We start from the raw sequence: 57,671 nt of genomic DNA, 5'->3' as shown, positions 1-57,671 counted from the left end.
AATCAGCATCCATTAATGCTTTATTTTCACTACGAGCAATACCAATTACATGAACAGATGCTTCCATTAACTGCTTAGCGATGGATGCTCCGAGTCCTTTCGATGTTCCTGTTATAACAGCATATTTCATTTTTTCACCTCATTTTTTCGCTTGATCTAATGCTTTTGTCATCGTTGATACGATATCTTCTGCATCTTCAATTCCGACTGAAATTCTGATTAATCCCTTCGTTATGCCTAATTCTTGTAATGACTCTTCTGGCAAACTACGATGTGATGTTGCGATTGGGTATGATACACTTGTTTCTACTCCTGCCAATGTGGCAACAATTTTTATCCAATCTAATGAATCCAAGAATGTTGCGATATCTGCCTTATTGGTAATATCAATCGAAACAATGGCTCCATTTCCTTGTTCAGAGACGAATTCGGGATAATATACTTTGTCAACAGCAGGATGATTAGCTAATGCTTCTGCTAATTTCGCTGCATTCTTCACATGACGTTCCATACGAACACTTAATGTTTTGATCCCTCTCACCGTCAACCAGGCTTCAAATGGACTCAAATTCGCGCCTAAGTTAACTGTTTTCGCTTTTGCTTTCGCGATTAGATCCTCATCACCAACTAATACACCAGCAGTAATATCACTATGTCCACCGAAGTATTTTGTTGCACTATGAACAACGAGATCAATACCTAATGTGTATGGCTGCACAAGGTATGGTGTTGCGAAAGTATTATCAATCATCGTTTTGAGATGATGTTGTTTAGCGATAGCGACTACTTTTTCTAGATCTTCTACACGTAATAAAGGATTTGTAATCGATTCTGTATAAAGAAGTACGGTGTTTTCTTTAATAGCAGACGTAACATCCTCCTCAAATGAAACAAAACTTACTTCGATACCTAAGTCTGTAAGCTCATTAGCTAACAATGCATATGTACCACCATATAAATCTTTCGATGCAACAATATGGTCACCTGCTTTTGCTACAGCAAGAATACCAACCATGATGGCAGATAAACCAGAAGAAGTAGCAATACCAACTGGCGCTGCTTCTAAATGGGCAACAGCCTGTCCCAGCTCATCTGTATTAGGATTCCCTACCCTTGTATATAAATAATCACGGTCACCTGTATAGAAATTTTCAATATCTTCTAAGTTTTTAAATGTAAAAGCAGACGTTTGATGAATTGGTGTCACCTTCGTTGGTACACCTGATTTTTTTTCCATTGTTACATGTACAGATTTTGTATCAAAATTATGTCCCATTCCTTCTCGCCCTCTCTATTTAAACATTCAGAAATCTATTACTATCACTTTAACGTAAAAATCAAGTTTTTCCAATGAGAAAAACTTGATCATTTTATTTTTTCTATTCTCGTAACCATGCTAAGCACATTGTTCCATGACCAGTGTGAACCCCAGCTACTGGGACAAGTGTTTGAATGTTCACTTTTAACTCTTCGTGAAGCTTCTCAATTTCATCTTTCCATTTATGCGCTTGATCCATCACACCTGCATGTAAAATACAAATCTCTTTCAGATGGTATTTCTCCATTGCATCGTCTAAAAGCTGAAACATTTTTCGCTTCGCACGTTTTTTTATTCTCACTTTATCTTTCACTACCACTTTTCCATTATCAAAGCCAAGTATGAGATGAATATTTAAAAGGGTAGCGAACAATGATTGTGTTGTACTAACTCTACCACTTTTTCTCATTTGTTCAAAGCTTTGTGGCATCAAATACATTTGTGCCAATTCTGGATAGCTTCTTAATTTTCCGACTATTTCCTCTACACTTTTGCCTTCTTGTTCCATTCGAATACCATTCTTCATCATTTGGCCTAACGCAAAGTCACCAATTTTAGAATCAATTACTTCTACATCGAAACCGACCATCTCTGCAGCAGAAAGCGAACTTTGATATGTTCCTGTTAACTGACTAGAAGCGTGAATCGCAATACCGACATCATACTCTTCTTTTAAACGTTCATATAAAGTAACAAAATCACCATATGCCGGCTGGCTAGTTTTCGCGTCATCATTATGAGCTTGTAACAATTCATAAAACTCATCCTTTGTTAAATCTACGTCTTCTCGATATGATTTTCCACCTACAACAACGTTTAATGGAAGAATAAAAATATCATGTTGTTCTGCAAATTCTTTATCTAGACCACATGAGCTGTCGGTAATCCATGCAATTTTCTTCATCTTACTGCCCCATTTCTTACACACGAAAGTGCGATACTCTATCTTATTTTACTTGATATAAGGTAACAAGTAAATGTGTAAAAAAGGGACTGCCTGAACCAATACGGAACGGCAGCCCCTTTTATTTGTTTATTAATGCATATGACTAGCGTGTCCTGATGTTAGTACCCAAATAGTACCAAAGACAATAATTAATGCAAGGATGATGGCATTCACCATATTCACTACATTAATAATACCTTCTTTCCCTTCTGTCACGTGCATAAACATAAACAATTGAATAATGGCTTGGAAAATGGCCATTATACCAATTATCCATAAAATAACATGACCAGAGAAATCAGTCTGAAATGCTACAAAAACAGCTAGTAATGTTAGTGCAATTGACAAAATAAATCCAACTAACAGATTCCAAGGAAATCCATGAGATTTTGCACTCATTTACATCACCATTCCTTTCAAGTAAACGAATGTGAAAATAAAGATCCACACTACGTCTAAGAAGTGCCAGTAAAGGCTTGCGATAAATAATTTACTAGAAGTTTGCACGGTAATACCACGACGTGCAACTTGAACTAGTAATAATGCAATCCAAATGATCCCGAATGTTACGTGGGCTCCGTGCGTACCTAACAATGTAAATAAGGCAGAAGCGAAGCCACTTGTTTGCATTGTTACACCTTCGTGAACATAATGGAAGAATTCATTAATTTCATACGCTAAGAATGAAGCACCTAAGACTAATGTGATAATCTTCCATATTAATACACCTTTTAGGTCGTTATTACGCAATGCATGAATTGCTAATCCACTTGTGAAACTACTTGTTAACAAGAGGAACGTTTCAATCAAGACATCTTTTAAAACAAAGACGTCTTGACCAGTAGGTCCACCAGCAGTGTTATGCTCTAATATGAAATAAGAAGCAAACAATGTGGAGAAAAGGACAATTTCAGCACCTAGAAAGGTCCAAAAACCTAAGATGTTCATTCGAGTTTGTTGTGACTGATATTCTAATGGCGTTGATTGTGATGTCATTGTAAATCACCTCTCCACTCTCTTTCTTCTTCCTCTAATTCTTCTACTGATACGTGATAACCATCATCATAGTCGAATGAGTTAGCAATTAATCCAATAACAATTAAAATCCCAGAAATAATTGCTAATGTGAACCATTCAAAGACTAGGAAGAATCCTACTATACCAAACGCAGCAGCTAAGAAGATTGGTGTCCAAGAATTGCTTGGCATATGAACAGGTTTCAAGTCTTTTTTCTTCAAGCCTGTATCGCCTTTTTTCTTCTTATACCAGAAATCGTCTAACTTCTCTACTTTTGGTACAACTGCAAAATTATAATGTGGTGCAGGTGAAGCAGTTGACCATTCTAGTGTACGACCGTTCCATGGATCGTTTCCTACATCTCTTGATGCGTAACGGAAACTCCAGTAAATGTTGTAACACAATGCTGCAAAACCAGCTGCCATTATAACAGATCCAACTGCTGAGAAACCTAACCATGGGCCCCATCCAGTGCTTTCCGCATATGTGTACATACGACGTGACATACCATCTAATCCAACGAAGAACATTGGCATAAATGTCAAGTTAAATCCGATTACGAACAACCAGAAATGCCATTTACCAATTTTTTCATTAAGTTTGAAGCCAAACATTTTTGGCCACCAGTAATATAGACCTGCAAATACCGCAAATACAACACCTGGAATTAACACATAGTGGAAGTGTGCTACAAGGAACATTGTATTATGATATTGATAATCTGCTGCTGCCATCGCAAGCATTACACCTGTTACCCCACCAATGGTGAAACATGGAATAAATGCTAACGACCAAAGCATCGCATTCGAAAATTCGATTCGACCTTTCCGCATCGTAAACAACCAGTTAAATATCTTCACACCGGTCGGTATGGCGATCATCATCGTTGTTAAGGAGAAGATCGAGTTAACTGCTGCACTATTACCCATTGTATAGAAGTGGTGTACCCACACAAGCATACTTAAGAAGGCAATACCTGCAACCGCATATACCATTGATTTATATCCGTACAAATTCTTTCTTGCAAATGTTGCAATAACTTCTGAGAACATACCAAATGCTGGTAATACAACAATATATACCTCTGGGTGTCCCCAAAGCCAGAACAAGTTCAGCCATAGCATCGGATCCCCGCCAGCTGCCACGGTAAAGAAGTGGGCTCCGAATAATCGATCAAGTGTCATTAAAAGTAGTGCAATTGTAAGAATTGGGAATGCAGCTACAATAATGATAGATGTAATAAATGTTGTCCAAACAAAGATTGGTAACTTCATCCAAGACATACCTGGTGCACGCATCTTAATAATCGTAACAATAAAGTTAACACCAGTTGCTAAAGTACCAATTCCGGCGATTTGCAGAGCAATCGCGTAATAGTTATTTCCGACACCAGGTGTAAATTCTTTACCTGCTAATGGGAAATAAGATGTCCAACCTGCATCAGGTGAACCACCAATCACAAATGAAATATTGAATAACATTGCCCCTGCAAAGAATACCCAGAAACTGAATGCATTCAATTTAGGGAATGCAACATCACGCGCACCAATTTGTAATGGAATAACGACGTTCATAATACCAATTAACATCGGCATCGCCATGAATAGAATCATGATTACACCGTGTGTAGTAAATACTTCATCGTAGTGCTGTGCATCTAAAATATCTAAGCCTGGTCTAGAGGTTTGTGCTTTCATTAAAAGACCATCTACCCCACCTCTGAAGAACATGAGTACCCCGGCTAGAATATACATAATACCGATTTTTTTATGATCAACAGTTGTAAACCATTCGTTCCACAACCATTTCCATTTCTTCAAATACGTAACTAATACAATTACACCAACCATTGTTAGGCCGATTGCAATTTGTGATCCTAATATTAATGGATCCCCAGTGACAAAAAATTCATCAAATGACATGTCGTTCACCACCTCTATAATTAATGATGTGAGTGATCTGTTTCTTCAGAATCACTGTTTTGTTCTTGTTCGTCTTGATCTAAAGGATCAACTTCTCTGTTCTCGTCAATATCCTGGTTGAGATCTGTATGTTCTCCATGATGGATACGATATTTCTCTGGATCAATGTATTGCTCCGATCCACCATGTGCATGATCAATCCAATCTAAGTGCGTACCATTGAATGTCATACGTCCTACTAAACCTGGCTCTAAGATTTGACTGTAAGTATCTTCTGTTAAATCATTTGCTGTGTTTTTAACATCATTTACCCACTTATTGAAATCTTCTTTTGTTTTCGCTTCGACTTCAAATTCCATATGTGCGTAACCTTGACCATTGAAGTTTGTGTTTCTTCCGTAGAAAGAACCTGGTTTATCCGCAAGTAAATGAAGATTCGTTTGCATATTGGCCATTGTATATTTCTGACCAGCTAACTCAGGTACCCAAAATGACTGCATTGTTCCTGCAGATGTCATTTTTAATTCAACTGGATGATCTGCTGGAATATTTACATAGTTAACTGTTTCAATATCTTGATCAGGATAACTAAAAATCCATTTCCAGTCTGCTGATGTAACATTTATAACTAAAGGCTCGTCTTCTTCATAGCCTTGTGGAACATCATCAACCTGATAAATGGTCATCGTTGTTGGAATCATTAACGCTATAACAATAATGATCGGAATTACAAACCACGTAATCTCTAGATAATGATTTCCTTTTTCCTCTTTCGGCTCAAAGTCTCCATCGTTTTTTCGAGCTCTGTATTTCCACACAATGTAGCCAAATAGTACAAAAACAACTACTACAACGACTAACATTAAAATGATGGAATATACGATTAAATCTGTTAAACTTCTTGCAATAGGCCCTTTTGGATCAAATACAAGTAGTTTAGAATCACAGCCTGCAAGTAAAACAGGAATCAACAATAAAGTTAGAACATATGAGAGCTTCTTCATTGCATTCATGGTGTTACTCCTTTCGCTAAAAGCATTTCTATACTGTACATACCCATTTAATAAATGAGTAATCCACATTTCTTCTCCATTGTGGCAAACAAATGTGATGAAAGTATGATGAAGCGTGAAATGTCATAATTTGTTCATACTTAACACCATCTATTTTACTATTGCTGTTTTTTTATATACTATTTGTGTAGAGGACTAAAATGAAATTTGAGAGGGATAACAATGAAGACGTTATTAATTGTCGATGACGAGCAACAAATGAGAATGATGTTAAGTTTATATTTACGAAACGACTTTCATCTACTTGAAGCAAAAAATGGAACAGAGGCTGTTCAACTATTTAAACAACATGATATTGACCTTGTTTTGTTAGATATCATGATGCCTGATGTAGATGGTTTAGATACATGCAAAAGGATGAAACAGATAAATCCTGATATACCAGTAATCTTATTAACTGCATTAAATGAAACCTCTCAAAAAGTAAGGGGATTAACAATTGGAGCAGATGACTATATTGTAAAACCCTTTGAACCGGAGGAGCTTATTGCACGAATTCATGTACAAATGCGACACTTCAAAAAAGAGAAGGACCAACAAAGAGTAATAGAAATGAAAGAGCTGTATATTAACCCTATTTCTCACACTGCCTTTGTAAATAACCAAGAAGTCAAATACAGTCCAAAAGAATTTGATTTACTTTACTTAATGGCCTCACACCCTAACAGAGTGTATACGAGAGAGCAGTTATTAGATTTAGTTTGGGGGATGGAAGACATTGTTGACATCCGAACCGTTGACTCCCATGTTCGTTATGTTAGAGATAAATTAAAGAAGGCTGGGATGTCCTATCAACCGTTAGAAACGGTTTGGGGAGTAGGTTATAAATTTAACCAGGGGGATCAGAATGAAACTCAATAGTGTTGTGTTTAAATTAGGGGCAACGATTTTATTTTTACAATTAATTATTTTAATACCACTAGGATATATTATTTTACAATTCATCCTTAATTACTCGATGAACCAGACGGAACAGCAACTTGTTCAACTATCGGAAAAATATGCAACACAAGTGGAACAAATTGATGCTCCAGACAATCTTCAATTACTAGAACATTTAGCAGAAATGACAGATACAAGTGCTGTTATTCTTGATCCAACGGGAGAAAAAATCTTACAAACGAATTGGCATGAGGACATATCTGAAGAAGTATTAGCTAATCCAGAGATTCAGCAATTAAAGGATGGAGAAACGATTGTCCAAGAATACTCCATGAGTAGTAAAACGTATCTTAAAGTTGCCCAACCAATTATCCATAATGGAGCAAGCATCGGTAGTGTTGTGTTATTTTCATCTTTTGGACTGATTAGTGATTCTATTCATAACATTATTGTATTAGTTATTTTAGCAAGCCTTGGCGCAGTAGCGTTAGCTATTGGATTTACTTTCTTTATTTCAAAGAAACTAGGTGGCCCTTTAGTTGCTATGGAAAAGGTCGCCAAACAAATTGCGGAGAAAAAGAACTTCTCTTTACGGGTTGATTATCAAGCAAATGATGAAATAGGTTCCCTAGCCCAAGCTATCAATCATTTATCAGAAACATTGGAAAGGTATCAGACAAACCGAAATGAATTCTTTTCCAATATTACACATGAATTGAAAACACCACTAACATATGTGAAAGGATATGCTAATGCTGTTCGACATGAAATGTATCAAAGTAAAGAAGAACGGGATGAATTTCTCGAAATTATTGAAAATGAATCCGATCATATTAGTAGTTTGTTAGACGATCTGACAGACTTGTCGAAAGTCGAAGAAGGAAAAATTGATTTAAATAAAGAAGATATAAATGTGAATAAACTAGCAGAAGAAATGCTGAAACGCTCGCAGTTTAGAGCTTCTGAAAAAGGCTTGAATTTGAAATTAGATGCACCAAAACAACCGGTCTATTTATACGCGGATAAAAGTCGCCTCGATCAAGTACTGACCAATATAGTAGAGAATGCTGTCCGTTATACAGAAAAAGGCCATATTAACTTACGAGTGAAAGAAAAGGCTAAGCATGTACAAATCATTGTTCAGGATACTGGTATTGGAATCAAACAAGAAGATATCCCTTATTTATTTGAACGCTTTTATCGTGTAGATAAATCTCGTTCTCGTGCTAATGGTGGTACTGGCTTAGGTTTAGCTATTGTCAAACATCTAGTTGGTATGCATGATGGGACGATAGATGTGGACAGCGAATTAAATAAAGGAACAACAATCACCTTGTCATTTCCGAAAGAAAAACATACATCCTAATGCAAGAAATCATCGAATTTGGAGACCCTATTTACCACGGTGTAAACATCCGTAAAACCCCATCTCAAGGTTCGAGTTAAACAAAGAAGCGATGGAAGATGGGGATAAACGGACGCTAACGCCCTGATAAGTTTCGCTAACAATCAGCGGGAGTAAAAAACACCCTCTGATTGAAGTCTCACTTTACAATAGGGTCTCTTTTTTTCACCCTTTAGGAAAGGACGATCATGATGGAACTACAATTAATTGAAGTGTACATTCCTACTGACCGCTTCGAACGCTTTCAACAACAAATCGAAGAATATCAAACAATCGAAAAGTGGTACTCCAATGTATCCGAGGAACAACAATTAGCAAAGTTATTAATTGAAAAGAAACACGCAGAAGATATTTTGAACTTTTTAGAAATCAATGACCACGGACAACAACAGATTCACGCATTACTCTATAACATTTCTACTTATATCCCTAAAGTTGAAATAGAAGAAGAAAAAGAACAAGAAGATGAAAAGGAGAAACAAAAAGAATTAACACGTGCTAGTCGCCATGAGTTATATCAAGTCGTGCAATCTTCTAGCACCTCTACTCCTAATTATTTTTGGATGTTAGTCCTGTCGTCGCTTGTCGCAACTGCCGGTATTGTGAAGGATAGTGCAGCTATCGTAATTGGAGCAATGGTTATCGCACCATTAATTGGACCTTTTACCGCACTAGCCTTCGCTGCTACATTAGGCGATTATCAATTAATGAAAAAGTCTATTCTTAAAAGCCTATACGGGCTAACCATTCCAATTAGTATAGCTGTTTTATTCGGACTTATTTTCCAACTTCCTTTTAATAGTAATGAATTTCTTGCTCGAACAAATATTGAACTAATGGATATCGTTGTCGCTCTTGCCGCTGGTACTGCTGGGGCTTTATCTTTTGCCAAACGTGTATCAGAAGCACTTGTTGGTGTGATGGTATCTGTTGCTTTATTGCCTCCAGCTGTTGTACTTGGCATGATGATAGGAGCAGCTCAATTTCAAGCTGCGCTAACACCTTTTATTTTATTAATGGTCAATATTAGCGCGATTCTTTTTTCTGCTATTATTGTTTTTTGGACGAGTGGTATACAACCTGTTAATTGGAGTGAAATTCAAGTGGCAAATACCTCTAAAACATATGCACTTCTATTTGTTAGTTGTGTGATCCTCATTCTTGCTATCATGATTATGATGATAACTTTTTAATATTGTCATGTTTCTTGCACGTTTTCTATATTCATTTTATAATATGAATATATGTTCATATATTATTTTGAAAGGGTGGTATTGCATGGGACATCACCATGAACATGATCATCATACAAATAATAAAAAAGCTTTATGGATAAGTTTCTCTCTTATTACTGTTTTTATGATTATAGAAGTTGTCGGAGGAATTTGGACGAATAGCCTTGCATTGTTATCAGATGCAGGACATATGTTAAGCGACTCATTTGCACTTGGATTAAGCTTATTTGCCTTTAAATTAAGTACAAAAGCACCCAGTACTAGCAAAAGTTTCGGATATAAACGTTTTGAAATTCTAGCAGCGTTGATTAATGGTCTAGCACTAATCATTATTTCGATTTATATTTTTTATGAAGCCATTCACCGTTTTGTTGAACCAACTAGCGTAAGTCCGATGATGTTGTGGATTGCTACTACCGGATTAATCGTTAATCTCATCGTTGCTTTCATTTTAATGTATAGTGGGGATACGAAAGAAAACTTAAATATGCGTAGTGCTTTATTACATGTATTTGGTGATTTACTCGGATCTATTGGTGCTATCATTGCTGGTATTCTAATATTATTATTTAATTGGTACGTAGCAGACCCTGTTGCTAGTATGATCGTTTCACTTCTCGTATTAATAAGTGGTATAAGGATTACTCGAGATTCTTTCCATATTTTAATGGAAGGAACACCGAACAATATATCTTACGAAGCAATTGAAAATGATTTAGTACAACTAGATGGTGTAATCACCATCCATGATTTACACGTTTGGACTATTACATCTAATTTTCCAGCATTAAGCTGTCATATTGTTGTAGATAACGAAACCGATCGGGATCAATTGCTAAAACGCGCATCCAACCTCATACATGAACAATTTGCTATTACTCATACAACGATACAAATAGAAGGAATAGACGCACATATGTGTCATGAAGAAGATACGTGTAATTAGCGGGAGCAAATTATCGAGAGCATGAATCTCACGTTTATTTATTATAGGAGGGAACGAAATAATGATGGATGAGACATATCAACCTATAGACGAAGAAACACTATTTCTAGTCTCACAAACATTTAAAGCACTTGCTGATCCGACGAGAATTCGGATTTTACATTTATTATTTAATCGCGAATTATCTGTCAATAACATTGCTGAGCAGCTTCAACTTAATCAGTCAAACGTATCACATCAATTACGCTTTTTGAAAAATTTACGACTCGTTAAATACAGGCGCGATGGCAAGACGATTTATTATTCACAAGATGATGAGCATGTCATGAAAATTTTGCAGCAATCAATTGACCATGCAACACATGCTTAATGATTAAGCAAAAAAACATGTTTTCTCTGATGTGTAAAAGAAAACATGTTTTTTGCTTATTTTCTAATTAAAACAATTGATTTATTAGACACATGTAAAGGATTGAATATTTTCCAAATCGATTCCGTAATATACCCAGTTAAATCCTGTCCAGCGATAGCCTGCTACTGAACGTCTGCCAATGTATGTCGGGTAAAACCAAAAAGAATTAAATCGGCTTAACCAAACATACGTATAGCGATACAAACAACCTCTCAAAGAACCTGGATCAACTGCATATAATTGTGGGCCGCTTAATTGTTGTGACTGTTGAGGAGTATATGCAGGTGGTGGTCCAGTTGGCGGCATTCCAGGCCCTTGCCCCTGTCCTGGCTGTTGTCCTGGTCCTACTCCTGGCGGTCCTACTGGAGGCCCCGAAGGTGGTGGTGCACTTGGTCCTCCCCCAGGAAAACCACGATAATCAATTTCTTCCTCCACGCCAAAACCTTGTTCTGGATACATATTTCCGTATTGGTCATACATATATGGTTGAGATGGGTCAAATGGTCTCATCATTATTAAAACCTCCTATCTCTTACACTATATGTTAGAACAACGCTTAGGTAATTTGTCCAGACAAAAAACATAGACTCTAAAAATATGTGCAAGCTGACTCTTTTCTTGAAAGGTTCTGTCGAAGATTTCATTTTGGTTTTGCTTTGAGTTATGTCCTTGAGACGGGTTATCACGGACATAACTTTCACTTTTCCTTGAGTTATGTCCTTGGGACGGGTTATCACGGACATAACTTTCACTTTTCCTTGAGTTATGTCCATGAGACAGGTTATCACGGACATAACTTTCACTTTTCCTTGAGTTATGTCCATGAGACAGGTTATCACGGACATAACTTTCACTTTTCCTTGAGTTATGTCCATGAGACGAGCTATCACGGACACAACTTTCGCTTTTCCTTGAGTTATGTCCATGAGACGAGCTATCACGGACATAACTTTCGCTTTTCCTTAAGTTATGTCTATGAGGATCTTGCTCAACGACCTTATTTTATTTTTGCTTCGAGTTATGTCCGTGATAAATCTCAAAATTAAGAGATGTTTTTTTTCATTACTTTCTTTCCATCATAGGAAAATAAACATTCCTTTTCTTCTATCACTGTTTCTAGGTGAACGTCTCTTCCCCATAATTGATATAAGTACGGCAATGTTTTTTCTAAATAGCGAACGTCTAATTCGACCTCTTCATAATGATGACGAATGTATAATTCTCCATTGCGTAAATAATCTCCATTATCGACTGTTAAATAAGGAAATCCACCATTTAATCTAGTTGAAATTAATTGTTCGCGAACATCTTCCCAATTTTTATCCACTATTTTATACTCAGGTCCTTGCTTTTGAAAAAGATATAAATCTTCTCGTTCAACAAGTTCTTTCGTTAAATAATTACGCATAAAGGATATATCAGACTCTATTTCACGAACTTCAAATATTTTTTCCCGACCTAAATTAGGCTTTACACCAAATCGCTGCATTTCTTCTGACGGGTTATTATATCTTTCTTCAATATCCTCAAACATTTTCACACCAAGATAGTAAGGGTTTATTTGCGTTGTAGAAGGTTGCACTACACCAGCGTTTAATGAAGCAAATTCTATGGTTTCTTCACTAGTTAAATCCAGCTCTCGCACAATACGCTGATGCCAGTATGTTGCCCAGCCTTCATTCATAATTTTCGTTTCTAACTGTGGCCAAAAGTAAAGCATTTCTTCACGCATCATAGTTAAAATATCTCGCTGCCAATCTTCTAATTCTCTACTGTGCTCCTCAATAAATAACAAAATATCTTTTTCAGGCTGAGGTGGAAAGTTCTTTTTCTTTCGTGAGTCGTTCTCTGTACTCTCTTCTGTTGATTGATCTAATCCCCACAAATCATCGTATTCTGTTCTTTTCGGCTTTATTTCTTCCTCATAATCATGTTTTTGCCAATCAAGCTGTGCTTTTACTAATGTTGGATCAATATGCTCTTGAATAGCAAGAATAGCATCAAGGAATGTTTCCACTTCTTTGATGCCAAATTGTTTCTCATAGTATGCTATTCGTTCAGCGGTTGCCGCCATACTTTCTACCATGTCACGCTTGGTATTTTGAAATCTTACATTATTTTTAAAAAAGTCACAGTGTGCAAGTACATGTGCAACAATCAACTTATTTTGTACCAAACTATTCGAATGTAATAAAAACGCATAACATGGATTCGAATTGATTACTAATTCATAAATTTTACTTAATCCAAGGTCATACTGCAGCTTCATACGATGAAATTGTTTACCAAAACTCCAATGGGAAAATCGTGTTGGCATTCCATACGCACCAAATGTATATAATATTTCAGGTGGACAAATTTCATACCTCATCGGATAAAAATCCAATCCAAAACCTTCAGCAATCTCTGTAATTTCTTGAATAGCTTTCTCTAATTGGTTTTTATCTGTCTTTTTCAAACGAAACACCTCCACTATATTATATGGAGAGGCATACAAAAATAGGACAGCAATGAAGAAGTTTGCTGTCCTATTCTTGATTCGTTAATGTTACTAAATCGTCCATTGCCGTTGAAATTTGACCAAATGATTCATTTACATTATCTAACTGATGGAAGAATGTTTCCACTTCCTTCTCAATCGTTGTATTTTGCGATTTCGCCTGATTCATCTTTTCTACTAACTCTTCAAAGAATTGATAAATCGTCCGCATATTAGACGTTCCTGTACTTACAGATTGTTGAACATCGGTCACATAGTCATTTACTTTCTCTACTTGTTTCTCTGTCATTTCAATGAGTCCTGTTACATTTGTCACGGAATCTTTTGTTTGCTCTGCTAGCTTACGTACCTCATCTGCTACAACAGCAAATCCTTTCCCTTCCTCACCAGCGCGAGCTGCTTCAATCGCTGCATTTAGCGCTAATAAATTGGTTTGCTCAGCTATCTCTGTTACCATACTGACAATTGATTCGATTTGATGAGAGATATCTGCCAAGCTAGCACTTTCCTTTTTGATCCCTTGCATTTTGCTCTCGATATTTTCCATGTCTTGTTCTTGTAATCGAACATCATGACTGCGTTCACGGGATGTTTTTTCGACATTTTCGGATGTGGCTGTTCCTTGTTGTGCTGAATGTAAAATATCCTGTAATTGTACAACAAGCTGTTCCGTCGATGCTTTGGCTTCTTGGAAAACAGCTGCTAATTCTTCTGAAGTAGCATTGATCTGTTGATGTAGTTCATTTTTCTCTGCTTCTTGACGATCATGTACTTGCTGAACTTCTTTTTCATAAGCTTCTAAAACAAGCTGTTGTTCCAAATTTAAAATTTTCGATGTTGCTGAAATGGCTTGCTGAAATACTTCTTTATCTGGTAGCCCTTTATCTAATATTTTCAATAACGAATTGAATAAATCTTGAAAAGCTCCCATATACCATTTAGGCTGTAGTCCAATTTTAAAATGAATATGTGCGATTTTGATCCTTGCTTGATAAAAAGGTGTATCAATCTTACCATTAAACATTTCTTGAATGTGATTCGTTAAAGTTTTCTTCAACCGTTCTCTTGAACTATTCTGATCAATAATTTCAATTAACGTCTCTTCATGATCCAGATTTTCATAGAACTGCTCCACTATTTCTTGAATGTTTTCTTCTACTAATGGCTTAATTTGTTTCAACATAATCAAGTCTTTTTTCGTTAGATCAATCATTTGTAACTGTCTATGATAGATACCACCTTCTTCCACATCCAATATTACATCTAAATTGCTCTCTGCTTCATTGCTAGTGAAATTCTTCTCTCTCTTTTTGAATATCCCTTTCACCAATCATTACCCCTCTCTATCCAATAGTTCTATAGAACCATGTTCATTCTATCACACATCACATACCTCTTACCAAAAAAAATAAACCTTACTAATTTTTTCCGTTCTTTAGTAAGGTTTATATACCATTTTATACCATTTTTTTGATTTTTTGCTTACTTTTACATTCCGTCAGCGTATAACCTATTATCTCGAATCCCTTATGCTTCAAAAAACGAATAGCCAAATTTTTCTCCATATGATTGGATGCAACAATATGAATCGACTTAGATGGGATTTCATGAAAATATCTTTTCAAATACGGAATAGGAATTACGACTGCTTCATTTATTTTATTATTATCTGCTTCTTGATAGTCACGAATATCTACTGTTGTTTGCTCTTTTCTAGCCGATTGGTCCATCTCTACACAAGGTATTCCTTTAACCGGTACATAACGCATATACAACAAGTAACCACATAACCCAGCAAACATCAATAATATTCCCAAAAAGATTAACATGAAATAATATCCTCCACTTTTTATCATAGGTTTGAGGTATATATGCTATGATACATTTCCATATCCTCTAGCACCGGATCACTTTATCACAATGTAGGAATCCATAAAAACCTCTCTTCACGTATCGAATGATAACAAAAATACTATGAGCCCTTGATTGTAAGTCTCACTTTCCTATAAATAATTCACAACTATTATATGATCTTTCTTTTATAAAGTAAGACTTCAATCAGTGGGAGTTAGCGTCCGTTTATCCCTCACTTAGCTTCCTCGTTTTCACTTAAATCTTGAAGTGGGGTTTTACGGACTCATGCACCGTGATAAATCACCATGATGTAAAATTATTTTTTTACTTTATTCCAATAATGAACAAGTGTCTGCATTCCTTTATAAAAATGTTCAACTGGGAAGCTTTCATTTGGCGAATGTAATCGATCCTCAGGCGTACCAAATCCTAATAAGACGATTGGCATTTTATAAATAGCATCAATCCATTCAACAACTGGAATAGATCCGCCCATTCGTACATATACTGCTTCCTTATTAAATGTTTCCTCAAAGCTTTCAGCAGCTTTTTTGATTAATGGATGATCTGGATCTACTTTATATGCTTTGGCAGATAAAGGCTCACGAGTAATGGATAATTCAACACCTTTTGGTACATGCTTTTCAAGGTGATCCACTAATAAATCTTGAATTTCTTCCGGCTCTTGCCCTGGAACTAAACGACATGTTAATTTAGCAGTTGCTGTAGCAGGAATGATCGTTTTTGTTCCTTCGCCTTGATAACCACTAAATAGACCATTAATTTCAAGTGTTGGTCGAGCCATTGTGTGCTCTTTCGCTGTATATCCTTTTTCAGAAACAATCTCTTTTGCGCCTGTAGATTCTTTATAATCTTCACTTGGTGATTCTTTCATTAATTGACGTTCTTCATCTGCTAAAGGTTCTACTTTATCATAGAAACCTTTTACTTGTACGACTTCTTCTTCATCTTTCATGGTTGCTAACAGCTGAGCCATTGCCATTGCTGGATTTTTAATTGCTCCACCGTACATGCCAGAATGCAAGTCATTATCAGGCCCTTTAAGTGTAAATTCAAGTCCTGTAAAACCTTTTAATCCGTATAAAATAGTCGGCTGATCTTTAGCTACCATGCCGGAATCAGAGATAACTGCAAAGTCTGCCTCAAATTTATCTTTTTGTTCATGAAGAATGTCATACAAATTGGCACTGCCAATCTCTTCTTCTCCTTCTACACAAACCTTTACATTAATAGGTAAAGAACCTGTTGTTTTTAAGAAAGCTTTTAACACAACAAGATGCATAAAGACTTGGCCCTTATCATCACTTGAACCTCGAGCATAAAGTCTTCCATCACGAATTTCTGGTTGAAACGGCTCACTTACCCACTCATCTAGTGGATCTGGTGGTTGTACATCATAATGACCATAAAATAAGACAGTTGGTGCGTCACTTCCAGCGTTCATCCATTCTGCATATACCAATGGATGACCTTTCGTTTCTTGCACTTCTACTGTGTCAAAACCAGCATCTGTTAAGTAACCTGCAACAAATTCAGCCGCTTTTTTCACATCACCTTTATGATTGGAATCAGTACTAACACTTGGGATATGTAAAAAGTTTTTTAGCTCTTCCAAATGTTGCTCTTTATGCTGCTCTAAATAATCCAACACTTCTTTCATTGCTATCACGTTCCTTTCACTTCTCTACTTCCATAGTTTAACATGGAAAGAGGGAATCATTCATCAAAAAAGTTTGCTATTGCTTTAAACTGAAAAAAACCGAACTTTCCTAAGATTAGGTAGTTCGGTTCTGTGATTTCTTACCGCTTGTGAATGCAATTGTTTATTATTCAGCAAAAACGATATGCCATTCGTCTTTTCCTTCTAACATTTTTTTCGCAATTTTCTGTGCGCCTTCTAAGCTATGGTTTGCAGCCCAACCACATTGAATTTCATTACATGCTGGCACTTCTGTTGCTTCTAATACATCTTGTAATGTCTTTTCTAACGCTTGAGCAACATCAGCAAAGCTGTCGTTGTTCATAATTGCCAGGTAAAAACCTGTTTGACATCCCATTGGTCCAATATCTAATACGTTATCAATATGATTTCGAATATTTTCTGCCATTAAATGCTCAATTGAGTGAAGTCCAGCCATATCCATATGTTCTTTATTCGGTTGACAGAAACGAATATCATATTTATATACTTTATCCCCATTTGTACCTGTCGTTACACCGACAAGGCGAATATATGGTGCTTGTACTTTCGTATGGTCTAAATTAAAGCTTTCTACGTTCATTTTTTTCGTCATATTTCATCCACTCCTCAAGATTCTACATTAGGCTAACCTCTGTATGTATTGTAACATAAAGTGAGACTTATCAGGAAGTTAGCGTACATTGCAAGCGAGATGTCAAGAAGCATCAACACTTACGCAGTCTAAAAGCGAGAGTGGATGTTTCTCCCTGTTGGATACTCCGTGAAATGCGCTCACTCATTCTGATTAATGTGTAGTGGAAAGCTTATCGCTACGTCAAAATACTCCGCTTTCCATGGGCGCGGCTTCAACTAACTTTGCCAACAAAAACGTTTGGCAAAGTGGATTTTCAGCTCACGCTGTTCCCATAGGAGTCTCCGTATTCTTCCTTCGCTAGCTTAACAAGTTTTGATGTTTGAGAGAAAACAACTAACGTTCTATGTCCATGAAACACAGAGGTCACATGGGCTAAGGCTAGAGATATCCGTACCACATATAAATAGCAATCTCCTACATTGGAAGTGATTTTAACATATTTCCACTCACAAACAGTAGAACGCATCATACAGCGGAGACAAAACACGAAGACTCTTGCGGGAACAGTACGAGCTGAAGATCTATTTTTATGAAGTGATCTTCTTTATAAAAATTAGCAGACCGCCATACCGTGCAGCATAGAAAACACTACGAGAGCGTCCTTTGCTTGAGTAGATGTTGCACTTGTGCCCAGAGGGTGAAAGCGTAGGGTTTTGTCGGAGCTGTTTGCCAGCACTCATCATCAATTAGCGTGGAAGAAATCAAACTAAACATAAGCTATCGCTTTTAGACTGCGAATCGGGGAACATAAAAAGGGTACCTGCACAATCAGGTATTTGATCGTACAGGTACTCTCTATCTATGCTTGTTATCGCTCATCTGTAGGGAATACTCGTTCAATCATATTCCCCATTCTTTGAAATAATCCTTCAACCGGATTACCACGCTCAACGTCATTTGTATATTCATCAGCTAAATTAAAGAAATCTGGATTGGTCGAAATATACACATTGTCAATATCATTATCTACAGATTTAACAATTTTTGTAATTTTTTCTTTTGTATCATCTGTCAACTCTTCATTTCCAACATCTGCATCATCATTTGTTTGTTTATCCCATGCAGCTGCAACATAAGCATTATTGTTTGTTGTTAAAACATATACTCGCCCTAATTCAGGTACTTCATCTGCCACTTTATCAGCTACTTTATCGGCTACTTCATAATTCGTATCATCTTGTCTTGTCGTTTGATTATCAGCACCACGCTCTGGACGATTGTTTTCCATCATACGATTACCTTCATTGGTTCTTGTATCATTTTGGGTATTTCTTTGATTTCTATTGTTAGCACGGTCATTTGCTGGATCATTTGATGTTTGATTATATCCAATTGGTTGAGCTGGATTACCATTATATTCATTTGTTCCTTGACCTGTCTCATTACCACCACAAGCTACAAGTGTTAATGTTGTAGCAAAGGTTATAGCTAAAGCTGGTTTTGTTAGCTTCATCAAATTCCCTCCTTATATAGATTCATGCATAGTATGGATGAAAATTATAGGACTTATGTTATTTAATTTTTGGTAATGAGACCAACAGTTCATTCGATTGTTTCTCGATAAACCGCACACACTAATAATACTTCCCCAACAAAGTGATACATCACGTTAATACACAATCAAAGGGGGATGATAAAATGGACAACATTGATTACGATAAAGCATTATATTATACCCTTTGGGGACATTGGGATGATTTACTTGTGCTAATGGTTCGAACCAATGATGATTTATTGTCAAAGAAAATAGAGCAGTTCCTGCATGCTTATCATTTTCCAAGATCTAAACAGTATTTAATGACAACACACGAAGAATTAATGCAATATATCGATCACGCTTTATTAAGTCAGATGAGTCTCGCCTCAACTTAACACAAGAAACACTAAATATTCTATATAAAGCGAGACTTCAGACAGTAATAGTTAACGTCCGTTTATCCCCACTTAGCTTCTTTCTTAACACTCGAATCTTGAAGTGGGGTTGCACCGTGATAAAAAAGAGCCCATTTTATTTAATATACTAAATGGGCTCTTTCCTTTATTTTGCTTCTTTTTTCTTTTTCTGTTGCTCTTTTTTTTCATTTTTTTCTTGCTGTTTTTCTTTCTTCTTCTCGGCTTGATTTTGCTTTCTTTCTTCCTTTTCCGCTTGTTTGATTGCCTTTTTCTGCTCTTTTTCTATTTGCTTTGCTTCTTTTCTTTGTTCCTTTTTCTCTTGCTTCTTTTCTTTCTTTTCTTTCTTTTCTTCTTTTCTCTCTTGTTTATTTTCTTTTTTTTGTTCTTTCTGACTTTGCTTTGCTTCTTTCTGATCCCTTTTATCTTCTGTTTGTTTTTTCTCTTTTGGCTGCTGCTCTTGTTTTGCCGATTTCTCTACCGATTGATTTTTTTTACTATTACCATCAACTGGATGCTTTACAATTGGATGGGAATTAGGGGTATCTTGCTGCGATACATCATTATCTTGGTCCGAATCGATTTCTTGTTCTTGATGATTGTCTTCTTTATTACGATAATAATTAACAATAATTTCTTCATCTTCGTTATTCAAGGAACTAGAAATCGGCTGACTATCAGCTGAAACTTGCGCTACCCCATTATCATCACTTTCCTCTATAGCTTGAGCCGTCAACTCATTCATTGATACATGCTCAGATTCAGCCCTCGACCTAAACTCGTCTGAAACTTCATAAACTGCTATATGATAACCCATTTCTTGATAAAAATCATTCATTTCTTCTTGTAGCCGCTTGTCGTGCTGATCTGTAAAGTAGCTTACTGCCATCAAAATAGGACGATGTACCTCTTTATCTTTGGTGCCAACTACATTCTCTACAATCTTGTTTGTCAAAGTAGCTAATGTTTGATCCGTTATATCTATATGTTCCAAGAGTCTTGCAGCATCATTGTTGATCGCCTCTACTTCCATCACTTCATATTCTTTGTTAATCGTAATATTTAAACTAGGATTAATATCAAAACTGACGACTGCATACGCCTCATTATTATCTGAAACCCACAAATATAGCGGACTCACCATTAGTAAACAAACAAGTACCATAGGAATCGTTTTCCATGTAAATAGCCCTTCATTTATAAATGTTCCAATCGATTGCCAAACGTTTTTTTTAGGTTGATAAAAGGTTTCCATACCAATATCTTTGTTCTTCATTGGTATCGTTTTGTGAAACACACCATGCTTGTCCATTACAATTGTGTACCGTGATTGATGCTCCACAATTATTCCTTTTTTCACAAATCTACCCCCTCGAGGTATTCTCGCAAATATAGATACTCACCTGTCAGAATAATAAATACAGCTAAAATATATTTCCGATTTCTTTCAAGCGTCTTTTTACTAACAGGTACGTGCTTCAATAATTGTTTAATCGGTACCCTTTTTTTGCGAAATACATATTCTGTTAACTCTGGATCTTTCATTAATTGTTTTGCTGCATAAATAGCGGATTCTCGAGCATCCTGATGTTTTGGGGAAATCTTTGTTAGCTCTGCAAAAGATATTTTATATGCTTGTAATTGCTCCGACAATTCCATAATCTCTTGCTTACGATACCAAGAGTCTTCCTGTAATTGATATACCTTTTGAGCCTCTGACAATTGTAGTGGACTTTCTTCTAATTCTTCTTCCTCCGCAATATTTACGTTTGGATACATATATTGTCGTTGTTCTTTTCGAATATAATCAATTACTTTGCGCTTAATAACTACTTGTGCAAAAGAAAGAAACGAAGCTCCCTTCTCACGTGAATATAAGGATATAGCATCATTAAAAGCTATCATTCCCACACTAAACTCATCATAGTCTTTTCGAATATATTTCTTACATACTTCAGAGACACATTTTGCAATAAACGGCTGATATGCTTTAATAATATCATTACGCAAATATTCGTCCCCTTCTTGTACCCTTTCGATTTGATCCTCTAATCTATGCTCTCTATCAATTAACTGGCTTTCTAACATGTCCAACACCACCAGTTCCTTATAAAATTCGAATTCCTTTTATATTTTTCTGTCTGTTTTTATATAAAAATAAGTATAATTTGACCAGTTTATTTTGTTACTTGTTACAGAATAAAAGATAATACGATTTCTATCTACCATGATTCAATTACATTTCTTTAACATTTAATATCAAAAAACAGGCACAAAGACTTACCATGAATAAATATTCACACATATAATCATTTACTTTTAGTCTTTTTAGCCTATCAACTTATCAAAAAGAGTCATAATACAGACTATACCCGCTTTTATTACTAGAAAAACCTAACTCTTAATCAAACAAAGAGCTAGGTTTTTCCTGCATATATTCAATTGGAACAGCTAAGCCGATTCTTCCGTACGTTTCATTTTTCTGTGTAGCGAAGACAACTGCAATTACTTCACCTTGCTCATTGATAACAGGACTACCACTGTTTCCTCGATAAACTGGTGCATTCAACATATAGACTGGTAGTTCCCACGAGGCCAACTGGTGCATCCCAATAATATCTCCTTCATTCGCAATGCCATTTAGCCGAAGTGGATTACCGATAAATAAGACATGCTCTCCACTTTGATCTTCTGTCGCATCACTTAAAGTTAAATAAGGTACATCTTCTGCTTCTATATCGATAATGGCTAAATCAATGTCTGGGTATGTCTCGACTACCTTACCATGGAAAAGACCATCTTCACGAAAAGCAACCGTAATAGTCGGCTGATCTTCTATCACATGATAATTAGTAATAATATAGCCTTCTTCTGAAATATTAAAACCTGTTCCCTTATTATCCTCTCCTTCAATCACGACAACTGCATCACGATACTGATCTACTGTATCGTCTTGTAATAGCCGAGCAGAGGTTTGAATAAATTCCATTGCCGGGATAGAAAATGTTTGTGGTAAAATGGCGATTACCTGAATAAACATCGCTAGTGCAATTAGCCAAATAAGCCATTTAGGTAACCATGACTTCTTTTTTTGTGGCGCTTTTTCTTGTTGTTCTTCTTCTCTTAACTTACGCCGTTCTTCCTGCACTAATTCATACATTTCTTCTGGATCAATTTCTTCATATAAATCTTTATCTATTATATCTTTTTCCTTATCGTCTGAATGTGCCATTTTTCACCTCATTATGGATGATCTATTTCACCGTTATTATATCATGTTGGCCGCTACAAAGCCTATACTACTCGATACAATTTCGTTATACAGACATCTTTCAGAAAATTAGTAGATCATTCTATTTAAAGTTTTTTCTCAAAATCATTAAATAGTTTAAATACCATTAGCCGCTCTCCTGTACGTGAGCTAATATCCGAATGAAAACTTTTCACTTCTTCTCCTGTTACATCCATAATAATATCTTTCAGCTCTTTTATGCCTGATTCCACTAATTCAGAACGAGTTTTTTTAATCGTTAACATACCATCTTTCGTTTCACAAACCGTATATTCTGCGCGCGTTAATACACCTTGTAAATTAACGATAATCATATCTCGTAATATGTCTGTCTTAACTGATATGGAACCACGTCCGAGATAATCTTTTTCCCATTGTGTAATTCCCTTGCTGATCTCTGATTCATAAAACCCTTTAGATTGCTTCATTCTTTCATCTCCTAATGCTCGATAAAATCATCAATTCTGTATGTATCTTTATTAGTTAACATAACATGTTCACGTAAAAAAATGAATACATGTGACTTTTACAAAAATATAAATTGAGATTTCAATCATTGGGAGTTTTTTGACTCCCAATGATTGTTAGCGAAACTTATCAGGGCGTTAGCGTCCGTTCATCCCCCACTTAGCACTCGAACCTTGAAGCGGGGATTTTACGGACTCATGCACCGTGATAAATAGGAGAGAAGTACCGCATACCCTCTCTCCCTAAATAGTTTACGATATCAGGTTGTTGCTATGTCTACGCTGAAAAAGTAGAGTGTTTATTCCAACGAATTTCACCAGTTTTTCCAAATCCCCTGTTCATCAATGCTTGCTAGCCGAACCCAGCCGTTGTCTACTTTTGCTCGAAATGATCTGTCATTATTTAATAATCGTTCTATATGTTCATTAGGTGCTTGAATGACGATTAGTAAGCGAATCGGTGAGTGATAAGCTTCATCATCAGATTGCATAACAGATTGCCATGGGAGACCAGGTAATAAGTCACTTGCATTTCCCTGCATGACACCAAGTCCTGCCGTAACGGTTTGTGTAGCTTTGCTTCCACTACCATAGTAATGAGGTGCTACTGTTGACGCATAATATTGAAGATTAATCATTTGCGAAACCGTTGCCGGACCTTCAATAATGTTCGCTAACAAGGCACCATCCTCATCTTTGTGATAATCATAATGATGGAGAAACGCTCTACCTTCCAAATCACACGCTTCTGTAAGTTCACGCCTACCAATAATAAACGCTGCATTACGTGCTAAGCCCCATTCAGGACGAATCTCACTCCAATCAGATGCAAATCGATAGGCTTCTTCCTTAGGATTTTTACATTCGGATTGGAAATTAGGTAATCGAGATAAACGTTCTTGATTCGTATTATGACTTACAGCTGGCATAACAGACTCAATTCGGTCATATGCAACTTGAGCAGCTTCTGAGAGTTCTGGAACATACACCCACTCCAATTCATCAACAGTTGTTTTATGTTCAGCCGCAACAAAAATCGTTTCCTCTGGAATATCGATTCCCTCTAATGCTAAGGCCTCTCTCACTTCTGGAAGGTTACATAAAGTAGCTAAAACTCTTGCATTGAATCCACCTGCTGCACCTCCACATGCCCCACATTCAAGCGCGGCAGAGTAAGGATTATTGGTACTATGACTACCATGTCCACATATGACAACGAGCGGTGCAAATTTGTCTGTTAGCCCCATCAATTTTAATGATTGACGAACATAACTTACTTTCTCTTCTTTCGAAAAGCCAACAGATACATTCGTACTTGCATGATGTTCATGGTCAAGCGAAAGTTTCGTGCTTGGTTTCTTTTCCCATTTATTAAGCAAATTACTCATCCATCGATTGGCGCTTCTCGGAGTAAAACTACGTGTTAGCATATGTGCACTTAGCCAAGGTCCACTTAATTCAGGTAAAAGTAAACTACTAAGTACATTTTGTTTCATCTTTTTGAATGTATTCGTAAATGCGTTTACTGTTTGCTTCCGTTGCCTAAATTTGCCCAACTCGTCATCACCTGCTAATTCCATAATGGTATGCTGTGGCTTAGAGGTGACTGGTAAAGAAGGATGCGTATAATTACTGCCAAGCTCACGAGTAGCAATCGGTAAGCCAAAGAAACCAGCAATTCCAATCGTTTCAAACGGACCTTCTTTCTCTAAATGACGACGAAACGGTTCAGATCGTACGTCTATACAAAACGCTAATTGAGCCAATGTTGCTTCTTTATCATCAAATTTATCTTGATTTGCAAGCATTTGCTGACTCAAGCGTTCGGCATGTGTTTGCTCCCATGCTTCCAACCAAAGTTTTCGACGCACATTGTCATCAAAACAATAGGCAAATACTAAATAGGCATCTTGTTCAACATCTTCCATTTGTGACCATTGCTCAAGGGTTAATCCTCCCCAATGAATCAGAGATGCGAGCAAATTAGCCATCATGTCCTGCTGTTTAGATGGCACTTCACGCAAAGGTAAATAAGGTGATACAAAAGTAGCTTCCAAAACAATTCGAATCGCTAAATATTCTGTTAAAAGCATCTTTTCATTGTTCGATTGTTCGGATTGCCAAAGCATCATTCCTGCCCAACCAGGTAAAGACAGTAAATGCCCTTCTAGATATGTTTGGATTTCTGCTTGCTCAATACCTAAGCGAGTTAATGCTTGCTCTAATGCCTGCTGCGGCTCATCTGGTAACTCTTTCAGCATGCCTCGCTGCTTTTTGCTAAGTGCGGGATCACGTGATATGAGGTGTTTCCACGCCAAATAAAAACCTTTTTCTCGATTTGGCATCGTCCAGCCTGCCTGGTTCTCATCCAGGTATAGCTTACACCATTTAATCACTTGATTATCTAAAAGTTTAACGAGTTTTTCCCCTTTTTTGTTTGTTATATGTGTAGCTATTGGCTGGGCAAATACATTGCCTAATCCATACAAATTCGCTCCAGTATATGTTGTCATCCACTTTGCCAGCTCTTCTTTCGATACAACGTTAGTTGGTAATGGTTTTAATTGTAACGCTCGATCACTATATCGCTTGATCACATCTGATGGAATAGAAAACGTATGTTGCTCCAACCAGCGTTGTAAAGCTAATTCGACAAACGCTTCATCAATTTCGCCTTTCTCTTTAGCAGAATGAATCATAGAGGGGCTAGGGTAGATATCGACAGCTCTCGTGTCCTTTAACCAATCTGCCACTTGTTCAAAAGATTGCTGCTCTAGCCCTGCCCATGGATTACGCGCCGCAAAACTGGAAATAGGTGATAGTGGGGCAATTACCCGACTAGCTGCTTCCACTATCGCAAGCAGATCTTGCGCATCGTTATCTATATGTTGTTTTGTCTCTTTTGTTAACACAGATGTTCCTTCCATTATTTATTGCCCCCTTGAGATAAAGTAAGACTTCAATCAGTGGGAGTTTTTGACCCCCACTGATTGTTAGCGAAACTTATCAGGGTGTTAGCGTTCGTTTATCCCCCATCTTCGCTTCTTTGTTTTAACTCGAACCTTGAAGTGGGGGTTTTACGGACGTTTTCACCGTGATAAAAATAACTTTAGATAACTCGGATGACTTTCTACAGATTTTGTTTTTGCTTCCCCTAGTCGAACTAACCACAGATAAAGTGTTGCAAATAACGCCGATGAACGATGGCGAGCAGCCCATGTACTGATAGCATTTCCTAACAATAAAAGAGCTATCACGATGATGACAACGGACATTGGAGGTCGAATACCTTCGAATACCGATGTATGCAATAAGTCATGGAAAAGGTTATGAATAAGTAAATAAACGATAGCCGCTACCGCAAAAAAGGATAAGCCTACTAATCGACCAATTCGCCCTTCGCCAAGAGCAATAAGTTGTGTCCAAGATATCGACAATGCCCAACCAAGGATTAACGCGCTGATCAGTTGATAGCCATCACCAGGTGCTACTAGCCAAAACGCAACACCTGCGAGTATTCCTAGCATTCTTCCTGCAAAGACCCAGATAAAGGATGTTCTTTCTTTAATCCGAGATGATGCTTCATAACGACGCACAGCCGATCCTGCTTGTAAAAAAAGTGTTGCCTTAAATAACCCATGTAAAATTAGGTGAATAATCGCTGCTATATAGGCACCAAGTGCACATTGAATAAGCATAAAGCCCATTTGGCCCATCGTTGAACCTACCAGCTGACGTTTATAATCAACTTGAACTAAACTAATCCCAGAACCGATCAATACCGAAATACTTGCAAGAATCAGTAAAACAACCGAAGCGATATCATCATTAAAAATAGGTGAAAACCTTGTTAACATTACCCCACCAGCATTTACTAAGCCAGCATGCATAATAGCAGATACAGGGGTTGGCGCAACAACAGATTCGATTAACCATCGTTGAAACGGCCACTGAGCAGCTGGAATAATCACAGCTAACACAATCAATAAGTTAATGCCTGTTCTTTGTAATGCTCCAAGTTGCTCCAGATTTTGATTAGTAAAAATGGCTGATAGCTGCCACTCGCTTGTTACACTGAAAAGCCAAATGACTGCAATGAATAAAGCCAGCCAGCTTAACGTAAATAAACGAGCAGAAACGTTAGCCGCTTCCTTTGCTACTGTCCAACCACGGTTTAATCGTATCAGTAAGGTTAAACCTAAAAGTGTTGCTCCCCAAAAAGTAAGCATCAATCGAAGGTCACCACTTAGCCATGTCATAGCTGCTGCAGCTGTAGTAAGAGTAAACAGCATGAAATATTTGCGATAAGCACGGTCCCCCATTAAGTAACGTACAGAAAAACGTTGAATAATTAACCCAATGGCTAACACAAAGAAAACCATCATCCATGCTAAAGAATCTACGTTCCAAGTACCTACTTGATTGTGCGAACTAGTATTTATAAAAGCTATTAAAGCGATCAAAGCAGGTAATGCTATAACACCAAGATGAACACGTACATAACGCAATGGTACGCTTGAGTGTAAAAATACGACTCCACTTATCCCTGCAATGATTAAGAAAATAAAAAACAATGTTAATTGTAGTGAAACGAACACGATACATTCTCCCCCTCACAAACTTCCAAAAAGGTATTATCTATTTTTAACCTTTTATCATTCATTACTCTGTAAACCATGTAAGAACAAAAAAACCGACAACTTCAATATAACAATGACCATTAAAAATCATTGAATCTTGAAAATTGTCGGTTTCACTTCAACTAACTACCTGGATAGTTTTTTGAAGAACTACCTATATATGAAATTGATTATTTATTGTATTTACAGTCAGATAATCATATTACCTGTCGATGCACTTTACCTTTTTCATTCCTCATAGTTAAACAGCTTTTTCATTCGATCAATATTACTATATTAAACGAATGCTAAAGCAATCCATATTAAAGAACTCAAAAATAATAGTTACCGAATATACTCAAAACTAAATTACAATTTATGCATATCGTTTTTTGCTATACTATATGATACCATTAAAAACACCCTGATTGTCAAGGAAATTTTTTCAAAGGTACTCTTTCAATCTGTCATTTCACTTGCCCTTTAATCATATCCATTACTTTTTGTTTCGCTTCACTTGATCGATAATTGTTCATCGTATCTTTCATCTCATATTTATCCTTTTTCAGTTCAGATAACGTAGTAACAAGTGATTCTGTTGTTAAGTTTTCTTCTTCTAGAACTTTGGCATAGCCTTGTTTTCTAAATGATTTCGCATTAACGATTTGGTCCCCACGACTTGCCTGAAGAGATAGCGGAATTAGTAACATCGGTTTATTTAATGCTAAAAATTCAAAAATCGAATTTGCTCCAGCACGTGAGCACACTAAGTCTGTTATTACTAGCAAATCTTTCAGCTCATCTTGCACATATTCATACTGTACATAGCCTTCACGATTATATTGTTCATCTATATTATCTTTTCCACAAATATGAATGATTTGGAACTGCTCTAACAGTTCATCAAGCCCTTCTCGGACAGCTTCATTAATTTTTTTCGATCCAACACTACCGCCCATGATTAACAGAACGTTTTTTTGATTTGTAAATCCTGTTAATTCATATCCTTTTTCCCTTTTACCTGTGAAAAGCTCTTCTCGAACAACCGCTCCTATCCACTCGGCTTTTTGCTCTGGAAGGTATTGAACCGTCTCTGGAAAAGTAGCTAATACTTTTTTTGCAAAAGGAATGGCTAATTTATTCGCAAGCCCTGGCGTATAATCTGATTCATGAATAACTGCCGGAACACCGCGCATTCGCGCTGCTACTAGAACAGGAACAGAAACAAATCCCCCTTTGGAAAAAATAACAGCCGGTTTTTTCTTGCCAATAATTCGGTGTGCTTGCCATGTTCCTTTTAATACTTTAAATGGATCTTTAAAATTTTCTTTTGAGAAATAGCGTCTTAACTTCCCAGTAGAAATCGGGTGGTAGGTAACACCCTCCAATGGTTCAATTAAATCTTTCTCAATCCCATTTTTCGATCCAATATAATCAACCGTCCAGCCGTCTTTGATAAATTCAGGAATAATCGCCAAGTTAACCATGACGTGTCCTGCTGTACCACCGCCGGTAAAAATAATTTGTTTAGTGGTCATAAATAAATTCGTCCTCTCTGTTTATCTAACCTTACATATATTCAGTATTTAACAATTCGCCTATTTCTTATTTTAATTCGAAGCTTACTGTAGAGTTTTACGGAGTCATGCACCGTGATAAAGTGAGACTTCAATCAGTGGGAGTTTTGACTCCCACTGATTGTTAGTGAAACTTATCAGGGCGTTAGTGTCCGTTTATCCCCCATCTTCGCTTCTTTGTTTGAACTCGAATCTTGAAGTGGGGATATTACGGACGTTTGCACCGTGATAAAATAACATTCCTTTTGATTATACTGATATACATTCTATTCATGCAAGTATGTATCGCAAAAAAATAATGCTATAATCTAAATGGAGACTTCACTCAATGGGAATTTTACGATGGAGGGAAAAAATGAAAACAAATCTGATTATCATTCGTGGGAATTCTGGTAGCGGTAAAACCACTACTGCCAAAAGCGTGCAAAAAACATTAGGAAGAGGGACACTTCTCATATCACAGGATGCCGTTCGTCGCGAGATGTTAATGGTGCGTGATACAGAAGGGAACCTTGCTATCGACCTTATTCAACAAATTGCTGCATTCGGAAGGAATCAATGTGAACATGTAATTGTAGAAGGGATTCTCTATGAAAACTATTATGGAGAAATGTTAAAGAAATTATCTCATTCATTTGACCACACATTTGCTTATTATTTTGATTTACCATTTGAAGAAACGGTCCGTCGTCATCAACTACGTGACAAGAAGGAGGAATTTGGCGAAGAATCCTTACGTGCTTGGTGGAGACCTGCCGATTATCTGTGCTTAAAGGGAGAAAAATGTTTAACAAGTAATATGTCAAATGATGAAATATTAGACATTATTTTGCATGACTTAGACAAAAAATAGGAGTATATACAATAGATATACTCCCATTTCATTTTACTTTTTAAAGGAATAAACCTGCAATAGTAGCAGATAGAATAGACCCTAACGTTGCACCGATTAGCAACTTCATACCAACTTTGGACACTTTGGCACCTTTTTCACGGTCAATCCCTTGTACAGTACCAGCAATAATCGCAATGGAAGAGAAGTTTGCGAAGCTAGTAAGGAATACTGTCACAACACCAACCGTTTTCTCTGAAAGCTCACCTACTAATGGCTGTAAGTCAAGCATTGCAACAAATTCATTCGTAATAATCTTCGTCCCCATAATACTACCGGCTTGTACAGCTTCACCTGGCGCAATACCCATTAAGAAGCCAATTGGAGCAAGGATATAACCAAGAACTTGTTGTAATGTCACACCGGCAAAGATAGATGCAAATGCCCAGTTCGCAAACTCTAACGCTCCCATGAAAGCAATTAACATGGCACCAACGATAAGCGCTACTTTACCACCATCTAATGCACCATTACCCATTGCCTCGAAAAAGCTTTTCGCTTCTGATACATTTTTCACATCTACTATGTCTTCCTCTTTCTTCACTTTGACTGGTGCAATTAAGGAAGCGACAATAAGTGAACTAAACATATTCAACGGAATCGCCACTAATACATATTGCGCTGGCAACATTTGAATATAGGAACCAATAATTGAAGCTGAAACAGACCCCATTGCTGAAGCACTTACGATATAAAGTCGATTATTGTCTAGATGACGAAACTGTGATTTGATCGCTATAATCGCTTCTGACTGTCCAAAAAACATACTATTAACTGCATTAAACGATTCTACCTTTGGTAATCCGGTAATTTTCGAAATTACCCAACCGATATATTTGATAATAAACGGCAAGATTTTTAAGTGAGTAAGAACAGCTAATAAAGTCGAAAAGAAAATAATAATTAACAACACATTAAAGAAGAATACAGATGCTCCTTCTTCGATAGCTAGTCCACCTAAGACGAAAGAAACACCTTCGTTGGCAAACTCAATTAATTTATTGAATCCAGCAGTAATGCCGTTAATCACTTTCTCCCCAATTGTTGTCATAAACATAAACCATGTCGTTATAAGTTGTGCAAGAAGCATTAATCCAATTCCGACATAATTAATGTTTTTTCGATCATTTGACATCGCAAAACCTATAGCAAGTACAAGAATAATTGCTAATATCCCAAATAAAATCCCCACTACTTTTCCTCCTCAAGCAAAATGATTAATGATATGATGATACCCCTATCACGAATTTTCACACTTCATTTTAGCATGAAACAGTTTTCCTGGGGAAGGTTTTTTTAAAGTCCGAAAATTAAGAAGTTTCAAACGATTCCGCAACTTTCTGTAACATATCTTGAGAAAGAGATTGTTCACTTGGTCGATAAATCATTTGATAAGTAATCCCTTCTTTTTCCCAACGTAATGTCTTAGAATAGACTTGATCTTGGTAATAACCTTCTAAAGAATCCTGTATGAAAATAGGCTCAAAATTACTATTGTCTTGATATGGCTGTCCATTTATTAATTGGATGGTGAAAATGTCATTATCTTGTGTAAACATCGTTATATCAAACGCTTCATCCTCTTGCTCTCCTATATAAAAATGATCGGTGACAAGTATATCTGCAGCAACTGGAACATAAGATGGTAACTCAGGACTAAAATCTAATTCATCAATGGCTTCTTTAATTTGTTCTTTTTCATACGAATAAAAGCCTTCTGGAACAGTAGATTGGCTATTACACCCAACTACAAGCAACAGAATCATACTAACTGCCAACACATGCTGCAAAATCTTCATACTTGTCTTCCTCCATTAAATAGTGATCTTACTAAATAGACGTTTTAACTCATGATAAAGTTTCATATTCTATATATTTCGCACTTATTATAGCACCAATAAGGAATATTAGTCATACTTTTTTACTATTTTGCACTAAAAAATGCCGGTGTTATTGAACACCGACATGATCCTCATGAAAGAAATGCTTCATCGCATAGAAGACATCCTCTTTATTTTTTAATACATATTTCATAAACCTTGGATGGTCTATTGCTTTAAATGCTTGCATTAATGTTGAATACCGATTGTATTGATTTACTTCCCCATAACAAAACATACTCGCATGCTCTAATAGTTGATATACCGCTTCTACTGCTCTCCTATTATCGGAAGTTAAATTATCACCATCTGAAAAATGAAACGGATAAATATTATAACGACTGGCAGGATATTTATCGTCAATTAACTCGAGCGCCTTACGATAAGCAGAAGAGCAAATCGTCCCACCGCTTTCCCCTTTTGTAAAGAAGGATTCTTCATCTACTACTTTTGCTTCTGTATGATGAGCAATAAATTCAACCTCTACTGTCTCATATTTTTTCCGTAAAAATCTCACCATCCAAAAGTAAAAGCTTCGTGCCATATACTTTTCCCATTTCCCCATCGAACCACTCGTATCCATTATAGCTATTATAACTGCTTTCGATTCAGGTTTCTCCACGTTATCCCATGTTTTAAATCGTAAATCATCCGGATAAATTGGTGCAAAAGATGGATTTCCTTCTAAAGCATTTCTTTTATAGGAGGCCATCATCGTTCTTTTCTTATCAATATTTCCCGTTAAGCCTTTCTTACGTATGTCACGAAATTCTACATCAGTAATAATAATATTATCTTTTTCTTTCTCCATTAGGTTTGGTAAGGATAGCTGCGCGAAGAAAGCCTCCTCTACCTCTTCAAAATCGACTTCAGCCTCATAATAGTCTGCTCCAGGTTGATTTCCAGCTTCTTCACCTTTTTGTCCTTTGCTTGCCTGTTGTGGATCTTTTGCAACAACATCCCCAACTTGGCTGTCCCCTTTTCCTTGCCCAACATGCTTGTTTTTCGATTGGCTATAACGAATTTTATATTCGTCTAACGAACGAATTGGGATACGAATAATCTCTTTACCACGAGACATAATAATATTTTCTTCACTAACGATTTCCGGTAGTTTCTTTTTGATTACTTCTTTTATTTTGTCTTGATGTCGTTTTTGGTCATCGAACCCTTTTCGATGGAGGGACCAATCTTCTTCCGCAATTACAAAATTACCATCAGTCATCTAATCCCCTCCTTCGTTTGTATTATTTTATTGTATGCAACAAGACAAAGGATGATTAAACATTATTGATAAAAAATTAAATGCATGTTAATAGATGAAAGAACGATACATATTTTCTATTACACTTTCTATACTTTTGTTAAAGCAAAGTTCCATGAGAAAGTAACTTTAAGAGTAAACCATTTTCATGTACACTTTCAGCTCTTTTCCTTTATTTTAGATCCATCAAAAAAGTACCTACCGTATGAAATAGGTAGGTACTTTTCTATCAACCTTCTAATAACAAATCATATGGATCTTCTAATAATTGTTTTACTCGTACTAGGAATTGAACGGCTTCTTTCCCGTCTACAATTCGGTGATCATAGGATAATGCGATATACATCATTGGACGTACTTCAATGGAGTCATCCGGCATGACAATCGGACGTTTCTGGATAGAATGCATGCCTAATATTCCGACTTGTGGAGCGTTTAATATCGGTGTTGATAATAACGAACCAAAAATACCACCATTTGTAATCGTAAATGAACCGCCTTGCAAATCACTGATTTGTAATTCTTTATTATTCGCTTTTGTTCCTAAATCAGCGATGGATGACTCAATCCCTGCAAAATCTAAGCGGTCAGCATCTCGAACAACTGGAACAACTAAACCATCATCCGTAGAAACCGCAATCCCTATATCATAAAATTTCTTTTTGACAATTTCATTTTCTTGAATCTCTGCATTTAAGTATGGGAATTCTTTTAGAGCACTAACTACTGCTTTTGTAAAGAACGACATAAAACCAAGTTTGATACCATGCTTTTCTTGAAATTTCTCTTTTCGTTCGCTACGCAGCTTCATTACTGCTGTCATATCTACTTCATTAAAAGTAGTAAGCATTGCTGCGCTGTGTTGTGCGTCAACAAGATGATTAGCTATTGTTTGACGACGACGAGTCATCTTCTCTCGTTCTACTGGTTTATCAAACTCTTCTTTTGAACTACTAGTCTGCTCCGATTTACTTGCTGTTTTTGGTGTTTTCGACTTACTTTCTACATCTTCTGGACGAATACGACCTAATGGATCAGAAGGAGTTACTTCATTTAAGTCAATCCCTAACTCACGAGCTCTTTTTCTTGCTGCAGGTGATGCAATAACTCTTTGAGGGGCATCAGTTTTTTCTGGTTCTGACGCTTTTTCACTTGGTGATTCTGGCTTCGCTGGTTCTTCTACTTTCTCTTCTTCTGAACTACTTGTATCTGGTGAGTCTTCACTAGTTGCTTCACCATTTTCATCTATTTTAGCGATTATCTCGCCAACTTCCACATCGTCACCTTCATCTCTAACAAATTCTGCAATAACACCTGAATAATCAGCATTTACTTCCACATTTACTTTATCTGTTTCTAGCTCACAAACAGGATCACCTTTCTCAACGGAATCCCCTTTATTAACTAACCATTCAGCTATTGTACCTTCTGTAATAGATTCTGCTAATTCTGGAACTTTAATTTCCTTCATTGGTAACTCCTCCTTCAGATAGGTCTAATGCTCTTTTTACAATGCGTCTTTGTTCTGCTTTATGAATGTGTGGATCACCAACTGATGGCGATGAACGTTCTGTCCGTCCAACATAATGTAATGATAGCTTCGTATCTTCTAGCATTTTGAAGAGTAATTCCTTCACGAAATTCCACGCTCCCATATTACGTGGCTCTTCTTGTACCCAGACGATCTCTTCTAGTTGAGAACATCCATCAATGACAGCCTGAATTCTCTTTTCAGGTAAAGGATACATTTGCTCTAAACGAACAACATGAATATCTTCATATTTTTCTAGGTTTTCATTCATTCTATCCTGAATGTCTACCATAACCTTCCCTGTACCGATCAACAATCGCTTAGCTTTTTTCGATGCTAACGCTAATCCAGGCTGTGGAATTACTGTTTGGAACTTACCGTTTGTAAATTCCTCCATACCAGATGCTACCTTCGGACTTCTTAATAGACTTTTTGGTGTAAAAACAACTAATGGACGAGATGCTTCACTATCCACTAAAGCCGCTTGACGTCTTAATAAATGAAAGAGTTGCGCACTAGTTGTCACGTTGGCAACAATCCAGTTATTTTCTGCTGCCATCGTTAAGAAACGCTCGACTCTTGCACTAGAATGTTCAGGGCCTTGGCCTTCATAGCCATGTGGGAGAAGCATAACCATATTAGAACGCTCATCCCATTTCGCTCGACCTGAGGAGATAAATTGATCAAAAATTACTTGGCCAGCATTAGCAAAATCACCGAACTGCGCTTCCCAAATAACTAATGTTTTCGGTGCCTTTACACTATACCCGTATTCAAAACCTAAAACAGCAGCTTCTGATAGCGGACTGTTGTGGATATCAAAGGTGGCTTTTGCCTCTTCCAATCCATGCATTGGACAATACGTATCATTTGTCTCAACATCATGTAATTTCAAATGACGGTGTGCAAATGTACCACGTTCTGAATCTTGACCAGACATTCGAATTGGAATACCATCATGCAAAATAGATGCAAATGCTAGTGATTCCGCAACTGCCCAGTCTGCTTTTTCTTCTTTTTCAAATGTTTGATGACGTTTAGTCAATATTTTTTCCAGCTTCTTAAACGGTTGGAATCCTTCCGGTCGTTTTAACAATCCTTTATTGAGTGAAAGCAATGTTTCTTTTGACACGGCCGTTTCGATATCACTCAATCCATTCCGTAATGCTTGCGGTACCGGCAATGCTTCTGGATTCTCATTAACGCTTTCTGTCATCTCGTCATATATACCTTGCAATTTATTAAAAACAGCTTCTGTCATTTCTTCAAATGTTGTATCTGTTATAATACCGTCTTCTCGTAATCTATTAGCATATACTTTTGCAACAGTTGGATGATTATCAATTGATTGATATAACTTCGGTTGTGTTGCTCTTGGCTCATCCATTTCATTGTGACCATAACGACGATAACCGACTAAATCGATTAATACATCCTTTTGAAACTTTTTACGATAGTCATAAGCCAATGTAGCAGCTGAAATACAAGCTTCTGGATCATCTGCATTAACATGAATAATTGGTACTTCAAAGCCTTTCGCTAAATCACTTGCATATCTAGTCGAACGACCTTGGAGTTGACCTGTTGTAAAGCCTACTAAATTATTTGCGATAATATGTAGTGTTCCACCTGTACGATAGCCTTCAAGGTCGCTTAAGTTAAACGTTTCCGCTACTACACCTTCCCCAATAAAAGCAGCATCACCGTGAATTAAAATACTAAATGCTTTATTTACATCTTGTACTGGTGCCCCATTTTGGAAACGAAAATCTTGCGCTGCTCTTGTAAAACCTTCTACTACTGGATTAACAAATTCCAAGTGTGAAGGGTTGTGTGCTAATGTAATTTTGGTTGGTGATGGTTTTTCTTTACCGACATCACGCTTGGCACCAAAATGATATTTCACATCACCAGTCCAACCATATGTAATGGCTTTTGAACCTGGTGAAGAGGGTACTAATTCCTTGTCTGCTGAAGGATGAAACTCAGAGAATAACTTATCATATGGCTTACCTAGAATATGTGTTAAAACACTTAACCTACCACGGTGAGCCATCCCCATCAAAATTTCTTCCGTCTCATCATAAAAGGAATTTTGCACAATTTTCTCAAGAATCGGAACCATCATTTCCAATCCTTCAATAGAAAAACGTTTTTGTGCAACAAATGTTTTGGCTAGAAAGTTTTCAAAACCTTCTACATCGATAATTTGTTCAAGTAATTGTTTCTTCTCATCTTGATTAAAAGGTAAACGATACTTACCAGACTCAATGTTTTCTTGAAACCATATACGTTCTTTATCATTATTAACATGATCATATTCAAACGAAATAGTTCCTGCATATTGAGCTAATAAATAATCAACTACTTCTTGTGCATTGTTCACCCCAGTGACATTATTATCCCAAACCCACTCTGACGGAATCGCTTCCAAAACCGTTTTATCCAAATTGTAGTAGCCTGGATCCACAAGTGTTGTGTCGCTTGATACACCCGATCCCACCGGATAAATATCCGCTTTCAAATGACCGTAACGACGAATAGCCTCAACAAGTTTGATCGCTGAGGTTACATGTTTCGCACTTATTTCAGATGATAAGCCGGTTCCACTAGCCACCTCTTTTTGCTGTCCTTTGGCAAACTCTTTTGGAGCTCCGTATTGATCGAACATTTCTTTCAGGGATGAATCAACAGAATCTTTATCTTCCAAGTAAAGCTCATACTGCTCTTGTACATAACCCATATTAGGGCCGTAAAATTTTTTCCAGAATTTTTCACTGGATCCCTGCTGTGTCACGTCTTATACCCCCATTAGAAGTCACTTTCTCCCGCTATAATAAACTCCCATCCAAATGTTGTAATGAATAAATCATTACACAATAAATATAACCTATTTTAACCAGCGAAACAACAGATAAATGACGATTTTTCAGAAAAGTTTTATTAGTAGCTCAAAAGCGGCAAATAGCCAATTATTATGCGCTAAAACAAACATTCCGTCCTATTTTGTGAACGTTGTCATTTTACACCCCTTCTATATTAATTGAAACTTCATTTAGTAGTAGTTAGCTTCGGATTATACTACTTGTAACTCGAAGCTTAAGGTGAAGGTTTTATGGACATTTGCACTGTGATAAAAGCATGGTACAATCATTGCAGTGATATTTAAAGGAGAACAACATGTTATATTTTATCTATTTTTTATTAGGGTTTATTGCAACTCTAATTGGTGCCATTGCTGGTCTTGGTGGAGGAATTATCATCAAGCCACTTTTAGATTTATTAGGCGATTATAATCTGCAATCAATCAGTGTACTCTCAGTCTTCACTGTCTTTATGATGGCAGTCGTTTCTTTAATAAGTTCTAAACAGTTTCGCAAGCAAATCGACAAAACACAAAGTCTATATATTGCAATTGGTTCTATTAATGGTGGATTAATCGGAAAATTCATCTTCCGTTTCCTTATTGAACAGGAAATAGTCACCAATCAGATTGTTGGGCAAATCCAGTCAGCAATGTTGGTTGGTATTATGGTCATCATTTTAATTTTAATGAATTTTCGGCATCTTTTTACTACATATAAACTCTCGCATCCTACATCTATTGTTGCGATTGGCTTCTTGCTTGGTATTCTGTCAGCTTTTTTAGGAATTGGCGGGGGACCATTAAATGTAGCTATTTTGTGCTGGCTTTTTTCCATGAATACGAAACAAGCAACGATTAATTCTGTTTTTATTATTTTCTTTTCACAACTAGCAGCAATATCTGTCATTGTATTCGGAAATAATTGGTCATCTTATCAACTACACATGCTACCAGCTATGATTATTGGAGGTGCATTAGGAGGGTTACTCGGTTCACGCTTTGCTATTTTGATTAACACGAACCAAATTATGAAAGTGTTCAATGTGACGATTTTTTGTATTATGTTCATTAATATCTATAATTTTTTCCATACATCACAGTAAAAATTGTTATTTTATCCCAATAGTTCCTACTCTCTTTCTATTGCCTTACACCTATTATTATGATTTACTTTTATAAAAAGCATTTTATGGATAAGGAGATTGTAGAATGAAAAAACAAAATAAACATGCTTTTCAAATTGCTAATCGCGAAGCACTGATTGGTGTTGGCTTAGTATTGTTTCATTTTACTTGGTGGTTCGCATTTGCCTATGGCTTTGGAAAAGAGGATCCATCAAATTACCAATACATATTCGGATTTCCAGCATGGTTTTTCTATAGTTGTATCGTAGGAATTATCCTCATTTCTGTTCTAGTCATTATTATTGTGAAATTTTTTTTCACAGACTTACCATTAGATGATGAGGAGTATGAGAAACGATGAATACAACTGCAACAATTATGTTATTTAGTTCTGTTGCCATTATCTTTATTATTGGATTGTTGGCAAGTAGAACGGCTAAATCGAGCAATTCCTTTATGGAAGATTATTATTTAGGTGGTCGAAGTCTAGGAGGATTCGTCCTAGCAATGACGATGACTGCGACTTACGGAAGTGCTAGTAGTTTTATCGGCGGGCCTGGAGTCGCCTATACAGAAGGGTTAGGTTGGGTATTACTATCTGTTACACAAGTTTCAACAGGGTATTTCACCTTAATGATCCTTGGAAAGAGGTTTGCGATTGTCGCGAAAAAATATAAAGCTGTTACAATGGTCGATTTCTTGAAAGAACGTTATCAATCTAAATGGGTTGTATTATTGTCTTCCTTTAGCATTATTATCTTTTTATTTTCTGCTATGGCGGCCCAGTGGATTGGTGGAGGAAGATTAATTGAATCTGTTACAGGTTTGTCTTACCATTCCGCATTACTTATTTTTGTTGTAACAGTACTTATCTATGTAACATTTGGTGGCTTTCGTGCTGTCACACTAACAGATTCAATTCAAGGTACGATCATGGTAATCGGAACTTTCATCTTACTAGGATCGATTATTGTTGCTGGTGGTGGTATTTCGTCCATTATGGCTGATCTTAGTGGTGAAAACCCTAATCTTATAACACCATATGGAGCAGATGGAACACTGACCGCTTCTTACGTATCCTCTTATTGGATACTTGTCGGCGTTGGGGTAGTCGCATTACCACAAATAGTCGTAAGAGCGATGTCTTACAAAAGTACAAAAGCTTTTCATCGTGCCTTAATTATCGGGACAATTGTTGTTGGTGTCATTATGCTAAATATGCATTTAATCGGTGTATTTGCGCGACCTATTTTACCTGGGATTGAAGTTGGAGATACCGTCATACCTTTGGTTGCTTTAGAGGTATTGCCACCATGGTTAGCAGGTATTGTACTTGCCGCTCCATTAGCAGCCATTATGTCTACAGTCGATTCTTTACTTTTATTAGTAAGTTCAACGATTGTAAAAGATGTCTATATTAATTATATAAAACCAAATGCACCTAAGAAACAAGTGCGTAAGTTAAGTATGACCGTTACAGCAATACTCGGTTTTATCGTCTATTTACTAGCAATAAATCCACCAGACTTAATTATTTGGTTAAATCTTTATACCATTGGTGGATTAGAAGCAGCCTTTATTTGGCCAGTAGTCATGGGACTTTATTGGAAAAAAGGAAATAAATACGGAGCTATCGCTGCAATTGTGATCGGCTTTACATCCTATATTTTATTCCAAGCCTTTTATCCAGAACCATTCGGTATGCACTCTGTTGTCTCATCGATTGGGCTATCACTTATCGCCTATGTTGGAGCAAGTTTAAGCCTTGGTAAAAAGATTGTTTAAGCTTGTTGGATAATTAAGTTTCTTTTCTTGAAGTTATGTCCTTGAGATGCTTTCTCATGGACATAACTTTGTTTTTGGCTCGAGTTGCGTCCATGAGACTCTTTCTCATAGACATAACTTTGCTTTCACTCTGAATTGTGTCCATGAGACTCTTTCTCATAGACATAACTTTGCTTTTGATTCGAGTTGTGTCCATGAGACTCTTTCTCATAGACATAACTTTGCTTTCACTCTGAATTGTGTCCATGAGACTCTTTCTCATAGACATAACTTTGCTTTTGATTCGAGTTGTGTCCATGAGACTCTTTCTCATGGACTTAACTTTGCTTTTGGATCGAGTTGTGTCCATGAGACTCTTTCTCATGGACTTAACTTTGCTTTTGGATCGAGTTATGTCTGTGAGCAAAAGAGTAACTTACGGTTTTCATTCACTATTAATCAGCGGGAGTTTAGACCTCCCGCTGATTGAATTTTTTATTTACCGGTTTAAAAGGCTACCTACATATTTCAATAGGTCGTTGGCAGATTGTGAAGTGTAACCATATTCTTCTACTAATGTCGCGACCACTTCATTCATTTTCTTCAATTGCTGCTCATCTGGTGTTTTGGTGGATGTAGTTATTTTTACAATATCTTTTAAGTCTGCAAACAACTTCTTCTGGATTGCTTCACGTAGACGTTCGTGTGATTGATAATCGAATTTCTTCCCTTTTCTTGCATATGCTGAAATTCTAATTAAGATTTCTTCACGGAACGCTTTTTTCGCGTTTTCTGATATACCAATTTGTTCTTCAATTGAACGCATTAATTTTTCGTCAGGATGCATTTCTTCACCTGTAAGTGGATCTTGTAGCTTCGTCTTGTTACAGAAAGCTTCTACATTATCCAAATAATTATCCATTAATGTTTTAGCAGACTCTTCATAAGAATAGACAAACGCTTTTTGTACTTCTTTTTTCGCTAGTTCATCATATTCCTTACGTGCTACGGAAATAAAATCTAAATAGTCTTCTTTTTGTTCCTTCGTTATCGATGGATGGTCATCCAATCCATCTTTCAAGGATCTCAGTACATCAAGTGCATTAATTGATTGCATCTCTTTACGAATAATGGTGGATGATATTCGATTAATGACATAACGTGGATCAATTCCTGACATTCCTTCATCTGCATACTCCTTCTTCATCATATGCACATCTTGATCACTAAATCCTTCGACATCTTGGTCGTTATATAAGTATAGCTTCTTCAACAGACTGACATTGCTTTTTTTCGATTCTTTTAACCTAGTCAGAATCGTGAACATCGCTGCAATTCTTAATGTATGTGGCGCAATATGCACATCTTCAATATCACTTTCTTCGATCATTTTCTGGTAAATACGTTCTTCTTGATTGAGCTTTAAATTATATGGAATAGGCATCACAATCATCCTAGAATGTAATGCTTCATTTTTTTTGTTAGAAATAAACGAGCGATATTCTGTCTCATTCGTGTGAGCTAAAATCATTTCATCTGCAGAAATTAAAGCAAACCTTCCTGCTTTAAAATTCCCCTCTTGTGTTAACGAAAGTAAATGCCAAAGGAATTTTTCATCACACTTTAACATTTCTTGGAATTCCATTAGACCACGATTTGCTTTATTTAATTCACCATCAAACCGATATGCTCTAGGATCTGATTCCGAACCGTAAGTAGCAATCGTTGAAAAGTCAATCGATCCAGTTAAGTCAGCAATATCTTGTGACTTCGGATCTGACGGACTAAACGTACCAATTCCGACTCTTTTATCTTCAGAGAAAAAGATTCGCTCCACCATGACATCTTCTATTTTTCCATTATAATCTTCGTCTAGACGTAATCTATTTAATGGTGATAAGTTACCTTCAATCTTTATGCCATATTCTTTTTCAAAGTCCGCTCTTAAATGTTGAGGAATAAGATGTAATGGATTCTCATGCATAGGGCAATCTTTAATCGCGTATACTGCTCCTTTTTCCGTTAAGGAATACTTTTCTAGCCCTCTTTTCAGTAATGTAACTAATGTAGACTTCCCACCACTGACAGGTCCCATCAATAATAAAATACGTTTTTTCACATCTAATCGTTTGGCTGCTGGATGGAAATATTCTTCCACCAATTTTTCAAGCGCCTCTTCTAAACCAAATAATTCTTCACTGAAAAAACGATACGTTCGCTCACCATCCTTCTCCTCTACACCTTCTTCTTTAATCATTTGGTATATTCGAGAATGAGCAGATTGAGCAAGATACGGCTTTTCTTTTAATAATTCCAAATACTCTGCAAAAGTTCCTTCCCATTTTAACGCATCTTGTGTATGGCGATAATCTTCTAGTTTACTTAAAATATCCATTAAAGAACGACCTCCCAGTAATGTAAAGTGAACCCCTTTTATCTTACGAAAACGACTATATTCATTTTTAGATAATTATAATAATTACTTTATCTATATCTATGTAGGTATATAGGAAAAAATGAATAAGGTAACAGTGAGGGAAAATCATGAATTTATTACAAGGAGGATTAATGCATCTATCTTTACGATCAAATTTAATCTACACTATCCACTTGAAACTGTTGATTTAATAAACTTGGGTATGAATGATTGGAATTAGTCTTCGCCTTATATTTTTTCACTTTCCTTGTTCACTCTGAGGTCGATCTCTCCATTCATAATAACCACTTTTAGACACACCCAATTCTTGGCACATCTTCGCTACACCGAATTCGTGTCGATGCTTTTCAATGAAGTCATAGATTTATTATGATTTTATTACTTTGTTTCCATGTAGTTTAAGGCAAACAAGATGTGCACAACAGCATATTTATTTGTCGTATTCATAATTATGATCATTTATCCAAGAGTTTTAACAACCAAAATAAAAAGAAGTGATTCCCTCTATTTTCTTAATAAAATAATCTGGATTAAAATATTTATAATTCCAAAGCTCAAATACCTATATTATGGAATAATAATAAAAATACTTTACAATCAGACAAAAATACTTTACGATTTACTAAAGAGTATTAAGGAGGAAATAGAAATTGCTAAAGAATCGCTTAGTTGTTTATAGGGCTGAAAAAGGGTGGACTCAACAAAAATTAGCAGATCGAGTTAATGTCAGTCGTCAAACTATAGCTAACATTGAAAGAAACAAATACACCCCTTCCGTTACACTAGCTTTTAAAATTGCTTATGCATTCAATGTAAAAATAACAGATGTCTTTTTATATTCAGAAGAGGAGTGAAAAAATGAATTATCTACTACTTATTCCATTAGGTTTGATATTTATTTCTTTTATTTATATTTTTAGTTTTGGAGGTAGCCGCGAAGGACGCGATGAAAGAGGTTATATAATTCGATTACAGATGGTAAATGTTATGTACGCCGTACTTTTTCTTGGCATAATAATTATTACTACATTAAATAGTAAAGAATTCGTTACTAATAAATTAGCATTAGATATTATTCTTTGGTTAGCACTTCTTAATAGTCTAATAGGAGCTATCTTTTTATATTTTAAGAAAAAGTAAGAATAACGAGATTGTGATAAGATAACTAGACCTTTAAAAATAACTTTAGTCGATTATATGCTATGTTGGCTTAACTTCAATATCTATAGTTCCAGTCTCGTTACTATATATCACTCTTGGGGTAAAACCGATAGAACATCATTAGGTTTATCATCCATGCTCATTTCAATATAATCTCTGTATAATGCACTGTTTCCTCTATCCTTTTTTGAGCTTGATACGGAAACAACATGAAAGGATTTCATTATTTTTTTAGCATTTTCAGTTTCATTTAAAGTGCCATGTAACCTTATCTTTTTACCAGCTTAGAGAATTCTAGCTAGTCCAATACTTGAATTGTATTGGCTGGGATAAAATACATTCCTCTACCAACAAATTTCATCACGTAATTCTCCATGACAAGAAGTTTCTTTAGCGTAGAACTCACTATCTCTGACATGATAAATATTCTTTCTAAAAGCGAAAAATCCGTTACATAGAATTTTTTCTCCAATCTTTTGATGAAGTAGCCCATCTAATCTTCATCCTGTTCATAAACTCTTTTATCTACACTTTCTACCCCATTTTCTCTCTATTCTTATGCTTATCTCTTCTAAACAAAAAAAGCATGGAGACTCCTCCATGCTTTTCACTACTTTATCGTTTACGTATTTTCTTTATTTCGTCTGCTACAAATTGGACTTGTGTTCCTACTACAACTTGAATACTGTTTTTTCCGACAATATTAACACCTGGGACACCTGTATTTTTAATTCGTTGTTGGTCAACTGCATCCATATCCTTCACTTCAAGTCTCAACCTCGTCACACAGTTATCTAATATTTCCACATTCTCATCTCCACCTAATCCAGCGTAGATTTCCTTCGCCATTATGGTGATTTTATCATCTGATGAGTCTTGTTCTTCTGCCGTTTCTGTTTCATCTTCGTCCTCTTCACGACCTGGTGTTTTTAAATTAAATTTGGTAATTAGGAAACGGAATAATACATAATATACCACCGCTACTACTAATCCTTGAACAATTAGCATATATGGTTTGTTTGCTAATGGTAAACCTGAACTTAACACAAAATCAATCAGACCTGCACTAAACCCGAAACCTGCTGTCCAATCAAACGCAGCTGCTACACCTAAGGAAATTCCTGTTATTACAGCGTGAACAACATATAATGCTGGTGCTAAGAACATAAATGAAAACTCAAGTGGTTCCGTTACACCTGTAAAGAATGAAGCAAAACCAGTAGCTAATAATAAAGAAGCAGCGGTTTTCTTTTTCTTCGAATTTGCGGTATGATACATCGCTAATGCTGCTGCTGGTAGACCGAACATCATAATCGGGAAGTAACCAGCCATGTACATACCAGTAACCCCTTTTTCTCCTTGTCCAGACCAAAAACTTGCTATATCATTAATTCCCGCAACATCAAACCAAAATACGGAGTTTAATGCGTGATGAAGTCCAGTAGGGATTAAAATTCGATTAAAGAATCCGTATAATCCTGCCCCAATCGCATCTAAATCAATAATTGCTTTACCAAACGATACCAAGCCAGAATACAATGCTGGCCATACAAAGAATAAAATAGCAGAGACAACTAAACTAGTCACCGCTGTCATGATTGGTACTAATCGCTTGCCACTAAAGAAAGAAAAGGCAGCAGGTAACCTGACATGACTAAATCGATTATACATAACAGAAGCGATGATACCGGATATTATACCGATAAATTGATTTTCAATATTATCAAAAGCAACATTTACATTACTAGAATCAACAGCTTGCAACGATGCGACAGAATCTACTGACAATAGAGTAGTGATGACTAAGTAGGATACTAATCCACTTAATGCTGCGGAACCGTCCTTATCTTTTGACATACCGAAGGCAATCCCTACAGCAAACAAAACAGCCATACTCTCTGTAGAAATAATTGCTTCTCCTGCCGAAACTAAAAATGCGGAGATTCGATTCACGGCTTCCCAGCCTTCTTGGTCCATCCAATAACCAATCCCCATTAATATTGCAGCAGCTGGTAATACTGCAACAGGTAACATAAGCGACCGACCTATATTTTGCAAATATTTCATTATCATAATGAATGATTCCTCCATCTGTTAATTATGTTTTCTTCCTTATATATAAAACGCTTGATAAATTTTCATCACAGGTAAATATCCGCACAAAAAATTATGTATTTCGTTATGTCTTATTTTAGCTAGATTTCTAATCAAAAAACATATTACCATACACACCATAAGTTGTCTATACCATTAATAACCAGAATTTTCCCTATAAAAACAAGGACTTGTACACTTTCTCTTTTCGTTAAAAGCCATTGGTATAGACAACTATATATTAAATTGATATGATTTAATTACCAACTATTGACGGAAAGGTGGGAGACATATGCTACTCATCAAAAATATAGAGATTTACACAGAAAAGCATGTCATCAAACAAGGTTATATAAAAGTGGAGCAGCACACTATTAAAGAAATAGGAACACTCGACCAATTAACTTCAGAAGACGACTATCACATACTTGACTTCGCTAATCAATCGTTAAAAGCAATCCCAGGTTTTATCGATATCCATATCCATGGCGCTAATGGTGCGGATGTAATGGACGGAACACGCGAAGCACTACAAACAATGGCAAATATACTACCAAAAGAAGGAACAACTTCTTTTCTAGCAACAACCATGACACAAGCGGAAGATGCGATCGAGCACGCATTGACTACCGCAAGTCGATATATGCAATCACAACAAGCTAACGCAGCAGAAGTTATCGGTATTCACTTAGAAGGACCTTTTGTTAATAAAAAAAGAAAAGGTGCACAACCTGAAGAACATATTCAACAACCAAATGTAGCACTTTTTCAAAAATGGAACAGTTTAGCTAACGAGCAAATTAAACTAGTAACATTAGCTCCAGAAGAAACGGGTGGAACGGAACTAATCGAGTATTTACATAAAAAAGGAATCATCGCTTCTGCGGGACATACAGATGCTACAGCTAAGCAAATCCAAGAAGCGATTCCACATGGCTTGTCTCACATTACCCATTTATATAACCAAATGCGTGGTTTTCACCATCGTGAACCAGGTGTCGTTGGAGCAGCATGGCTTGAACAAGCTCTGAAGGTAGAACTTATTGCGGATGGAATCCATTCAGACTTTGAAGCAGTCAATATAGCATTTAAAACAATTGGCAAGGATAGATTGATCTTAATCACTGATGCAATGCGAGCTAAATGTTTACCAGATGGACGCTATGACCTAGGTGGACAAGAAGTTTTCGTCGAAAAGGAACAAGCAAGATTAGCAGACGGAACTTTAGCCGGAAGTACATTAAAACTTAACGATGCATTCAAAAATATCCTACAATTCACTGATTGTTCTTTTGAAGAAGCGATTGCTGTTACTTCGACAAATGCCGCAAAAGAATTAGGACTAATCGATCGAAAAGGGACGCTTACAGAGGACAAAGATGCCGATATCGTTTTATTAGATGAAAATAATGAAATAGCACTTACAATTTGTCGCGGAAACATTGCTTATGAAAGGATGAACTAATACATGAAAATCATTCGTGCAAAAGATTATCAAGAAATGAGTAAAATAGCAGCAAATATACTACAAGATAAAATAAATGAACATCCAGCAATTACATTAGGGTTAGCTACGGGTGGGACTCCCGAGCAAACGTATGCTTATTTATCGGAAGATACCCAAACATCTTTTGAACATGTAACAACCTTTAATTTAGACGAGTATATTGGTTTATCACCAACTAACCCAAATAGCTACCATTATTATATGAACAAGCATCTCTTCAGCAAAGTAAACATCCCTACTGAGCAAATCTTTCTCCCAAATGGTTTTGCAGAAGATTTATTAGAAGAATGCAGATCATATGAACAAAAAATCAAACAACATAACGGGATTGATCTACAACTACTTGGATTAGGTCAAAATGGTCACATCGGCTTTAATGAACCAGGCACATCTTTCGAGCGACACACACATATCGTTTCGCTAGAACCTTCCACAATCGAAGCGAATGCACGCTTTTTTGATTCGATAGAAGAAGTTCCAAAACAAGCCATTACTATGGGAATTGCTTCAATCATGAAAAGTAAAGAAATTCTCGTACTTGTTTCAGGAAAGGCAAAAAATGCTGCACTCGAGCAATTAATGCACGGAAAAATAGACGAACAATTCCCTGCATCGATTCTCAACACACATGAAAATGTGACGATTATTGCTGATGAAGAGGCGCTCGGCAATATCACTTTTATGAGGAGAGAGGCTAATGATCGATAAACAATCACAAGTCCCGATATATCATCAAATAGAGGAACACATCAAGGCCAAAATCGAAAATGGAGAATATCAGCCAGGCGATGCGCTTCCGTCTGAACGTGAATATGCCGAACAACTAAACGTAAGTAGAATGACAGTAAGACAAGCCATTACCAACCTTGTAAATGAGCATTATTTAAAACGAATTAAAGGAAGAGGTACATTTATCACCGAGCGAAAGTTTGAACAACACTTAAACGGGCTAACTAGCTTTACAGAAGATATGAAGGTCAGAGGAATGAAACCAAGTAATAAATTAGTCCATTTCGAAATAGTTCCAGCAACGACAGAAATCTCAGAACAATTACACATTGCTGCGCACACACCTGTGTATGAAATAAAACGAATTCGATTGGCTGAAAATATTCCAATGGCACTAGAACGAACCTATATACCAGCAAATTTAATGAAAGGTTTGACTGATGATATCGTACAACATTCTATCTATCAATATGTAGAAGAGGAATTAGCATTAAAACTAGGAAAAGCACGTCAAATATTTGAAGCAACACTTGCTAATGAAGAGGAAAGCACGTTACTAGAAATACCTGAAGAATCCCCCATTTTATCTATTACTAGAATAACCAAACTTGTGGACGGAACTATTTTTGAAGTTGTTCAGTCCGCTTATCGAGCAGATCAATATAAATTCATTTTAGATTTAGACAGATAATGCAGAATGCTTATATCATATGGTAAAAAACGCATCCAAATAATTCTTCACAAAGAGGATAGAATTCGCTATAATAGAGAAGAATAACACGGTATATAGAGTGAGACTCCATTCGTTACATGACACAAACAAATAGATATTGTAATCCATAAAAGGAGGATCTTCATGGGTATTGCATTAATAATTGGTGTTTGTTTAACATTCTTTGTTGCAATCTTTGCTGCTGGATATGAAGCGAAATAAGTGGAAAAAGCTTGCTCACATCAGCAAGCTTTTTTTATATGGTATACATACTGCCAACCTTAGCTATCTGAGCATCTCCTGTATATTCTTTTTGCGCCTCCTCTAAGATATCTTGAACATCACCAAAATGAGGTAAATGTGTAAGAATTAACTGTTTTATTTTTGCCTTTTCTGCTAACATACCTGCTTGCCTGCCGCTCATATGACCTGCTATTTTCCCTTCATATTGCTGGTAAAGGTTTGCTTCGGATACTAATAAATCTGTTTTTTGTGCAAAAGAAATGAAACGCTCTGTCCAACCAGTATCTGCCGTAAAAACAACTGATTTCCCGTTTACTTCTAATCGAAGTGCTAAACAATAAACAGGGTGCACTGTTGGCGTTGTGCTGATCGTAAATGGACCAATTTTTGATGCTTCTTCTAAATCTTTTGCTTCCATATGTCCTTCATATTGCATCGCTCTAAACTGACTGTCTTTAGTGTGCGCATATATCGGCAAAGTCTTTGTTTCGTTTGAAAGTTGGTTTTGAATAAGCTTTGCATAATAAAGTGCCCCAACATCCGCAATATGATCGTGATGATAATGCGTGATAATGACCGCATCTAATTCTTGAATAGAAACATAATTTTGTAACGATGCTAACACACCGCTACCACAATCAATCAACAGATTAAATCCATTCTCTTTAACTAAAAACGATGACGTAGCACTGTTTGCCTTCGGATATCCTCCCCAAACACCTAAAGGAATGACCTCCATTGTACTCAGCTCCTTTATTGTATAAGCATTAGAAACTCTTTATTTTATTCTATCTTATCTATCACCCTATAACAAATATAGTAAAAGATGTTAATTGCTCACCAGGTTATTTATCCTAAAAAAAGAGACTTCAATTAGTAAATATTACAGGTATTTGACCGTGATGAAAATGTATAATTTCTAAATAGTGTAAAAATTAATCATTGATTCCTTTTACCTAATTATTTATACTTATATATAGAAACTATCATTATACATAGCAGGGAGTACATAACATGGATATCATTCAATCGATGAAATTAAAAGAAGTCCAGCAAAAGAATACCTTAATGATTATTATCATGGGTATTACATTATTAGTCGGTTTTATCGTGGCAGTAGCAGATAGTGCGACATCAACCGCCTATGTATACGGTGGAGAATTAATAGTCGCTACAAGTCTCTATTTTATTTTTCAAAAGTTATTAAAGAAACCGTTTGTATTAGCTTATTTACTTGTCATTATCTTTTACGCTACGAACATTGTTTTTATCTTATTAGTCGGTGCTAGCTATACAGTCTTTCTTATCGTTATCTTTATCAGCATATTTGCAGCTATTCAAATGAATCACAAAGTATTTTATACAGGATTTGTAGTTGGACTTATTGCACTAGCAACTAACTATATCGTAATGGATAAAGAAAACGAAGTAATGATGCAATTGTTCCAGTATTCCGCATTATTATTCCTTTTAGTAGGTGCTATTTTCCATGTACTTATTAGACTATCGAATAAACAAATGCAACAATTAGCTGAACTATTACATGCATCTGAACAAGACAGTTTGGAGAAAGCAAATCAAAAAGACTTCGTGGAAAAATCCATTACAAATGTACTAGAGAAAATCTCACAAGTTAATGACCAATTGCAAAAAAATGTACACACACAAAATAATCTTAATGCAACGATTCAAGAAATCTCACAAGCAAGTCAATCGCAAGCAGAACAAATTTCGGATATTTCTAATGCAACAAATGATACTCGTCAAAACATTGATATCGTCGAGCAAACATCACAACATTTATATAACGAATCCACTGAAGCTAGTAAGTTAACATTAGCTGGTAAAGAAAAAATGGATATTTTAAATGAAAATAACCAAGTTTTAGAGAAAACAATCGGCGAATTGAGTCGCTCATTTGTTGAACTAACTGAGAAAATTAAAGAAACAAATGGATTTGCTGATACGATTAAAGAAATTACGGAACAAACAAATTTACTTGCTTTAAACGCATCTATTGAGGCAGCACGTGCCGGAGAGGCTGGTAAAGGATTTGCGGTCGTAGCAGATGAAATCCGCAAACTAGCTGATTTAACTGGGGAAACAGCTGAAAAGATTACATCTAATCTAACAGCATTGAATCAAACAAACGAATCAGCAGTTGCGCAGATGGATAAAAGTATGCAAAACTTTGTTGTTGGGATCGAAACATCTGATGAAGTAACTGGCTACTTCGAAAACCTAACATCAACCATCGGGACATTAAATGATGCATTATTAAACTTCTCGCATTTAGCAAAAGAGGTACAAGAACAATCAAATGGCGTAGATGCCTCTACTAACGACTTAGCAGCTATTATCGAGGAAGCATCCGCAAGTCTAGAAGAAATGAGTGTAACGATAACTAGCCTAACAGAAAGTAACCAAGAGCTAGCCACATTATTAGATGATGCATTAGAAGACTCGGAAAAACTAAAACAAGAATTCTAAACAAAAGAGGACACGGGAAACTAATAGTTTCCCGTGTCCTCTTACTTGATTCGTTTTTTATTGGTAAAACTGGATGTTGCTAGGTCCGATGAATTATGAGTGACCGGAGCTTGGATGCCACTCTCCTTTCGGGCGTTCATTAGCTTGATGAGTGATCGGAACTTGGCCGAGACTCTCCATTCAGGTTTTCATGAGTTCTATATTGATAAATAATATGAATTCTCTCTCATATCTTTTCTTCAATTACCTCGAAATAAATCCTAATTACTATGCAAATACTACATACAATGTATACATCAATAACAAGTATGCTAGTGAACTTGCAAATAAGATATTAGCCCATTTTTTAATATTAGTTGCTTTAAACCCTGCTAATGCAATAATAAACCATGCAACATTTAATATAGTAATAAGAATATAAAATAAAGAACTATATCCTCTCACCATTAAAGGAACAAATAGTAATAAAGCAATATATATAGCATTACGACGAATCGTTACTCTTTTCCCTTTTACAACAGGCAACATTTGCAAACCTGAGTTCGTGTAATCTTCTTGCTTCCTAATGGCAATTGCATACGTATGCGGCATTTGCCAAAGGAACATAATGATGAAGATACTAATCGGAATCACATGAAAAGTCGAATCAATAACCGCCCATCCCATCATCGGGGTCACAGCTCCTGAAATACTACCAATATGTGTATTCCACGTAAATCTCCTTTTGGTCCACATTGTATATACAACCACATACGTAAACCAACCAATGAAACCATAAAGGGCAACTTCCCAATTAATGAGCCATAACAAAACTTCTCCAACGAAACTTAGTACAATTCCTATCAATAAAATTATAGGCATCGGAATAGTACCTGTCACGGTTGGACGATTTTTTGTTCGTTCCATTAACCTATCTACATCAGCCTCAAGCCAATTATTTAATGTTAATGCACCACCAACTATCATCAATGCACCAACGACTAATAAAATAAAATCTAACCAATAATCAGTAAAATAAGCGTCATGATATCTTAACGCAATAAAAAAGCCTAGAACGGCCGGCGCAGCATTCGCAATAATAACGAATCGTTTAAATAAATATTTTAATTCTGTTAATACTTTAAGCATTTCGTGAACTCCTTTTTTCTGCATAAGGACATTATACTATTGTTTATAGCTTAAGCAAAAAGATAGTATTTGAATTAAATCGCTTTCTTCATAAATAATAACAACATTTTAGATGAAAACCGTTACATTTTATGGCATAATAGTTTATATTAAATATAGCGGATAATAAATTACATTTAATTAGTATTAGAAAGTAGTTGGTGAACAGTATGCAATTAGAAATAGACAAACTATCCTTACCTGTATATGAAGCATTAGCAAGCGAAGTAAGATTGGAAATTATTCAATTATTATCGAAAAATAAAATGAATATCAAAGAACTTTCTAATGAGTTAGGCATTAGTAGCCCGATTGTGACAAAACATATCGAAAAACTGGAACGCGCAGGAATTATTCGAACGGAAAAAATACCTGGTAAGTCTGGATTACAACGAATCTCTATATTAAAAGTCGATCATATCGAAGTGAACTTCCCTAAAAAAATCTATCATTCTTTCGCTACATACGAAACATCTGTACCGGTAGGCCATTATACAGATTACCATGTAGTTCCTACGTGTGGTTTAGCAACGAGTAAAGATTTTGTTGGGCCTGTAGATGAAACAAAATATTTTATGGCTCCAGAGCGAATGGATGCGAGAATTTTATGGTTTACACAAGGTTTCATCGAATATAAGACACCTAACTTCTTGAAAAAAGAAGATGAGTTACAACAATTGGATATAAGCTTTGAAATTTCATCTGAGTTCCCTTTTTCTAATGAAGTATGGCCATCAGATATTACATTCTCCCTTAATAATATCGAGCTCGGTGTTTGGCAAAGTCCTGGTGATTTCGCGGATACTCGAGGGAAATATACACCTGATTGGTGGCCACATAATATTAATCAATATGGTCTACTAAAAACGATTAGAATTACCTCACATGGTACATATATGGACGGAGAGCCATTATCAGATATCACCATCAATGATTTAGATACGTCTGTTGATGGTTGGAAATTCCGTGTAGAAGTAAAAGAAGATGCGGGACATGTCGGTGGTGTCACATTATTCGGTAGAGAATTTGGTAACCATGATCAAGACATTAACTTTAAATTGTATTATATTTAATGAAAAGATCCGATTCTTCTCGTTTAATTTTACGAATAGATCGAGTACAATGTAAATAGTTCGTCATATTATAATGATCAAATAACCACCATGGCTTGTTAGGCTAGGTGGTTATTTTTTAATGAAATGACAGGTTTGTAACAATCAACATCACGAACACTATCAGCGATGACAAACCAACATTATCCTTTACTTTAATACATTTTATTGCTCCTCCCAATTTATTCTGTCAAAAGCATAGCCAATATTGATGCCTATGACTTTATCATCAATGTGTACAAAGGATAATTGTAAATTGTTTGGGTGGTCAACATACCCTATTATATGAATGGATTGCTCGTTATCTTCATAAGTAAAATAGTTCTCACCGTAGGCTTCTATAACTTCATCAATAGACGAGCCTATTTTTATCCCCATTGCACTTGAAGATGTTTCATTGTTTTCCATCATTCCAACTTGTAAAATTTCCTGTGTTTCTCTATCAACACTCATAATGATTTCTTCATTCCAATACTGGTCATAATTCCTCTCTGTACTATAGTATTCATTATCTGGATGTGGTTCAAAATTATCCTCTTCTATTCTAAAAGATTCGTCATTGATTGACATACCTACTTTCATATCATCGATACTTTCATTAGTTAAATCCGTCGACTCAACTTCTTTCATAACATCTTTCATAGTGTCTGAACCGCAAGCTGTCACTAAAAAGAGGACTAAAATTAGACAAAACCATTTACAAATCTTGTTACCTAACATTTCTAATACCTCACTTCTAGATTTTTATTTCCAAAACTATCATACCAGAAATTAACAATAGATTGTTAGTTTGTATAGATTGAACATCAATTAATTCCCAAGTAATTTATTTACATTCATAATATTCAAATGTATAATTCCAATTATATTACGCAAAGGAGGATTATTATAAAGATGTTACCAGGAAGATTACGCCAGCAAACTTTGAACACGAAGTAACTCAATATGTTCAAAGGCTCTGTTTTCATAAAACAGAGTAAACGGGAGTAGTCTGCACATTTTTAATAATCTTCTACGGAGAAGTATACACTTTTGACGTGAAGAAAGGTAGATATTCGTCTGTCTTTTTTTCGTATGTTTTTTTCGAAAGACGTCTATTTGCTATATCTCGTTTACTCTTCACCACAGACAGTAGCCTGTCTGTGGTTTTTTATGATTACATTCCTTTAAATTTCACAAAAAGGGAGTGCAATAATGGAAAAACTAGTTTTGGAATTGAGAGATATAGAAGTTTCATTTTTTGACCGTACCATTCTCACTATTAACAATCTGAAAATCCATCAATTTGACCGAATTGGTGTCGTTGGAAAAAACGGTAGTGGAAAAAGCACATTGTTACAGTTTTTGCACCAAGAACTCCAACCTAATAAAGGATATGTAAACCGTTTAATTGATTTTGGGTATTTTAAACAAACCGAGTCCCCCTCTTATCAAACAGCTGATTTTAAATTACTTAGCCAATTAAACGTACCAGATCGTCATGCCACACAAATGAGTGGTGGAAGCTAGCTCAGCTATTTTCTTCTTATCATGAAGGCCTGCTTATTGACGAACCGACTACTCACCTTGATACAAATGGCATTGATTTTCTAATTAGGGAATTAATGTACTATTATGGAGCACTCGTTTTGGTTAGTCACGACCGTTTCCTACTCGATCAGCTCATCACTAAGATCTGGGAAGTAAATGAGGGTGAAATTATTGAATATACCGGTAACTATTCTGATTATGAACATCAAAAAGAACTTGAACGCACCCAACAACAAGAACGACACGAAAATTATGTAAAGGAAAAACAAAGGTTACTATCTGCTGCAAATGAAAAAATGAAAAAGGCAAAGAAAATCACCCAAGCAAACCAGTCTATGTCAAAGAAAGAAGTTAATACACCTGCAAATCGAATGCTTATGACTAAACAAAAAGACACTAGTCAAAAGTCGGTTCAACGAGCGGCAAAAGCATTAGAAAAACGAGTAGAACAATTAGAAGAGGTGAAAGCAATAGAAACCGAAAAGACGATTCGCTTTCATCAACCAAAGCTGCTTCAATCGCATAATAAGTTTCCGATCATGGCAGACCGACTTACTATTAAAATGAATAATACATTATTGTTTGACAATACAAGCTTTCAGTTTCCGTTGGGCAAAACCATTGCGATTACTGGATCTAATGGCTCTGGAAAATCGACGCTATTAAACCACATTATTTATTACAGAGAATATATGACGATTTCACCCAAAGTCGTTTTTGGTGTGTATCATCAACTTGATTATCAATTGAATAAGAATAGAACAGTTCTAGAATTTATGAAAGAAATCAGCCACTACGAACAAAGCAAAATTCGATCTGTTTTACATGCGATGAACTTTACAGGAAACGATTTAAAAAAGGAAATCTCTCAGTTAAGTGGTGGTGAGGCTATACGATTAAAACTTTGCCAACTGTTCCTTGGTGCTTATAATGTGCTCATATTAGACGAACCAACAATCTTTTTAGATATTTATAGCATGAAAGCACTCGAGACGTTTCTGCTTCATTATAAAGGAACGGTTTTATTAGTTAGTCATGACCGTGAATTTGTCAAACGTGTGGCAGATCATAGATACGAGATACAAGAAAAAAGAATGAAGCAAATTTATTAGAATGAACATTTCATGGAAATAAATATGAATACACTTAAACGACCACCAACTAAAACGGGTGGTCGTTGTTGTTTTTCCTATCGGAATCGAACTTTCTCATAACTTTCGTTTAAACATACTTATTTTGGTCATTTTCCGGACCTTAGGAACTAATCTTATTTTATTAAACAAGTAACTTCACATAAGGCCACTAATCGTTTAAAATAAAGTATACCTTTTGTCGAATAAACATATAGAAGCAATCCACATCATGTTTAAAACGATCAGTAGGGGGATATAATGAAAAACACCGTTATTATTGCAGATGACTCCCAATTTATGAGACATTGGATAAAAGAAAAAAT

51 protein-coding genes and 2 pseudogenes (2 of these 53 only partly in view) are annotated in these 57,671 nt (G+C 36.1%); 20 read left to right on the top strand and 33 right to left on the bottom strand.

The annotated features are described in order from the left end of the window. The 7 genes from SH601_RS06725 to qoxA all read right to left on the bottom strand — a co-directional run. Positions 1-130 carry the 5' end (the start) of a (S)-benzoin forming benzil reductase gene (locus SH601_RS06725; RefSeq protein WP_319957502.1) on the bottom strand. It extends 623 nt beyond the left edge of the window, so only the first 130 of its 753 coding nucleotides appear in the window; the start codon lies at positions 128-130; the stop codon falls past the left edge of the window. Positions 131-139: 9 nt separating this feature from the next. Next, positions 140-1,276: a trans-sulfuration enzyme family protein gene (locus SH601_RS06720; protein WP_319957501.1), complete on the bottom strand. Its 1,137-nt coding sequence runs from the start codon at positions 1,274-1,276 to the stop codon at positions 140-142. A 103-nt stretch (positions 1,277-1,379) separates the two neighbouring features. Next, positions 1,380-2,222 (bottom strand): DegV family protein, encoded by an 843-nt coding sequence (locus SH601_RS06715; RefSeq protein ID WP_319957500.1) that lies wholly within the window; start codon positions 2,220-2,222, stop codon positions 1,380-1,382. A gap of 132 nt (positions 2,223-2,354) precedes the next feature. After that, positions 2,355-2,663, bottom strand: coding sequence for a cytochrome aa3 quinol oxidase subunit IV (gene qoxD, locus SH601_RS06710; protein ID WP_319957499.1), 309 nt, complete (start codon positions 2,661-2,663; stop codon positions 2,355-2,357). After that, positions 2,664-3,260 (bottom strand): cytochrome aa3 quinol oxidase subunit III, encoded by a 597-nt coding sequence (gene qoxC, locus SH601_RS06705; protein WP_319957498.1) that lies wholly within the window; start codon positions 3,258-3,260, stop codon positions 2,664-2,666. Further along, entirely contained in the window at positions 3,257-5,203 is a 1,947-nt protein-coding gene (gene qoxB, locus SH601_RS06700) for a cytochrome aa3 quinol oxidase subunit I (RefSeq protein ID WP_319957497.1), read from the bottom strand. The genes qoxC and qoxB overlap by 4 nt, the downstream gene beginning before the upstream one ends. Before the next feature lie 20 nt (positions 5,204-5,223). Further along, positions 5,224-6,216, bottom strand: a complete 993-nt coding sequence (qoxA, locus tag SH601_RS06695) for a cytochrome aa3 quinol oxidase subunit II (RefSeq protein WP_413775100.1) — start codon at positions 6,214-6,216, stop codon at positions 5,224-5,226. A 222-nt stretch (positions 6,217-6,438) separates the two neighbouring features. Here qoxA and SH601_RS06690 point away from each other — a divergent pair, with 222 nt between their 5' ends. The 5 genes from SH601_RS06690 (at position 6,439) to SH601_RS06670 (ending at position 11,114) form a co-directional block, all read left to right on the top strand. Further along, positions 6,439-7,137, top strand: coding sequence for a response regulator transcription factor (locus SH601_RS06690; RefSeq protein ID WP_319957496.1), 699 nt, complete (start codon positions 6,439-6,441; stop codon positions 7,135-7,137). Then, positions 7,124-8,524 (top strand): sensor histidine kinase, encoded by a 1,401-nt coding sequence (locus SH601_RS06685; protein ID WP_319957495.1) that lies wholly within the window; start codon positions 7,124-7,126, stop codon positions 8,522-8,524. The genes SH601_RS06690 and SH601_RS06685 overlap by 14 nt, the downstream gene beginning before the upstream one ends. A gap of 230 nt (positions 8,525-8,754) precedes the next feature. Beyond that, on the top strand, positions 8,755-9,756 hold the full coding sequence (locus SH601_RS06680; protein ID WP_319957494.1) for a TIGR00341 family protein: 1,002 nt from the start codon (positions 8,755-8,757) through the stop codon (positions 9,754-9,756). A gap of 85 nt (positions 9,757-9,841) precedes the next feature. After that, positions 9,842-10,744 (top strand): cation diffusion facilitator family transporter, encoded by a 903-nt coding sequence (locus SH601_RS06675; RefSeq protein WP_319957493.1) that lies wholly within the window; start codon positions 9,842-9,844, stop codon positions 10,742-10,744. A 64-nt stretch (positions 10,745-10,808) separates the two neighbouring features. After that, positions 10,809-11,114, top strand: a complete 306-nt coding sequence (locus tag SH601_RS06670; RefSeq protein WP_319957706.1) for an ArsR/SmtB family transcription factor — start codon at positions 10,809-10,811, stop codon at positions 11,112-11,114. 84 nt (positions 11,115-11,198) lie between these two features. Here SH601_RS06670 and SH601_RS06665 read toward each other — a convergent pair whose 3' ends face one another. From SH601_RS06665 to SH601_RS06635, 8 genes and pseudogenes are all read right to left on the bottom strand, one after another. After that, entirely contained in the window at positions 11,199-11,669 is a 471-nt protein-coding gene (locus SH601_RS06665) for a hypothetical protein (protein ID WP_319957492.1), read from the bottom strand. A 529-nt stretch (positions 11,670-12,198) separates the two neighbouring features. Further along, the gene (locus SH601_RS06660; protein ID WP_319957491.1) at positions 12,199-13,614 is read right to left on the bottom strand and encodes a SpoVR family protein; all 1,416 of its coding nucleotides are present in this window, start codon (positions 13,612-13,614) and stop codon (positions 12,199-12,201) included. Between the two features lie 70 nt (positions 13,615-13,684). Beyond that, positions 13,685-14,182, bottom strand: coding sequence for a methyl-accepting chemotaxis protein (locus tag SH601_RS17620; RefSeq protein ID WP_413775105.1), 498 nt, complete (start codon positions 14,180-14,182; stop codon positions 13,685-13,687). A gap of 267 nt (positions 14,183-14,449) precedes the next feature. Then, positions 14,450-14,905 (bottom strand): annotated as a pseudogene (locus SH601_RS17615) (protoglobin domain-containing protein); the annotation flags it as partial. 208 nt (positions 14,906-15,113) lie between these two features. Then, a complete protein-coding gene (locus SH601_RS06650; RefSeq protein ID WP_319957489.1) occupies positions 15,114-15,485 on the bottom strand; it encodes a rhodanese-like domain-containing protein in 372 nt (123 codons plus the stop codon). Between the two features lie 341 nt (positions 15,486-15,826). After that, on the bottom strand, positions 15,827-17,191 hold the full coding sequence (locus tag SH601_RS06645) for a dipeptidase (protein WP_319957705.1): 1,365 nt from the start codon (positions 17,189-17,191) through the stop codon (positions 15,827-15,829). Positions 17,192-17,357: 166 nt separating this feature from the next. Next, on the bottom strand, positions 17,358-17,825 hold the full coding sequence (locus tag SH601_RS06640; protein ID WP_319957488.1) for an S-ribosylhomocysteine lyase: 468 nt from the start codon (positions 17,823-17,825) through the stop codon (positions 17,358-17,360). An 850-nt stretch (positions 17,826-18,675) separates the two neighbouring features. Continuing rightward, entirely contained in the window at positions 18,676-19,320 is a 645-nt protein-coding gene (locus tag SH601_RS06635; RefSeq protein WP_319957487.1) for a YhcN/YlaJ family sporulation lipoprotein, read from the bottom strand. Between the two features lie 185 nt (positions 19,321-19,505). Between SH601_RS06635 and SH601_RS06630 the strand changes: the two genes are divergently transcribed. Continuing rightward, entirely contained in the window at positions 19,506-19,739 is a 234-nt protein-coding gene (locus SH601_RS06630; protein WP_319957486.1) for a YhdB family protein, read from the top strand. Positions 19,740-19,905: 166 nt separating this feature from the next. Here the strand turns inward: SH601_RS06630 and SH601_RS06625 are convergent, their stop codons facing one another. The 7 genes from SH601_RS06625 to SH601_RS06595 form a co-directional block, all read right to left on the bottom strand. Further along, a complete protein-coding gene (locus SH601_RS06625; RefSeq protein WP_319957485.1) occupies positions 19,906-21,117 on the bottom strand; it encodes an anti-sigma-I factor RsgI family protein in 1,212 nt (403 codons plus the stop codon). After that, positions 21,114-21,845, bottom strand: coding sequence for an RNA polymerase sigma-I factor (gene sigI / locus SH601_RS06620; RefSeq protein WP_319957484.1), 732 nt, complete (start codon positions 21,843-21,845; stop codon positions 21,114-21,116). The genes SH601_RS06625 and sigI overlap by 4 nt, the downstream gene beginning before the upstream one ends. A 313-nt stretch (positions 21,846-22,158) precedes the next feature. Continuing rightward, positions 22,159-22,989 carry a S1C family serine protease gene (locus SH601_RS06615; RefSeq protein WP_319957483.1) on the bottom strand — a complete coding sequence of 277 codons (831 nt, stop codon included), beginning with the start codon at positions 22,987-22,989 and terminating at the stop codon, positions 22,159-22,161. 125 nt (positions 22,990-23,114) lie between these two features. Then, positions 23,115-23,477 carry a Na-translocating system protein MpsC family protein gene (locus SH601_RS06610; protein WP_319957482.1) on the bottom strand — a complete coding sequence of 121 codons (363 nt, stop codon included), beginning with the start codon at positions 23,475-23,477 and terminating at the stop codon, positions 23,115-23,117. Positions 23,478-23,830: 353 nt separating this feature from the next. Next, entirely contained in the window at positions 23,831-26,443 is a 2,613-nt protein-coding gene (locus SH601_RS06605; RefSeq protein ID WP_319957481.1) for a DUF2309 domain-containing protein, read from the bottom strand. A 162-nt stretch (positions 26,444-26,605) separates the two neighbouring features. Then, positions 26,606-28,114 carry an NADH dehydrogenase subunit 5 gene (locus SH601_RS06600; RefSeq protein WP_413775099.1) on the bottom strand — a complete coding sequence of 503 codons (1,509 nt, stop codon included), beginning with the start codon at positions 28,112-28,114 and terminating at the stop codon, positions 26,606-26,608. A 488-nt stretch (positions 28,115-28,602) separates the two neighbouring features. Further along, positions 28,603-29,673, bottom strand: coding sequence for an undecaprenyldiphospho-muramoylpentapeptide beta-N-acetylglucosaminyltransferase (locus tag SH601_RS06595; protein ID WP_319957480.1), 1,071 nt, complete (start codon positions 29,671-29,673; stop codon positions 28,603-28,605). A 394-nt stretch (positions 29,674-30,067) separates the two neighbouring features. Between SH601_RS06595 and SH601_RS06590 the strand changes: the two genes are divergently transcribed. Further along, complete coding sequence (locus tag SH601_RS06590) at positions 30,068-30,565, top strand: kinase (RefSeq protein ID WP_319957479.1); 498 nt, start codon at positions 30,068-30,070, stop codon at positions 30,563-30,565. A gap of 40 nt (positions 30,566-30,605) precedes the next feature. On the opposite strand, the gene SH601_RS06585 is transcribed toward SH601_RS06590, so the two are convergent. The 5 genes from SH601_RS06585 to SH601_RS06565 all read right to left on the bottom strand — a co-directional run bounded on the left by SH601_RS06585 (position 30,606) and on the right by SH601_RS06565 (position 38,076). After that, entirely contained in the window at positions 30,606-31,796 is a 1,191-nt protein-coding gene (locus SH601_RS06585) for a NupC/NupG family nucleoside CNT transporter (RefSeq protein WP_319957478.1), read from the bottom strand. A gap of 118 nt (positions 31,797-31,914) precedes the next feature. Beyond that, positions 31,915-32,403, bottom strand: coding sequence for a hypothetical protein (locus tag SH601_RS06580; RefSeq protein ID WP_319957477.1), 489 nt, complete (start codon positions 32,401-32,403; stop codon positions 31,915-31,917). A 151-nt stretch (positions 32,404-32,554) separates the two neighbouring features. Further along, on the bottom strand, positions 32,555-33,709 hold the full coding sequence (yhbH, locus tag SH601_RS06575; protein ID WP_319957476.1) for a sporulation protein YhbH: 1,155 nt from the start codon (positions 33,707-33,709) through the stop codon (positions 32,555-32,557). 268 nt (positions 33,710-33,977) lie between these two features. Continuing rightward, the gene (gene odhB / locus SH601_RS06570; protein WP_319957475.1) at positions 33,978-35,219 is read right to left on the bottom strand and encodes a 2-oxoglutarate dehydrogenase complex dihydrolipoyllysine-residue succinyltransferase; all 1,242 of its coding nucleotides are present in this window, start codon (positions 35,217-35,219) and stop codon (positions 33,978-33,980) included. After that, positions 35,206-38,076, bottom strand: a complete 2,871-nt coding sequence (locus tag SH601_RS06565) for a 2-oxoglutarate dehydrogenase E1 component (RefSeq protein WP_319957474.1) — start codon at positions 38,074-38,076, stop codon at positions 35,206-35,208. The genes odhB and SH601_RS06565 overlap by 14 nt, the downstream gene beginning before the upstream one ends. A gap of 383 nt (positions 38,077-38,459) precedes the next feature. On the opposite strand from SH601_RS06565, the gene SH601_RS06560 reads away from it, so the two are divergent. The 3 genes from SH601_RS06560 to panF all read left to right on the top strand — a co-directional run bounded on the left by SH601_RS06560 (position 38,460) and on the right by panF (position 41,054). Next, positions 38,460-39,248 carry a sulfite exporter TauE/SafE family protein gene (locus tag SH601_RS06560; protein ID WP_319957473.1) on the top strand — a complete coding sequence of 263 codons (789 nt, stop codon included), beginning with the start codon at positions 38,460-38,462 and terminating at the stop codon, positions 39,246-39,248. Between the two features lie 106 nt (positions 39,249-39,354). After that, positions 39,355-39,630, top strand: coding sequence for a YhdT family protein (locus SH601_RS06555; RefSeq protein ID WP_319957472.1), 276 nt, complete (start codon positions 39,355-39,357; stop codon positions 39,628-39,630). Beyond that, positions 39,627-41,054, top strand: a complete 1,428-nt coding sequence (panF, locus tag SH601_RS06550) for a sodium/pantothenate symporter (RefSeq protein WP_319957471.1) — start codon at positions 39,627-39,629, stop codon at positions 41,052-41,054. The genes SH601_RS06555 and panF overlap by 4 nt, the downstream gene beginning before the upstream one ends. A 478-nt stretch (positions 41,055-41,532) precedes the next feature. Here panF and SH601_RS06545 read toward each other — a convergent pair whose 3' ends face one another. Beyond that, the gene (locus SH601_RS06545) at positions 41,533-43,428 is read right to left on the bottom strand and encodes a PrkA family serine protein kinase (RefSeq protein ID WP_319957470.1); all 1,896 of its coding nucleotides are present in this window, start codon (positions 43,426-43,428) and stop codon (positions 41,533-41,535) included. A 283-nt stretch (positions 43,429-43,711) separates the two neighbouring features. Then, positions 43,712-43,834, bottom strand: a pseudogene (locus SH601_RS17610) (IS3 family transposase); the annotation flags it as partial. Positions 43,835-44,120: 286 nt separating this feature from the next. Between SH601_RS17610 and SH601_RS06540 the strand changes: the two are divergent. After that, on the top strand, positions 44,121-44,324 hold the full coding sequence (locus SH601_RS06540) for a helix-turn-helix transcriptional regulator (RefSeq protein ID WP_319957469.1): 204 nt from the start codon (positions 44,121-44,123) through the stop codon (positions 44,322-44,324). A gap of 4 nt (positions 44,325-44,328) precedes the next feature. After that, positions 44,329-44,610 carry a hypothetical protein gene (locus SH601_RS06535; protein WP_319957468.1) on the top strand — a complete coding sequence of 94 codons (282 nt, stop codon included), beginning with the start codon at positions 44,329-44,331 and terminating at the stop codon, positions 44,608-44,610. A 636-nt stretch (positions 44,611-45,246) separates the two neighbouring features. Here SH601_RS06535 and nagE read toward each other — a convergent pair. After that, entirely contained in the window at positions 45,247-46,701 is a 1,455-nt protein-coding gene (gene nagE, locus SH601_RS06530) for an N-acetylglucosamine-specific PTS transporter subunit IIBC (RefSeq protein ID WP_319957703.1), read from the bottom strand. A 316-nt stretch (positions 46,702-47,017) separates the two neighbouring features. On the opposite strand from nagE, the gene nagA reads away from it, so the two are divergent. The 3 genes from nagA to SH601_RS06515 are packed head-to-tail and all read left to right on the top strand — an operon-like array spanning position 47,018 to position 49,652. Continuing rightward, entirely contained in the window at positions 47,018-48,190 is a 1,173-nt protein-coding gene (nagA, locus tag SH601_RS06525) for an N-acetylglucosamine-6-phosphate deacetylase (RefSeq protein ID WP_319957467.1), read from the top strand. Positions 48,191-48,193: 3 nt separating this feature from the next. Continuing rightward, positions 48,194-48,940 carry a glucosamine-6-phosphate deaminase gene (gene nagB / locus SH601_RS06520; RefSeq protein WP_319957466.1) on the top strand — a complete coding sequence of 249 codons (747 nt, stop codon included), beginning with the start codon at positions 48,194-48,196 and terminating at the stop codon, positions 48,938-48,940. After that, complete coding sequence (locus tag SH601_RS06515; RefSeq protein WP_319957465.1) at positions 48,930-49,652, top strand: GntR family transcriptional regulator; 723 nt, start codon at positions 48,930-48,932, stop codon at positions 49,650-49,652. Before nagB ends, SH601_RS06515 begins: the two co-directional genes overlap by 11 nt. A gap of 277 nt (positions 49,653-49,929) precedes the next feature. Here SH601_RS06515 and SH601_RS06510 read toward each other — a convergent pair whose 3' ends face one another. Beyond that, positions 49,930-50,655: an MBL fold metallo-hydrolase gene (locus tag SH601_RS06510; protein ID WP_319957464.1), complete on the bottom strand. Its 726-nt coding sequence runs from the start codon at positions 50,653-50,655 to the stop codon at positions 49,930-49,932. A gap of 275 nt (positions 50,656-50,930) precedes the next feature. On the opposite strand from SH601_RS06510, the gene SH601_RS06505 reads away from it, so the two are divergent. Next, entirely contained in the window at positions 50,931-52,406 is a 1,476-nt protein-coding gene (locus SH601_RS06505) for a methyl-accepting chemotaxis protein (protein WP_319957463.1), read from the top strand. A gap of 267 nt (positions 52,407-52,673) precedes the next feature. On the opposite strand, the gene cyoE is transcribed toward SH601_RS06505, so the two are convergent. Beyond that, the gene (gene cyoE, locus SH601_RS06500) at positions 52,674-53,534 is read right to left on the bottom strand and encodes a heme o synthase (RefSeq protein ID WP_319957462.1); all 861 of its coding nucleotides are present in this window, start codon (positions 53,532-53,534) and stop codon (positions 52,674-52,676) included. A gap of 209 nt (positions 53,535-53,743) precedes the next feature. Here cyoE and SH601_RS06495 point away from each other — a divergent pair, with 209 nt between their 5' ends. Then, the gene (locus SH601_RS06495; RefSeq protein WP_319957461.1) at positions 53,744-54,646 is read left to right on the top strand and encodes an ArsR/SmtB family transcription factor; all 903 of its coding nucleotides are present in this window, start codon (positions 53,744-53,746) and stop codon (positions 54,644-54,646) included. Positions 54,647-54,850: 204 nt separating this feature from the next. Here the strand turns inward: SH601_RS06495 and SH601_RS06490 are convergent, their stop codons facing one another. After that, positions 54,851-55,405 carry a hypothetical protein gene (locus tag SH601_RS06490; RefSeq protein ID WP_319957460.1) on the bottom strand — a complete coding sequence of 185 codons (555 nt, stop codon included), beginning with the start codon at positions 55,403-55,405 and terminating at the stop codon, positions 54,851-54,853. 474 nt (positions 55,406-55,879) lie between these two features. Between SH601_RS06490 and SH601_RS06485 the strand changes: the two genes are divergently transcribed. From SH601_RS06485 to SH601_RS06475, 3 genes are all read left to right on the top strand, one after another. Continuing rightward, positions 55,880-56,194 (top strand): ATP-binding cassette domain-containing protein, encoded by a 315-nt coding sequence (locus SH601_RS06485; protein WP_319957459.1) that lies wholly within the window; start codon positions 55,880-55,882, stop codon positions 56,192-56,194. Further along, positions 56,146-57,327 carry a ribosomal protection-like ABC-F family protein gene (gene abc-f, locus SH601_RS06480; RefSeq protein ID WP_413775104.1) on the top strand — a complete coding sequence of 394 codons (1,182 nt, stop codon included), beginning with the start codon at positions 56,146-56,148 and terminating at the stop codon, positions 57,325-57,327. Before SH601_RS06485 ends, abc-f begins: the two co-directional genes overlap by 49 nt. Positions 57,328-57,606: 279 nt before the next feature. Then, positions 57,607-57,671, top strand: the 5' end (the start) of a protein-coding gene (locus tag SH601_RS06475; RefSeq protein ID WP_319957457.1) for a response regulator. It continues 301 nt past the right edge of the window; the window shows 65 of its 366 coding nt (coding positions 1-65); it begins with the start codon at positions 57,607-57,609; the stop codon falls past the right edge of the window.

It is taken from the genome of Gracilibacillus pellucidus (assembly GCF_033949965.1).
Classification (GTDB): domain Bacteria; phylum Bacillota; class Bacilli; order Bacillales; family Amphibacillaceae; genus Gracilibacillus; species Gracilibacillus pellucidus.
The sequence above is the reverse complement of the archived record's forward strand: the minus strand, read 5'-3'. Positions and strand labels throughout refer to the sequence as shown.

Excerpts from the sequence above, each read along its gene's own strand:
- SH601_RS06720 (WP_319957501.1), bottom strand. The coding sequence starts at position 1,276 with ATGGGACATAATTTTGATACAAAATCTGTACATGTAACAATGGAAAAA.
- SH601_RS06715 (WP_319957500.1), bottom strand. The coding sequence starts at position 2,222 with ATGAAGAAAATTGCATGGATTACCGACAGCTCATGTGGTCTAGATAAA.
- qoxD (WP_319957499.1), bottom strand. The coding sequence starts at position 2,663 with ATGAGTGCAAAATCTCATGGATTTCCTTGGAATCTGTTAGTTGGATTT.
- qoxC (WP_319957498.1), bottom strand. The coding sequence starts at position 3,260 with ATGACATCACAATCAACGCCATTAGAATATCAGTCACAACAAACTCGA.
- qoxB (WP_319957497.1), bottom strand. The coding sequence starts at position 5,203 with ATGTCATTTGATGAATTTTTTGTCACTGGGGATCCATTAATATTAGGA.
- qoxA (WP_413775100.1), bottom strand. The coding sequence starts at position 6,216 with ATGAATGCAATGAAGAAGCTCTCATATGTTCTAACTTTATTGTTGATT.
- SH601_RS06690 (WP_319957496.1), top strand. The coding sequence starts at position 6,439 with ATGAAGACGTTATTAATTGTCGATGACGAGCAACAAATGAGAATGATG.
- SH601_RS06685 (WP_319957495.1), top strand. The coding sequence starts at position 7,124 with ATGAAACTCAATAGTGTTGTGTTTAAATTAGGGGCAACGATTTTATTT.
- SH601_RS06680 (WP_319957494.1), top strand. The coding sequence starts at position 8,755 with ATGGAACTACAATTAATTGAAGTGTACATTCCTACTGACCGCTTCGAA.
- SH601_RS06675 (WP_319957493.1), top strand. The coding sequence starts at position 9,842 with ATGGGACATCACCATGAACATGATCATCATACAAATAATAAAAAAGCT.
- SH601_RS06670 (WP_319957706.1), top strand. The coding sequence starts at position 10,809 with ATGGATGAGACATATCAACCTATAGACGAAGAAACACTATTTCTAGTC.
- SH601_RS06665 (WP_319957492.1), bottom strand. The coding sequence starts at position 11,669 with ATGATGAGACCATTTGACCCATCTCAACCATATATGTATGACCAATAC.
- SH601_RS17620 (WP_413775105.1), bottom strand. The coding sequence starts at position 14,182 with ATGCAAGGGATCAAAAAGGAAAGTGCTAGCTTGGCAGATATCTCTCAT.
- SH601_RS06650 (WP_319957489.1), bottom strand. The coding sequence starts at position 15,485 with ATGTTAATCTTTTTGGGAATATTATTGATGTTTGCTGGGTTATGTGGT.
- SH601_RS06645 (WP_319957705.1), bottom strand. The coding sequence starts at position 17,191 with ATGAAAGAAGTGTTGGATTATTTAGAGCAGCATAAAGAGCAACATTTG.
- SH601_RS06640 (WP_319957488.1), bottom strand. The coding sequence starts at position 17,825 with ATGACGAAAAAAATGAACGTAGAAAGCTTTAATTTAGACCATACGAAA.
- SH601_RS06635 (WP_319957487.1), bottom strand. The coding sequence starts at position 19,320 with ATGAAGCTAACAAAACCAGCTTTAGCTATAACCTTTGCTACAACATTA.
- SH601_RS06630 (WP_319957486.1), top strand. The coding sequence starts at position 19,506 with ATGGACAACATTGATTACGATAAAGCATTATATTATACCCTTTGGGGA.
- sigI (WP_319957484.1), bottom strand. The coding sequence starts at position 21,845 with ATGTTAGAAAGCCAGTTAATTGATAGAGAGCATAGATTAGAGGATCAA.
- SH601_RS06615 (WP_319957483.1), bottom strand. The coding sequence starts at position 22,989 with ATGGCACATTCAGACGATAAGGAAAAAGATATAATAGATAAAGATTTA.
- SH601_RS06610 (WP_319957482.1), bottom strand. The coding sequence starts at position 23,477 with ATGAAGCAATCTAAAGGGTTTTATGAATCAGAGATCAGCAAGGGAATT.
- SH601_RS06605 (WP_319957481.1), bottom strand. The coding sequence starts at position 26,443 with ATGGAAGGAACATCTGTGTTAACAAAAGAGACAAAACAACATATAGAT.
- SH601_RS06595 (WP_319957480.1), bottom strand. The coding sequence starts at position 29,673 with ATGACCACTAAACAAATTATTTTTACCGGCGGTGGTACAGCAGGACAC.
- SH601_RS06590 (WP_319957479.1), top strand. The coding sequence starts at position 30,068 with ATGAAAACAAATCTGATTATCATTCGTGGGAATTCTGGTAGCGGTAAA.
- SH601_RS06580 (WP_319957477.1), bottom strand. The coding sequence starts at position 32,403 with ATGAAGATTTTGCAGCATGTGTTGGCAGTTAGTATGATTCTGTTGCTT.
- yhbH (WP_319957476.1), bottom strand. The coding sequence starts at position 33,709 with ATGACTGATGGTAATTTTGTAATTGCGGAAGAAGATTGGTCCCTCCAT.
- odhB (WP_319957475.1), bottom strand. The coding sequence starts at position 35,219 with ATGAAGGAAATTAAAGTTCCAGAATTAGCAGAATCTATTACAGAAGGT.
- SH601_RS06560 (WP_319957473.1), top strand. The coding sequence starts at position 38,460 with ATGTTATATTTTATCTATTTTTTATTAGGGTTTATTGCAACTCTAATT.
- SH601_RS06555 (WP_319957472.1), top strand. The coding sequence starts at position 39,355 with ATGAAAAAACAAAATAAACATGCTTTTCAAATTGCTAATCGCGAAGCA.
- panF (WP_319957471.1), top strand. The coding sequence starts at position 39,627 with ATGAATACAACTGCAACAATTATGTTATTTAGTTCTGTTGCCATTATC.
- SH601_RS06545 (WP_319957470.1), bottom strand. The coding sequence starts at position 43,428 with ATGGATATTTTAAGTAAACTAGAAGATTATCGCCATACACAAGATGCG.
- SH601_RS06535 (WP_319957468.1), top strand. The coding sequence starts at position 44,329 with ATGAATTATCTACTACTTATTCCATTAGGTTTGATATTTATTTCTTTT.
- nagA (WP_319957467.1), top strand. The coding sequence starts at position 47,018 with ATGCTACTCATCAAAAATATAGAGATTTACACAGAAAAGCATGTCATC.
- nagB (WP_319957466.1), top strand. The coding sequence starts at position 48,194 with ATGAAAATCATTCGTGCAAAAGATTATCAAGAAATGAGTAAAATAGCA.
- SH601_RS06515 (WP_319957465.1), top strand. The coding sequence starts at position 48,930 with ATGATCGATAAACAATCACAAGTCCCGATATATCATCAAATAGAGGAA.
- SH601_RS06510 (WP_319957464.1), bottom strand. The coding sequence starts at position 50,655 with ATGGAGGTCATTCCTTTAGGTGTTTGGGGAGGATATCCGAAGGCAAAC.
- SH601_RS06505 (WP_319957463.1), top strand. The coding sequence starts at position 50,931 with ATGGATATCATTCAATCGATGAAATTAAAAGAAGTCCAGCAAAAGAAT.
- cyoE (WP_319957462.1), bottom strand. The coding sequence starts at position 53,534 with ATGCTTAAAGTATTAACAGAATTAAAATATTTATTTAAACGATTCGTT.
- SH601_RS06495 (WP_319957461.1), top strand. The coding sequence starts at position 53,744 with ATGCAATTAGAAATAGACAAACTATCCTTACCTGTATATGAAGCATTA.
- SH601_RS06490 (WP_319957460.1), bottom strand. The coding sequence starts at position 55,405 with ATGTTAGGTAACAAGATTTGTAAATGGTTTTGTCTAATTTTAGTCCTC.
- SH601_RS06485 (WP_319957459.1), top strand. The coding sequence starts at position 55,880 with ATGGAAAAACTAGTTTTGGAATTGAGAGATATAGAAGTTTCATTTTTT.